This is a genomic window from Sulfitobacter sp. HI0027, assembly GCF_001634775.1.
GTDB lineage: Bacteria > Pseudomonadota > Alphaproteobacteria > Rhodobacterales > Rhodobacteraceae > Sulfitobacter.
The window spans coordinates 1-56,107 of sequence record NZ_LWER01000115.1; the positions used below are offsets into that span (position 1 = coordinate 1).

Consider the following 56,107-nt stretch of genomic DNA (forward strand, 5'->3'; position numbering starts at 1 on the left):
GGCCACGTCACGCCGATAAAAAGCACATGAGCGAGGAGACTTCGGAGAAACTGGAAGGCAACCGCCGCCCGCCCATCGTCGGGCGGGTGCTGATCGGCGTGCTGATCTTTCAACTGGGCCTCGCGGTGCTGCTGTTCTGGGGCGATTTGGGCGAAGGGCTGCGCCTGCCCGGCTTTGGCCCGCGCGCACCGGAACTGACCGAGCCCATCCGCCCCGGCGACCAGACCCGCCGCTTTCGCCCCGAACGCGCGCCAAATCCCGGCCAGCCGATGCCCGATACCGCCCTGCCCGACCGGCTGATCCTCACGCCCGTCTCTGGCGGCCGCGCGGCATTGCTGGAAGGCACCATCGAAGCAGGCGATGCAGAGCGGATCGCCAAGCAACTGGCCGAGCTTTCCCCCGCGCCCGAGGAAATCTATCTCAACTCCCCCGGCGGGTCGGTCCGCGATGCGCTGGAACTGGGCCGCTACCTGCGCCGCGAAGGGTTTGACACCGCGCTGCGTGAGGGCGACATCTGCTATTCCGCCTGCCCTTACCTGCTGGCCGCAGGCGAAGCACGCACGGTCCCCGACAGCGCCTCGGTCGGGGTACATCAGCATTACTTTGGCGAAAGCACGATTCTGCCCGCCTTTGTCGCCGTTGAGGATATCCAGCGCGGCCAAGGAGAGGTGATGCGCTATCTGGATGACATGGGGGTAGACCCGCTGGTGATGCAGCATGCGCTGGTCACCCCGCCCGATGAAATCTACGTGCTGCTGCCGGAAGAGCTGCGCCGCTATGGCTTTATCCCTTCTGAGGACTGAGCGGAGCGCAGAAGTTTTGCAAATCCACCTTCGCCCCCTTGCCGCAGCCCCCTGCGCCGCCTACATCGGGGTGGACGGGTTCTGCCCTGTTCGTGAACGTTACATTCCAGTGGCCTTAAGCAAATCCGAGGGAGCTGGCTCTGTCCGAGCCCTGGTTCGGTTACCTGGCGCCCACCTGTACATACAGGTCCTCGGGAATATAAAACAGCAGCGGCAGGCGCGGTTCCCGTCACTTTTCCCAAGATTATGATGTGGTTGATGGCCCCTCGGGGCCACTTTCCCTTGCGTTTAAAACGCTTCGGGACGGGCCTCGCGGGCCATGTGGTCAAGCACGGCGTTCACAAAGCTCGGCTCGCGCCCTTCGGGGAAGAACGAATGCGCCACGTCGACGTATTCCTTGATCACCACACGCGGCGGCGTATCGTCATGGCGGAGCTCGGCACCCGCGGCGCGGAACAGCGCGCGCAGGGTCGGGTCGATCCGGGCGATGGCCCATTTGGCGACGATGGCACGGTTGGCCATCTGGTCGATCGGTGCCTGGTAGATCACCGCATCTTCAAGCACGCGAGAGAAGTGATCGACATCCCCCTCCTGCATTTCGTCACCCTCATAGACGGCGCCGAAACGGTGGTCGATGAACTCGTGACGCACGACATCGACCGTCTGCGCGGAATGTTCCATCTGGAACAGCGCCTGCACGGCATAGAGCCGCGAGGCCGACTTCATCTTACGTTTCTGATTGCCCGAAAGCGCGTTGCTGGTCATGCGAGGTTTGATCCATCCGTGTCGCCGGCCATCAAAGTGTCTTGCCCGAATGGCTTGAACCCGATGCCCTTGCTCTGGCGGCCCCATTTACGAGCGAGCGCGATAAGATGCAAGGCCGCAGCCGCCGCCCCGCCACCTTTGTTTTGCCCCTCAGGGTCGGCGCGGACTTCGGCCTGCTTCTTGTTCTCGACCGTCAGAATGCCATTGCCGATGCAAAGCCCTTGCAGACCAAGCAGTTGCAAGGCGCGGCTGCTGTCGTTGCAGACGGTTTCATAATGCGTCGTCTCGCCCCGGATCACACAACCCAAAGCGACATAACCGTCGAAATTACTGCCCCGGTCGGAAATGCCGATGGCGGTGGGAATCTCCAACGCGCCGGGCATCTCGACCACCTCGTAACTGGCGCCTGCGGCCTCCAACTCGGCCTTGGCGCCGGTCAGCATGCCGTTCGCGATGTCCGAATAATAGGGCGAAACGACGATCAGCAGCTTCACCGGCTCATCAAATTCCGGGCGCGGCAGGATGGTGTGTTCTTCGGCGGAAGCCATGGCGATTACTCCGTGGTGATGGGCCGGGTGCCCACGATTTCCAGCGCATAGGCATCAAGGCCCAGATAGCGCGTGTCGGGATTGTCGGTCAGCAGGACCAACTCATGCAGGCCCATCGACGACAGGATCTGCGCGCCCAGCCCGGTGCGTTTGATGGTGCGCGGGCGGTCGTCATCCTCTGGGTCCAGCTTGAGGCGCGGGTAAGGATCGCGGAACAGCACAACAGCGCCGCGGCCCTCATCAGCGATGATCTGCATGGCACGCGGCAGCTCATCCGCCGGGCTGGGGCCAAGGCCCAGAATGTCTTCCAGCGCGTTGATCGCATGGGTCCGGATCAGCACCGGCTCGGGGGTTGAGATATCGCCCTTGGTCAGCACCACATGGTCGGTGCCGGTAATCTGGTCAGAGAACACCCGCATCTGCCAGTCTCCACCATAAGCCGAGGTCACGGTGCGGCTGTTACGTTCCACCAGCAGGTTGTCGTGTTTGTGGCGATAGGTGATCAGATCGCTGATCGTGCCGATTTTCAGCCCGTGTTCGGCGGCGAATTCCACCAGATCGGGCAGACGCGCCATTTCGCCGTCGTCCTTCATGATCTCGCAGATCACGCCGGAAGGGTGCAGCCCCGCAAGGCGCGAAATATCGACCGCGGCTTCGGTATGGCCTGCCCGTACCAGCACGCCACCATCGCGGGCGCGCAGCGGGAAAACATGGCCGGGGGTGGCGATATCCGCCGAACCGGATTGTTCCGAGATCGCGACTGCCACGGTCAGCGCACGGTCGGCGGCAGAGATGCCTGTGCTGACACCCTCACGCGCTTCGATACTGACGGTAAAGGCCGTTTCATGCCGAGACGAATTGTTCACCGCCATCATCGGCAGACCCAGATGATCGACCCGCGCCGAGGTCATCGGCAGGCAGATCAGCCCGCGCCCATGGGTCGCCATGAAATTGATCGCCGCGGCATCGGCAAACTGCGCCGGGATCACCAGATCGCCTTCGTTCTCGCGGTCCTCATGGTCCACCAGAATGAACATGCGACCTTGGCGCGCGTCTTCGATGATGTCTTCGATCGGCGAAATCGCGTCGCTCAGCCCTGTCTCGACCGGTCCGGGTTTGTCAAATTGCATCGGCTGCTTTCCATCTATCTGTTGCCCGGCTCTTAGCCTGACCCGCGCCGCTTGGCCAGAGCGCGCCCCGAAGGGCGCCGCGTCACATCTCGTTCAGCCGCGCGACGTAGCGCGCCAGCGTGTCGATTTCGAGGTTGACCAGATCGCCAACCTTGGCGTCGCCCCAAGTCGTCACCTCTTTAGTATGCGGAATAAAATTGATGCCAAAATCGCAGCCATCGACATCATTCACAGTGAGCGAGGTGCCGTTCAGCGCGACCGAGCCCTTTTGCGCGATGAACCGTGCCAAATCCTTCGGCGCGCGCAGCGTCACGCGGGTGCTGTCGCCCTCATCTTTCATCTCGGTAATCTCGGCCACGCCATCGACATGGCCCGAGACGATATGCCCGCCCAGCTCATCGCCCACCTTCAACGCGCGTTCAAGGTTCACGCGCCGCCCTTCGGCCCAATGCTGGCCAAGGTTGGTCTTAGCTACCGTTTCGGCGCTGATCTGCACCTCGTACCAATCATCGCCCAGCCCCACGACCGTCAGGCAGACCCCGTCGCTGGCGATGGAGGCGCCCATGTCGATGCTGCTGGTATCATAGCCGGTCTGAATGCGCGCGCGCAGGTCGCCTTCCTGCTCCAGCTTGATCACGCTGCCAACGTCTGTGATAATGCCGGTAAACATGGGGTAGGCTCCTTTGCAGTTTGGCGCAGTGGTAAACCCGCGCACCGCCACAGGCAAGAGCGGGTGACGCCACATTGTCGCCCCTATTATATGGTGGTTAAGGGTAAAACACGCCGATTTAGGACCCGTATGACCGTGACCGCTGCCCCCGCCCGCACCTTCCTGTTCCTGCAAGGCCCGCATGGGCCTTTCTTCAACAGTCTGGGCAAGATGCTGCGCCGGGCGGGCGCTGAGGTCTGGCGTGTAGGCTTCAACGCGGGCGATCGGGCCTTTTGGTTTCATCCGTCGACCTACATCCCCTATCGCGGCACGGTTGAGGATTGGCCGAGCGTTTTCGCCACCCTACTGGACGAAAAGCAGGTCACCGACATCGTGCTTTACGGCGATACACGCCCCATCCACGCCGAAGCAGTGGCCGAAGCCAAGCGCCGCGGCATCACCGTGCATGTTTTCGAGGAAGGCTATATGCGGCCCTATTGGGTCACCTATGAGCGCGGCGGCTCAAACGGCAACTCGCGCCTAATGGAGATGACCATTCCGCAGATGCAGGCAGCGCTGGCGCGCTCGGACATGGAAGCCCCGCTGCCCCCCGGCCACTGGGGCGACATGCGGCACCACATCTTTTACGGCGCGCTTTACCATTGGTTCGTAATGTTCCGAAACGGCGACTACCGCAATTTCAAACCCCACCGCAGCCTGCCGGTGACCAAGGAATTCCGCCTCTACCTCAAGCGCCTGCTGCTGATGCCGGTGCTGGCCGCCGACCGTTTGCTGGCGACGCTAAAAATCCGGCTGGGCGGCTTTCCCTATCATCTGGCGCTGCTGCAACTGGAGCATGATTCCTCTTTCCAGATGCATTCGCCCTTCGACACGATGGCCGATTTCCTAGAGTTGGTGATCGAAGGCTTTGCCAAGGGCGCGCCGCAGCACCACCACCTCGTCATCAAGGCGCATCCGTTGGAGGATGGCCGCGTCCCCGTGCGGCGCGATGTCAAACGGCTGGCACGTGCCTTCGGCGTTTCAGACCGGGTGCATTTCGTGCGCGGCGGCAAGCTGGCACAGCTTTTGAACGACACCCGCAGCGCGGTCACGGTGAACTCTACCGCCGGGCAACAGGTGCTTTGGCGCGGCATCCCCCTCAAGGTCTTTGGCCGGGCGGTCTATTCCCAGCCAGAATTCGTGTCGGACCAGCCTTTGCCGGATTTCTTTGCCACGGCCAGCCGCCCCGACAACCGCGCCTATAAGGACTACCGCCGCTATCTCCTTGAAACTTCTCAGGTTCCGGGCGGGTTCTATGCCGCGCGGGGGCGGCGGCAATTGCTGCGCCAAGTGGTCGATATGATGCTCGCGCCCGACGATCCATATGACGCGCTGGAACAGGGCACCGCGGCCCCTCGGCAACAGTTGCGGGTCGTCACCTGAGTTAACCCATTCCGGCCTGTAGATTTTTTTGTTAGGCTGCGCTAAGTTGCAAAGTAATACGCCAAAACAATTGGCGATTTCGAGGCAGATATTTCAGGTCGAGGAGACCGGGCAGTGAAATCCGTATCTTTCCGGTGGGCGCGTCCCGTCGCAGCACTGGCGGCAGTGGCCGTCATCTCATCTTGTGGTTTGCCACAGGTCGGGCCGAACAAGCGGCAAATCTATGCAGGCTCCGTTCAACGCGAGGGCGATGCCTTTGTCGTCAGCGTGAACGACCGCGTCACCCGTGCCACCGCCGTGGCCCCCGCGCTTGGCTTTTCCGAAAGCTTTAAAAACGCAGGCCGGGTCGGCTCTGACACGATCCAACCGGGCGACATCCTCGGCATCACCGTTTACGAGAACGTGGATGACCCGCTTTTGGGCGTCGAAGGCGCGCCGGCCACCCTGCTCGAAGAAGTGCAGGTCGATGGCGCAGGCTTTATCTTTATTCCCTACGCGGGCCGCATCCGCGCTGCGGGCAACACACCCGAGGCCATCCGCCGCATCATCACCCAGAAACTGGGCGAACAAACCCCCGACCCGCAGGTCGAAGTGCGCCGCGCTGCTGGTGACGGCTCGACCGTATCGCTCATTGGCTCCATCGGTGCGCAGGGCGTTTACCCGATTGAGCGCCCCACCCGCACGCTGGCCGCCATGCTGGCCCGCGCAGGCGGTGTGACCATCATTCCCGAAATCGCGCAGGTCACCGTGATCCGCGGCGGGCAGCGGGGCAAAATCTGGTTCCAAGACCTCTATGACCACCCCGAACTCGACATCGCGCTGCGCCCCGGCGACCGCATTCTGGTCGAGGAAGACACACGTTCTTTCACCGCCCTTGGCGCCACCGGAGGTCAGGCCCGCGTGCCCTTTGAATCGCAGAACCTCTCGCTTTTGGAAGGTATCGCGCAGGTCGGCGGGCTGAGCCCGATCTCGGCTGATCCCACCGGCGTTTTCGTCTTCCGCAATGAGCCTGAAGAAGTCGCCGAGCAGGTGCTGGGGCGCAGTGACCTGACAGGCGCGCAGCGCTTGGTCTATGTGACCGACCTGACCAAACCCAACGGCATGTTCATGGCCCGAGACTTCGTGATCCGCGACGGCGACACGATCTATGTCACCGAAGCGCCCTTCACCCAGTGGAGCAAGGTGATCTCGGCCATCACAGGCACGGCAGGGTCGGCCGGCAGCATCTCATCGCTCACCAGCGGCTGATCCACGCCGGTGGCCTTTGAAGCTGACCCATACCAATACCCCGCCGCCGGTCCCGAAAGGAGCCGGCGGCTTTTCGTATATAACGGCGGGTTTCTGACGCAGCGGCGGGTGCGGCGCATTTTGCAGCTGTCGGGCCATTCCCTGCGCATCGGCCTACCCGGTCCCGATGATGCCGTGGCGGTCTGGGGCAACTCCCCCACCGCGCACCGTGGGCTGGCCGTGGCGGCAAAACGCGGCGTGCCGGTGATCCGTGTGGAGGACGCTTGGCTGCGCTCTCTCCACCCGGGCCGCGCCGGAGAACCGCCCTTGGGCCTGCTGATCGACAGCCGGGGCGCGCATTTCGACCCCGCCCAACCTTCTGACCTTGAAGAACTTCTTGCCCATCATCCGCTGGACAACACCGCCCTACTGGACCGCGCGCGGGGCGGCATGGCGCAGATGGCCGAGGCGCATCTGACCAAATACGCGGGCTTTGACCTCGGCACCCCTGCGCCTGAACCGGGCTATGTGCTGGTGATCGACCAGACCCGCGGCGACGCTTCGGTTACCGCCTCGGGGGCGGATCGCGCACGGTTTCTGGAAATGCTCGTCTTCGCGCAAGAGGAACACCCCGGCGCGCGGGTGATCATCAAAAGCCACCCCGAGACGGTGCGGGGCTATCGCGCGGGGCATTTCGGCCCCGAGGATACCAACGACCGGATCACCCTGCGGACCGATCCCATCAGCCCTTTGGCGTTGTTCGAAGGCGCTGTCGGCGTCTATACCGTCTCCTCGCAAATGGGGTTCGAGGCGATCTTTGCCGGGCACAGGCCGCGCGTCTTTGGCCAGCCTTTCTACGCGGGCTGGGGGCTGACGGAGGATGAATTCCCCGTCCAACGCCGCCAGCGCCGCCTTAGCCGCGCGCAGCTCTTTGCGGCGGCGATGATCCTCTATCCCACGTGGTACGACCCCTACCGCGACCGGCTCGGCAGTTTCGAGACGGCTCTCGCCGCGCTCACAGCGCAGGCCCGCGCGTGGCGGGAGGATCACCCCGGTTGGGACGCTTGGGGCATGCGCCTGTGGAAGCGTCGCCCATTGCAGCAGTTCTTTGGCGCGTCAACGCCGCTTCGCTTCCGCAAAGGCCCGGCAGAAGCCCCCAAGCCGCCCCGCCGCGCCATGGTCTGGGCCAGCAAGGCAGAGACCGCGCCCCAAGGTGCGTTGCGGATTGAAGACGGGTTTCTGCGTTCACGCGGGCTGGGGGCCGAACTGGTCTCGCCCCTTTCGCTGGTCTGCGATGATCTGGGCATCTACTACGACCCCCAAGGGCCAAGCCGTCTGGAGAAATGGATCGAAAAACGCGCCGAGCTGCGCCCCGATCAACTGGCCCGCGCCCGCGCGCTGATCGACAGGCTCACCGGCGCGGGGCTGAGCAAATACAACCTTGGCGGCGCCGCGCCCGATCTGCCAACGGGACGCCGCATCCTTGTGCCCGGTCAGGTGGAAGATGACGCTTCGATCCTCACGGGCACAGACACCGTGCGCAGCAACGCGGCCCTGCTGGCCGCCGCCCGTGCCGCCAACCCGGATGCCGTGATCCTCTACAAACCCCACCCCGATGTCGAAGCGGGCCTGCGCAAAGGTGCGACCGACGCAGGCGACGCCGATCTTATCCTCCACCACGCCGACCCGATGGCCCTGCTGGGCCAAGTCGACGCGGTTTGGACCATGACCTCGCTCTTGGGGTTCGAAGCCCTGCTGCGGCGCGTCCCGGTGGTGACCTTGGGCGCGCCCTTCTACGCGGGCTGGGGGCTGACTGAAGACCGAGGCGACGTGCCGCCCCGCCGCCGGGCGCAACCGACGTTGGAAGGGCTCGTCCATGCTGCCCTCATCGACTACCCGCGCTACCGCGATCCGCTAAGCGGCCTGCCCTGCCCCGTCGAAGTGGTGGTCGAACGGCTGGCAACCGGCACCCTGCCCCGCGCCGGGTTGGGCAACCGGCTGCTGTCGAAACTTCAAGGCGTCTTTGCCAGTCAGAGCCACCTCTGGCGGCGGTAGCGTTTAGTCGGCTGCGTTGCGCCGCCAAACGTGCAGCAGGTCCGGTCCGATCTGCTGGCTCGATTGCAGCACGAAGCGCGGCGCCTCGGCCAGTCGCGAAAGGCCGAGCGCTCCGATCCCCGGCAGACCTTCAGCCCCGATCACCAACCCGGCGGTAAAGCCCACCAGCCGGTCGACCAAATCCGCCTCAATCAAGGACGCGGCCAAGGCGCTGCCGCCCTCGCAGAAGATACGGGTGAGCCCATGGCCCGCCAGTTGCCGCAACACATCATTGGGGTTCAATTGCGCCCCCCGCGCGGCACAGGGCAGCAGCGTCGCCCCCAGATCGGACCACGCTTTGACCAAGGCCGGATCGGCATCCGTGCCATGGCAGAGGATCAAGGGCACCTCTGCCGCCGTCCGCGCCAATTGTCCCATCAACGGCAGGTCGAGCCTGCGTGAGACGATAACGCGCGCCGGTTGCTGGGCGACGCCAAGACCGCGCACCGTGAGGCTTGGATCATCCTTGCGCGCGGTGCCTGCCCCGACCATCACCGCGTCGTGCCGCGCGCGCATGGCATGGGTCAACCGCCGCGCCGGGGCGTCGGTGATCCACTGGCTCTCGCCCGTACCGGTGGCGATGCGCCCGTCAAAGGAATTGGCCAGCTTCAGCGTGAGCATCGGACGGCCCAAATCGGTACGGCAGAAGAAACCCGCGTTATCCGCGCGGGCCGCGTCTTCGTGCAGCCCGACTGAGACCTCGATCCCCGCCGCGCGCAACATCGCGATGCCGCGTCCGTTCACCCGCGCGTCGTCATCTTGCGTCGCGATCACCACCCGCGCCACGCCCGCGTCGATCAGCGCCTGCGCGCAGGGCGGTGTCTTACCGTGGTGGGAACAGGGCTCAAGCGTGACATAGACCGTCGCCCCGCGCGCCGCAGCGCCCGCCTGCGCCAGCGCCTGCGGCTCTGCATGGGGGCGCCCGCCGGGCTGGGTCCAACCGCGCCCAACGATCCGAGCGCCTTGCACGATGACACAGCCGACCGCCGGGTTGGGCCAAACATTGCCCTGCCCGCGCCGCCCCAAGGACAGCGCAAGCGCCATGAACCGCGCGTCGCTCACCCGATCGCCGGTCACTCTTCCGGCAGGGCGTCGGGCCGCAGTTCTTGAACGAATTTATCGAAATCATCCGCGGCTTGGAAGTTCTTGTAAACAGAGGCGAAACGCACATAGGCAACGGTGTCGATCCGGGCCAGTGCCTCCATCACGATCTCGCCGATATGTTTCGAGCTGATGTCGGTCTCGCCCATGCTTTCCAACCGCCGCACGATGCCAGAGATCATCTGATCGATACGCTCGGGATCGATGGGGCGCTTTTGCATGGAGATGCGGATCGAGCGTTCCAGCTTGTCGCGGTCAAAGTCTTCGCGTTTGCCAGAGGTTTTGATCACCACAAGATCGCGCAGTTGCACCCGTTCATAAGTGGTAAAGCGTCCCCCGCAAGCCGGACAGAACCGTCTGCGCCGGATCGAGACGTGATCCTCGGCTGGGCGGCTGTCTTTCACTTGGGTGTCGATATTTCCGCAAAACGGGCAGCGCATGGGCCGTCCCCCTCTTCATCCTGCCTCACTTGTGGGGCGCGCGGCCCTCTTGTCAAAACTTATAGGGGAGCCGCGAGGTTTTGGGTAGAGAAGATTTCCACAGCTAGATGTTGCGTTCAAAAATGTGTCATGGACCCAACACCATGCCCCCGCGTTGGTCAGCCAAGGACATAAACGGAGCATGCTATGACCAAAACACTTTTCCTCACCGGCGCCTCCAGCGGGATCGGCGCGGCCACCGCGCGTGCCGCAGCCAAAGCGGGCTGGAACATCGGCCTCTTTGCCCGCAGCGAAGACAAGCTGAACGCCCTCGCTGATGAGATTGGCGATCAGGCACTGGTATTGGTGGGCGACGCCACCGATTACGACGCGCAGAAACAGGCGCTCGACAAGCTCGCCGATCACTTTGGCGGGGTCGATGCAGCATTCGCAAATGCCGGACGTGGCACCAGCCCGGCGGGCACCGAAAAGGGCGATCCGCAGGATTGGAAGGCGATGGTGGACCTCAATATCATGGGCGCGCTCTATACCGCTCATGCCGCCATGCCGCATCTGCGCAAGACGACCGGGCAATATGTCGTCACCGGCTCTGCCGCAGGACGGCGCCATATCCAAGGCTCGATTTATAGCGCCACCAAATGGTTCATCCACGGTTTCGCGGGCAATCTGGCGGATGAGATGGCCGAATGGGGTGGCCGCTGCATGGTGGTGTCCCCCGGCATGGTCGATACGGCCTTTTTCGATGAGGCCAAACCCGACAAGCTGCAACCCGAGGACGTGGCAAATGCCGTCATGCATGCCCTCGAAGCACCTGCGCGGGCGGCGGTGCGTGAAATCCATCTGATGCCGACGGGCTGAACCCTGTCCGGTCCGGCGTCAGTCGGGCCGGAAATGCGCCGCGATTTGGCGGTGATGAGGGGCATTGCGGTGCTCGAACAGATAGATGCCCTGCCATGTCCCCAGCATCATCCGCCCCCGCGCCACGGGGATGCTGAGACTGACGGGCAGAACCGAGGCTTTGATATGCGCAGGCATGTCATCCGCCCCTTCCAACAGATGCGTCAGATAGCCCATTTGCGGCGCATCCGCAGGCGGCACCAGCCGCGCGAAATAGGCCAAGAGGTCGCGCTGCACGTCTGGATCGGCGTTCTCTTGGATCAACAGCGAGGCAGAGGTGTGCCGCACAAGGAGCGTCAGCAGCCCATCCCCCTGCCCGGCAAGCCATCGGGCCACATCATCGGTGAATTCGTAGAGCGCCTGCCCGCGCGTTTCGACGGTAAATATAGTCTGCATCTTAGCAGGCTCCCCAATTTCGCGCGTCGGCATCCCAGCATTGGCCCGCAGCCTGTTTCGCGTCGCTGAGCGCAAAGAGCCCCAGTTCCGCCGTACCGCTGTCGCAGGTAAGTGCTGCGATCTCGCGGCCCTGCTCGGTCACTGTCACACCGCCATTGCTGGTTTGATCAATCTTGTCGTATGCGCCGTAGACCTCATAGGAAAACGCGCCGTTGCGAAAGGTCGTGCTCTCCCAAATGGCGCGACCAATCCCCGGCCAAGGCTGATGCGCAACCTCCTTGATCGGTGCGCTTAGCCTCAGGTCAGGCGCGGTGTGAGGGCCAAAGCGGTAGGTTACGCGATCCCCGGTGATACAGACATCCAACTGCTTGGTGCCCCTGCCGGTCGTACAGCTCAAAACCGTGGTGCTGCCTGCGTCGCAAAGGGCAGCGGCTTGGCTGACGCCGAGGGTCAGAAACAGGCTGGCAAGAACGAGACGCATGAGATTGATCCACCGCAACATCCCACGCAGGATAGGCCCGAGGTGCCGCGCAGACAACGGTCTGGGTCAGAGTGTGGCTCTAGAAATCTTCCAACTCAATCAGGTGGTCCGAACAGAACTGACGCGCATGGTGGCTGGGCAGGTTCTCTCCCGCGCGACGCAGAGTGACGGAATAGGACTGCCGGATATCGCCGTTTATCCGCTCGGGATCGGTGGTGAAAACAACGCCGGTTCGGCCCACACCGCTGAGCGACGGCCCACGGGGCGTTTTGATGAAAAGCCGCTCACTGCGCGGCAGGCCCAAAACATCCTGCGCAAATTCTGCCGCTGCGCACCAGACGTGACGCGCGCCTGCACCGTGGTCTTCGATCACCTCAAAATCACGCGCGGTGAGGGGCACGACGACCAACCAATTCTCGGCCCGATAAGCCTGCGCGGCGGCTTGCAGCGGCAGCACCAAGCACAGAAGGGTAAGGAGAGATTTGCGCATCGGAGGATCCTTTTGGCGGCATCCCACTGATGTAAGCGGCGCGCGCGGCAGGTCAAAGGCCCACCCCGCAAAAGAAAGCGCGGCCACCGGGGCCGCGCATCGTTTTATTGATCAAGGAAGCTGCGCAGCTTGCGCGAACGGCTCGGGTGTTTGAGCTTGCGCAGGGCCTTGGCTTCGATCTGGCGAATACGTTCGCGGGTGACTGAGAACTGTTGGCCAACCTCTTCAAGCGTGTGGTCGGTATTCATGCCGATCCCGAAACGCATCCGAAGGACACGTTCCTCACGCGGGGTGAGCGATGACAGCACGCGGGTGGTGGTTTCCTTGAGGTTTTCCTGAATGGCGCTGTCGAGCGGCAGCACGGCATTCTTGTCCTCAATGAAATCGCCCAGCTGGCTGTCTTCCTCATCGCCGATGGGGGTCTCAAGGCTGATCGGCTCTTTGGCGATTTTCATCACCTTGCGGACCTTTTCGAGCGGCATCTGCAGCTTCTCGGCCAGTTCTTCGGGCGTCGGCTCGCGGCCAATCTCGTGCAGCATCTGGCGACCGGTCCGAACCAGCTTGTTGATCGTCTCGATCATATGCACCGGAATACGGATGGTGCGCGCCTGATCCGCGATCGAACGGGTGATCGCCTGACGGATCCACCATGTGGCGTAGGTCGAGAATTTATAGCCGCGACGGTACTCGAACTTATCCACGGCCTTCATCAGGCCGATGTTACCTTCCTGAATGAGATCAAGGAATTGCAAGCCGCGGTTCGTGTACTTCTTGGCAATGGAGATCACGAGGCGCAGGTTCGCTTCGACCATTTCCTTCTTGGCCTGACGGGCTTCTTTTTCGCCCTTCTGGACCTGCTGCACGATGCGGCGGAATTCAGAGATATCAAGACCGACATACTGACCGACCTGCGCCATGTCAGCGCGCAATTCTTCGACCTTGTCGCTAGAGCGTTCGATAAACATCTGCCAACCGCGACCGGACTTCTCGGCCATCCGCTCCATCCAGTTGGGATCAAGCTCATAGCCACGGTAGTTGTCGACGAACTCCTTGCGGTTGATGCGCGCTTGGTCGGCGAGCTTTACCATCGCGCTGTCGATCTGCATGATGCGGCGGTTGATGCCGTAAAGCTGGTCGATCAGGGCTTCGATACGGTTGTTGTGCAGGTGCAGTTCATTCACCAACAGCACGATCTCGGACCGCAGCTTTTGGTACATTGCCTCCTGATCTTTGGTGAAAGACCCGTCTTCGTTCAGCGTGGCCGAGATGCGGCTGTCCTGCATCGCGCTGAGCTTTTCGTAGTCGTCGGCGATAATGTCGAGCGCTTCGAGAACCTGAGGCTTCAGCGCCGCTTCCATGGCCGCAAGGCTCATGTTGGCCTGTTCGTCCTCATCGTCGTCGTCGTCGGATGAGATCGGGTTGCCGTCGGCGTCGTACTCGGGCTTGGTGTCTTCGCTCTTGGTCTCGGTCCCGGCGGCAGGGGCAACGACCGGCGTGGTTTCTTCCTCATCGCCCATCTGGGTGCCAAACGTCGCCTCAAGGTCGATCACGTCGCGCAGCAGAATGTCTTCGGACAGAAGTTCGTCGCGCCAGATGGTAATCGCCTGAAACGTCAGCGGGCTTTCGCAAAGCCCGGCGATCATCGTGTTGCGGCCCGCCTCGATCCGCTTGGCGATGGCGATCTCGCCCTCACGGCTAAGCAACTCAACGCTGCCCATCTCGCGCAGGTACATGCGGACCGGATCATCGGTGCGGTCGAGTTTTTCGGAGGTGCCAGACGACAGCGCCACATCACGGTTGGACTCGGTGGTCGTGACTTCGGTCGAGCCTTTGTTCTCTTCCTCTTCGGCCTCTTCGTCTTCGATGATGTTGATGCCCATTTCCGACAGCATCGACATCACGTCTTCGATCTGTTCCGAGCTTACCTGATCGGGCGGCAGCACCGTGTTGAGCTGATCATAGGTGATATAGCCCTTTTCGCGGGCCTCGCCGATCATCTTCTTCACGGCGGCTTGGCTCATGTCGAGCGAGTGGCCAGCCTCTGAATCGTTGCTCTTTGCGTCGTCATTCGTATCTTTGGCAGCCATCTCATGCTCCTTCAGCGCGTCAGCGCGAATCATCCGCAGACGATTCGGTTTTCCGAATCATGCGGGGTTATTGGTGATTCTTAAACCCGTTGCCCAGCATTTTCAAAAAGTCCTGCAAATGGGCCACGCTGATGCTCAGCCGCGTCCCTTGGACTTCTCATATTTAATCGTTCCCAAGAGCGCATCCAGTGCGCTGCGTTCATCGCGGTCCATGGTCATGCCGTTGTCGCCCACGTCGAATTCCCCGTTGCTTTCTTCCTGCGCGCTGCGGCGGGCAAGGTCGGCGGCGCGGGCCGCTTCGCTCAGGCGCCAGGTTACCCCCTCGTCCGCCGGGCCACTGAGGTCTTCGACGGCTTCGGCAATCTCTTCGTTCAGCCCACGGGCGGCATCCAGCTTGGCCAGTTCCTCCGCGACGGTCAGCCGGGTCATTTCGACATTGCCGGGATTGCGGATGCAGGGCGTGATCGCAACGTGGCGTTGCCCCTTCATGTTTTCAAGGGTCTCCCAGCCGAGGGAATAGGAAATCTCATCGCGCAGCGTCTCTTGACCTGCATGGCCAAAGCGCAGCAGCAGATCGCGCAGCCGGGCGTGGTCAGGATCATCGCAGCGCATGGCCTCCAACCCGGTTTCGAAAGTCTCAACCAATTGAGGGCAGTCGACGAGGGCCACGAGGATCACCGCCTCGCGCAGATGCATGCCCACCTGTTCATCGCTCATCGCCACGAGGGCCGAGGCTTTCGTGCTCGCCAAAGGTGCCAGCGGTGCACCCCATGGAACACCCTTGCCCCCTTTACCCCCGCCCTTGCCCGGCCCTCTGCCGCCCACGGGACGAAAATCAGGGCGCTGTTTTTGCGGGCGGAACAGGTCCCACCGCAGGTCTTTGATCTCTTGCCCATAGTGACTGCGGATCGACGGATCGCGGATAAGTTTAATCTTTTCGCGCAGACTTTTATCCAGCGCCGCTTTTCGTTCGGGGCTGTCAAAGACCTTGCCCTCGGTCTCGCGCTGCCACAGCAGACGCACCATGGGCAGGGCGCTGTCCAAGAGCTTTTGCAAGGCCCCGGCCCCTTGGGCCCGCAGCAGATCGTCGGGGTCTTGCCCCTCGGGCATCACCGCGAAACGCAAGCTCTGCCCGGCCTCCAACAGCGGGAGGGCCAGATCGATCAATCGAAGCGCCGCGCGCTGCCCCGCCGCGTCGCCATCCAGCGTAATAATCGGCTCGGGCGCGATCCGCCACAGCATCTGCAACTGATTCTCGGTAATCGCGGTGCCAAGCGGGGCCACGGCCCCTTCAAACCCCGCCCCATGCAGGGCGATCACATCCATATAACCTTCGGCCACGATCAACGCCTGCCCCCGCCCTGCGGCGGCGCGGGCGTCTTTCACATTGTAAAGGCTGCGGCCCTTGTCGAAGAGTTCCGTCTCAGGCGAGTTGAGGTATTTCGCCTTATCCTCGGGGTCCATCGCGCGACCGCCAAAAGCGATCGCCCGCCCCCGCGCATCGCGGATCGGGAACATGATGCGCCCGCGAAAGGTGTCATAGGGCTTGCCGCCCTTGGACGAGGGTTTCGCCAGCCCCGCACCAAGGATCAACTCATCCGCCACGCCCTTAGATTTGAGGGCATCCCAAAGCCCCTGCCAACTGTTCGGCGCAAAGCCAATCTCCCAATGGGCCTGCGCCTGTTCCGACAACCCGCGCTTGGCCAAATAGTCCCGCGCCGCCCCCGCAGCCCCGGTGCGCAATTGCAGGCGGAACCACTGCACCGCTTGCTCCATCACCTCGGCCAGTTGGGTGCGTTTGTCGGCCTTGGCCTGCGCGCGCGGGTCTTGCTTGGGCACCGGCATGCCGACTTCCCGGGCGATGATCTCTACCGCCTCCATAAAGCTCACATTCTCGGTCTCGCGCACGAAAGAGATCGCATCCCCTTTCGCGTGACAACCAAAGCAGTAGTAGAAGCCTTTGCGGTCATCGACGTGAAAGCTGGCGGATTTTTCCTGATGGAAAGGGCATGGCGCCCACATGTCGCCCTTGCCCTGATTGGACTTTCGGTTGTCCCATATGACCTTGCGCCCCACCACCTGAGACAGGCTGGCGCGGTCACGAAGTTCTTCCAAAAATCCAGGGGGCAGGCTCATGACTTCATATACCGGGCGGGGCGGATCAGAGTCCAGAGGAGGCAGGTCAGCCACGGGCGGCAAAGCGCCCTTCCACGCCGGGCAGCGCCCCTGCCCGGCATTGTGTTTGTTAGCTTACTGCGCGAGGCACATTTCTTTCCATGCAGCGGAAAGATCGTTCTTTTTCACATCGCGCATCTTCATCTCATAAACCCAAGGGGTCACCAACGGGATCGCAGTGTTAAAGCTCTCGGGCCATGTCGCCTTGGCCTTCACGGCGGCAGGCACTTCGCGTTCCTTCACCCGGTCAAGCCGCGCCTGCTGCACCGCGGCGACCACGGCGGCCTGATGCATACAGCTGTCTTCTTTTTTCGAGGCCGCCAGCGCCGGGCCCGAGACCGCCATGCTCATCGCGGCCAAAGCGGCGAAAATCGTTTTGTTCATGTCTATGCTCCGTTGTTTGCCAAACGGGGATTCGGGCCCCCGCCGGACAACCTAGCGCCGCGATGCCACCGCTTCCATAGCGCGGCGCAACTCCTGCACCAAAGTGGCGGCCATCGACCGATAGACCATCAGCAGGAAGCCGGTCTCAGTGCGGGTGATCGAGGCAGGCATGTCGCGCAACTGGCTGCGCAGGGTCTGACCGGGTTTGAACGCCGCCGCGCGCAGATTCACCGGGGCGAAACGCGCCAAGACGTCTTCGGCCCCCGGCCCCTGCAATTCCGCCACCGCCCATCCGTCTGAGACATCGACGAGGGCTGCATGTTTCGTCAGCGCCTCGCCCGGCGCAACACCGACGAGCAGCACTTCATCCCGACCAAACCACAGGCAGCGGGCATCGCCTTTGGCGGTGCTGCGTAGCGGGTCGGGCAAGGCGAGGTCATGGGTCGCCTCAAGCGCCTCTGACAGGCCCGCACGATCGAAAGCGCCCAGGACGGTCAACTGACCCATGTCACAGGCCGCCACCGTCATGCCGCCAATCTTTAACGGGAGCAGGTCGCCAAAGGGCGTTTGTGCTTTCAACTCAACCACGGGCGCGCCCTCCTTCAGGGTCGACAAAGACTGGGGCGCAAATTTCCACCTCCGCCTCAATCTCGCGCAGATGATCGACCATGCGCATCACCTCCCCATGCCGGGCGCGGCCCCGGGTGACAAAGCCCAGCCCGATAAAGGTGCCGACATCCGGCGAAAAGCCGACTGAGGTCGTATGCCCCTGAGCATTCTCGCGGCGCGCCTCGGCCCCGGCTTCGAACAGAAACGCCCCTGCGGTCAACTGTTTCACCGCGCCCACGGGCCGTAGCCCCACCAATTGCCCCCGCTCCGGATCGCGCAGGCCGGGGCGTTCCGACATTGTCTTGCCGATACAGTCCTTTGCGTCCGACACCATCCGCTCCATGCCGATGTCGCCCGCCGTGGCGCGACCGTCAATCTCTGCATGGGTGATATGGCCCTTTTCCAGCCGCAGCACGTTGAGCGCCTCCATCCCGTAGGCCCCGCCCTCCAGCGCCTCTGCCCGGGCGACCAGCAGATCGAACAGCGCCGCGCCATAGCGTGCGGGCACCGCGATTTCATAGGCAGGTTCGCCAGAGAAAGAGATGCGGAACAGCCGCGCCTCCACCCCGCCGAGCCGTACGCCACCACAGGCCATGAAGGGGAAACTGTCATTGTCGATCGGCTGCTCCAGCAGCCCGTTCAGCAAGTCGCGCGCCTTCGGCCCTGCCACGGCAAACTGCGCCCAATGTTCGGTGACCGAGGTCAGATGCACCTGCCACTCAGGGTGCAGACATTGGGTGACGAATTCCAGATGCCGCATCACTTCGCCTGCTGCACCCGTGGTGGTGGTCATCAGGAAATGCGACTCGCCCAACCGCGCGCAGGTGCCGTCGTCCATGACGAAACCATCCTCCCGCAGCATCAACCCGTAGCGCACTTTGCCGACATTCAAGGTGCTGAACTTATTCGTATAAACCAGATCGAGCAGCTTGGCCGAATCCGGCCCTTGAATGTCGATCTTGCCCAAGGTCGAGACATCGCAGACCCCAACCGTGTTGCGCACAAAACCGACCTCCCGGTCACAGGACTGCCGCCAGTTGCGTTCCTGCCCGCGTGGGAAATAGCTGGGGCAATACCACAGCCCCGCCTCCACCATCGGAGCACCCATGGCAAGGCTGGCGGCATGGCTGGTGGTCAGCCGCTCGGGCGCAAAGCCCTTGCCCTGCCCGCCCGCGCCCATCGCTGCAATCGCAACCGGGGAATAAGGCGGGCGAAAGGTAGTCGTGCCCGTCTCGGCAATGCCGCGCCCGGTAGCATCTGCCAACACCGCCAGCGCCGCCACGTTGGAGTTCTTGCCCTGATCGGGGGCCATGCCTTGGGTCGTGTAGCGCTTCATATGCTCGACCGAGCGGAAGTTTTCTGCCGCCGCCTGCTGCACGTCTTTCACACAGACATCGTTCTGAAAATCGAGCCACGCCCGGCCCTTGCCCGGCACCGCCCAGAGGGGTTTGAGAGTGTAGGGCGCATCATCGGCCTGCGGAAGGTCCACAGCCTCTGCTTTGCGGCCCAACGCCTCCAGCACATCCTTTGCCGCGGCCACACCCGCTGCAAGGCAGCCGTGGGTCGAGAAGATGCCGTTGCAGGCCCCCGCCACATGCATCCCCGGCACAGCGCCGGGGGTTGGGACGAAAGAGTGGATCGCTGGATCCCAAATGGGTCGCCCACCCAGATGGCAGGTCAGATGCACCGAAGGATTCCAGCCGCCCGACATGGCCAGACAGTCAGCCTGTATCTTGTGCTCTCCGCCCGCTGTGCGGATGGTCACGGCCTCCAATTCCTTGCGGCCGGAAGCGTTGCAGACCACGGCACTGCGCAGCACCGGGAAATCCGCCCCTTCAATGCTGACCCCCTCGCGGCTGTCGATCAACGCGGCCACATGCACCCCCGCCGCTGCCAGATCGCGGGCCGTGCGGTGGGCGTCGTCGTTGTTGCCGAAAACCGCAACCTGCTTGCCCGGCGCCACGCCCCAGCGGTTCAGATAGGCCCGCACCGCACCCGCGGTCATGATGCCGGGGCGATCGTTATTGGCAAAAGCCACCGGGCGCTCCAACGCGCCTGCCGCGAGGATCGATTGCTTGGCCGCGATGCGCCAGAAACACTCCAGCGGCGCGCCCTCGCCCCGCCGCGCGCGGTGTTGGTTGACCCGCTCCAACGCGCCGAACATGCCGCCGTCATAGGCGCCGGTGACCGTCGTGCGGGGCATCAGCCGCACATTGTCCATCGCCGCCAGTTCCGCCACCACGCCCGCCGCCCATGCATGACCCGGCTGGCCATCGACGTGCTCGTTCTCGGCATTCAGCCGCCCGCCCATCAGCGCATCTTCGTCGGCAAGGATCACATCCGCCCCCGCCCGCGCCGCCACCAGCGCCGCCATCAGGCCCGCCGGGCCTGCGCCGATCACGAAGAGATCGCAGAATGCATAGGCTTTCTCATAGGCGTCGGCATTGGGCCCGCCGCTCAATCGCCCGAGCCCCGCGGCACGGCGGATCACCGGCTCATAAACGTGCTTCCAGAATTTGCGCGGCCACATGAAGGTCTTGTAGTAGAACCCCGCCCCGAGGAACGGCGACGCCAGATCGTTCACCGCCATGAGGTCGAGATCGAGGCTCGGCCAAGCGTTTTGACTGCGCACCGCCAGCCCTTCGTAAATCTCCTGCATGGTGGCGCGAACGTTGGGCTCTGACGCGGGGCCAACGCCGGTGGTCACCAGCGCGTTCGGCTCTTCGCTGCCTGCGCTCAGCACCCCGCGCGGGCGGTGATATTTGAACGACCGCCCCATCAGCCGCTGCCCGTTCGCCAGCATGGCCGAGGCGACCGTATCGCCCGCAAAGCCATCATAGCGCCGCCCGTCGAAGGTAAAGCTGACCGGCGTGTCTCGGTCGATCAATCCGCGCCCTGCGATCCTCATGCCATCGCCCTTTTCACGTCCGATGCCAGTTCCACGGCCTGCACCACATGGGTCACCGTATCGCGGGTGACGACGAGCCACGCGCCGCAACCGCTCTCATGCTGCCACAGGTCTCGCGTCTGCCCTGCCGGGTTGTCGCGCAGGTGGAGGTAGCCGTCCCAGATATCATCCCCGGCCTCGGGTGCTGGCCGCGCCAAGGCGATGGCGTCGCCGCGATAATAGAACTCTCGCCGGTCCCGGCTGCCGCAAATGGGGCATTCAATCCGCATGGTCGCCCTCCCTCAATGCAAGTTGTGCTGAGACCCGGTGGCCTCTTCATCCATCAGACCTTCGCCCGAGCGGAAACGGTCGAACCTAAAGCCCGCCGCCGTCTCATGGTGCTGCCCCGTCGCCATCAGATGCGCCAGCGCAAAGCCCGAGGCCGGCACCGCTTTGAAGCCGCCGTAACACCAGCCGCAATCGATGAACAAACCTTGCGTATCAGTCTTGTCGATGATCGGGCTGCCATCGGGGGTCATGTCCATGATCCCACCCCAAGAACGCAGCACACGGGCCTTGCCGAGCATCGGCATCAGGGTCATCCCCGCCTCCATGACATGTTCCATCATTGGCAGATTGCCGCGCTGCGCGTAGGAGGCGTAGAAATCCAGATCGCCGCCAAAGACCAACCCGCCCTTGTCCGACTGGCTGATATAAAAATGCCCCATGCCAAAGCTGATCACATGGTCGATCACGGGCTTTAGCCCTTCGGAGACGAAGGCCTGCAATACATGGCTCTCAATCGGCAGGCGCATCCCGGCCATGGCAGCGACTTGGCCCGAGCGCCCCGCTGTCACAATCGCCACCTTCTTGGCCCGGATCGGCCCGCGCGTGGTCTCTACGCCGCGCACCTTGCCATTCTCGATGTCGATGCCGGTGACCTCGCATTGCTGGATCAGATCGACGCCGCGCTGGTCCGCGCCGCGCGCATAGCCCCATGCCACCGCATCATGCCGCGCGGTGCCGCCGCGCCGGTGCAGCAGCCCGCCGTGGATGGGAAAACGGCCATTGTCGTAATCCAGATAGGGCAGCAGTTTGCGCAGGCCGTCGCGGTCCAAGAGTTCCGCATCGTCGCCTTGGTTGATCATCGCGTTGCCCCGCCGGGCCGAAGCATCGCGCTGCGCGTCTGAGTGAAACAGGGTGATCACCCCGCGCTGGCTGAACATGACGTTGTAGTTCAATTCCTCCGCCAGCCCTTCCCAGAGCTTCAGCGAATGGCTGTAGAACTCGGAATTGCCCGGCAGAAAGTAGTTGCCGCGCACGATCGTCGTGTTGCGCCCCACGTTGCCCCCGCCGAGGTAGCCTTTCTCAAGTACCGCGATATTGGTCATCCCGTGGTTTTTGGCGAGGTAATAGGCCGTGCTCAGCCCATGGCCGCCGCCGCCGATGATCACCGCGTCATATTCCGCCTGCGGCTCTGGATCGCGCCATTGCGCTGTCCAACCGCGATTGCCGGTCAAACCTTCGCGCAACACCCGCAGTCCTGAAAATCGCATCATTCGCCTCCCCCGGTCTTGCCGCAGTCAAGCAACTTGGGGCGCAAGTATCAATGACCGAAAGCGCCCTCTGCCCCCATCGTGGGCCCGGTCAGCAAAAAGGGGCGCACTGCGCCCCTTTTTCGTTCACTTAAGGGGAGATACGCCCCCTCAAAGCCCTTTGGCGTGATAGCTCGCCGCGACCTTTTCGATCGAGACGAGATAGGCCGCCGTGCGCAGGTCATCGACATCTTCGCGGCTGTGCCAGACATGGGCCATCGCTTCATAGGCCGTGCGCATCGTGTCATCGAGACCGGAGCGGACCAGCTCCAACTCGCCCGCACCACGCAGGTACTTCTCTTTGAAGTTCGGGCTCAGCGTCCAACCCAGTTGCTTGTCCGCGCTTAACCGCTCAAGCTCATCCACCACCAGTTGGTGACGCGATTCCTCGGCGCGGCGCTGCATACGCCCAAAGCGGATGTGGCTCAGGTTCTTGACCCATTCGAAGTACGAGACCGTCACACCGCCCGCGTTGGCATACATGTCCGGCACGATGACCGTGCCCTTCTTGCGCAGCACCTCATCCGCCCCGGCGGTCACAGGGCCGTTGGCGGCCTCGATGATCAGCGGCGCTTGGATACGCTCGGCATTGCTGAGGTTGATGACACCTTCAAGCGCGGCAGGGATCAAGATATCGCATTCTGCTTCCAAAAACTTGGCGCCATCTTCCTCAAACTTCGCATCGGCGTAGCCTTTGATGCTGCCGTGCTTTTCGATCCACTTGTGCACGGCTTCGACGTTCAGCCCGTCTTCGCTGTGCAGCGCGCCATCGCGTTCGATGATCGCGGTAATCTTTGCGCCATCCTCTTCGCTCAGGAACTTGGCGGCGTGATAGCCCACATTGCCGAGACCCTGAATGATGACCCGCTTGCCCTCAAGCTTACCGCTCAGACCGGCTTTCTTCAGCCCCTCGGGATCACGGAAGAAGGCTTGCAACGCATATTGCACGCCCCGGCCCGTCGCCTCGGTCCGGCCTTGGATGCCGCCCGCGTTGATCGGCTTGCCGGTGACACAGGCGACACCGTTGATGTCGGTGGTGTTCATGCGTTTGTACTGATCCGCGATCCACGCCATCTCACGCTCGCCAGTGCCCATGTCGGGGGCGGGCACGTTCTGCGCGGGGTTGATCATGTCGCGCTTGATCAGCTCATAGGCAAAACGCCGGGTGATCAACTCTAGCTCATGCTCGTCGTAGTCGCGCGGATCAATGCAAAGCCCGCCCTTGGACCCGCCAAAGGGCGCTTCGACCAAGGCGCATTTATAGGTCATCAGCGCCGCCAGCGCTTCGACCTCGTTCTGGTTCACGGCCATGGAGTAGCGGATGCCGCCCTTTACGGGCTCCATATGTTCCGAATGCACCGAGCGGTAGCCGGTGAAAGTATGCATACGGCCCCGCAGGCGGACGCCGAAACGCACCGTGTAGGTGGCGTTACAAACGCGGATTTTCTCTTCAAGACCGGGTGGCAAATCCATCAGCGCGACCGCGCGGTTGAACATCAGGTCCACACTGTCGCGGAAACTCGGCTCATTGGCTGGATTCATCGGTCTCTCCTCTTCTTGTCTGGCCGCGTTACCTCTGTTGCGGGGCGCGACTCATCTGGCTGCCCTAGGGGCATGCTGCCGCACCGTAGGACGCCTCATGACGGGGTGCGACCTAATTCAGCGCGATTTGCAAAACTTTATCAACCGTGGGTAGGGCCGGAAAACACGCCCTCCCCGTTCGGTGGAAATCAGCCAGTGCTAGGTGGGCCATTTCCATGAAAACCTGCCCGGAACGCTGTCTATTGCCCCAGATGCGCCAAACTCTGGACACTTTCCCACAGCACAACAAGGGCAAGGCAAATGCCGCCCATTCCCTTTGGTGCCCGCAGGACGCCACAGGAAGAAAGGTTGATGACGATGCGCAAGACATCTCACAGTTCGGAACGTTCCCCGCGGCCCCTGCCCGCGCTGCTTCGGCGTTTCGCGCGGGAAGAAGACGGGTTGGTCACGCTTTTCGCCATTCTGATGATCCTTTTGATGATCCTTTTGGGCGGTGTCGGGGTGGACCTGATGCGCCATGAACGTGAACGCTCTCGGGTGCAGGCCGTGGCCGACCGCGCCGTACTGGCGGCAGCTGACCTTGATCAGACGCTCAGCCCCGAAGCTGTGGCCCGCGACTATTTCGACAAGGCAGGGCTGGCCGAATATGTCTCAAGCGTCACGGTCGAAGAAGGGCTAAACTACCGCCGCGTCACGGTCGATGCTTCCCATACCCTGAACACCATGTTCATGAGCAAATTCGGCCAAGACAGCCTGCAGGTGCCCGCCAAATCTCAGGCCGAGGAGAAGGTCAGCAAGGTCGAGATTTCCATGGTGCTCGATATCTCCGGCTCGATGCGGGAGAACGGCAAGATGGCCAACCTGCACGATGCTAGCGATGCCTTCATCGACACGGTGATCAAACCCGAGAACGCCGATCTGATCTCAATCTCGGTGGTGCCCTATACCGCGCAGGTGAACGTCGGGCAGGACATCATGAATGAACTGAACGTCACCCAACTGCACTCCTTTTCGCACTGCGTCGACTTTGACGACAGCGAATTTGATCTCACCGCCATCAGCCAGACCCGCAGCTATGAGCATATGCAGCACTTCGAGGCGGGATATAGCTGGAACGGCTATGACCGCGAGAACACCGGGCGCTATGACAACATCTACAATCCCGGCTGCCCGAAACAAAGCTATGAAGAGGTGGCCGCCTTTTCGCAGAACGCCGCCGCGCTGAAGGCCCGTATCTCAAATTTTCAGCCCCGCGCGAACACCGCCATCCATCTGGGGATGAAATGGGGCGTGGCCCTGCTTGACCCGTCCTTCCGGGCGATCAATCAGGCCATCGGCGGCGAGGCTGCATTTCAAGATCGCCCTGCGGCCTATGATGATATCGAGACGCTTAAGACAGTGATCCTGATGACCGACGGCGTGAACGTGACCACCCGCCGGATCAACCCGCAGGTCTATGCCAACATAGACCACTACCGCCACTGGAGCGATTACCCCTTTTATTGGTGGCTCAACCGCAATGTCCGCTCAAGCGAGCAATACCGCTGGTATTACACCAAATACACCGCCTCGCGGGCCGACGCCCTGCTGGACAACATATGCGACGCGGCAAAGGCCAAGGGCATCGTGATCTGGTCGATCGGCTTTGAGGTGACCGACCATGGCGCGTCGGTCATGAAAAACTGCGCCTCTTCCGACAGCCATTTCTTCCGCGTCGAAGGGGTCGAGATCGTCAGCGCCTTTGAGGCCATCGCCCGGCAAATCAACCAGTTGAGGCTGACGCAATGATACAACGCAGCATCAAAGCATGGCGCCGGTTTCGCGGCGATGAGGACGGATCGGCGATGCTGATAGAATTTGCCATCCTGTCGCCGCTGCTCTTTGGCTGTCTGCTTATGTCGGTCGAAATGAGCTTTTACGCCATCCGCCACATGCTCCTTGATCGGGGCTTGGACATGACGGTGCGCTATATCCGGCTGAACACCAACACGCCGATGACGCATCAGACCATTAAGGACAAAATCTGTGAATCGGCGATCTACTTGGAAGACTGCAGCGACACCCTGCGCCTTGAGATGATCCGAGTGGACCCGCGCAATTTTGCAAGTTTCGATCAGTCACCCGATTGCGTCGACACCTCCGAAGACCCCAAACCGGTGCGCGGCTGGACCCTCGGGGTGGAGCATCAGTTGATGCTGCTGCGCGCCTGCGCCCGGTTTAAACCCTTCTTTCCGACCACCGGCCTTGGCTATGCCCTTCAGAAAGACGGCGCGGGCCGTGTTTCCATGGTTTCCAGCGCGGCCTTTGTACAGGAGCCGAACTGATGCGTGCGCTCATCTCTCTGCTGGCCCGGTTCAAAGGGCGCGAAGACGGCTCGATCGCCGTTGAAACGGTGATCATGCTGCCGTTGATGTTCTGGGCCTATCTGGCCATGTATTCGACCTTTGACACCTTCCGCATGTATAACCTCAACCAGACGGCGGCCTATACCGTGGGCGATGCCATCTCGCGGGAGACGCAGGCGATTGACCCAGACTACCTGCAAGGAATGCAGCAACTTTTCGAATATCTCACCCGGGGCACAGGGCAAACCGACATGCGGGTCAGCTCGATTTGGTATGATGAGGCCAACAACCGCTACCATACGGATTGGTCGCAGGTGCGCGGCACCCCCACCCCTCTGACCAGCGATGACGTGCGCGATTGGCACGACAAGCTGCCGGTGATGCCCAACAACGAACGTGTCACCTTGGTCGAGACATGGCGCGATTTCGAGCCACTGTTCAAAACCGGGCTGGAGCGCCGCGATATCTATAACTTCGTCTTCACCCGTCCGCGCTACGCGCCGCGCACGGTCTGGTCGGACGGTTAAGCCGCGTCACGCTCGGCCAGTTTGGCGCGGATGATCTCGGCGATCAGCTTGGTCTCATTGGCCGGGGTCATGCCACCGACACCGATACGGCGGCCAAGGCTCCACCACAGGCCCAAGCGCCAGCCCCGCGCCACGCGGCGGTTGGTCTTGAGCAGGAAACCGTTCGAGGGTTTGACCGCAAAAGCCCCCTGATCGATGCGGGCGATCTCATCCATGCGGACGATCACCCGGCCATCGGCATCGCGCAGCGCCTCATTGGTGAGTTCCACGCCGCTGGCGGTTGAGCGGCGCATCAATTCGGCAATGCCGATGAAGCCCAGCCCCACCAGCGCCAGCGCGATCTGCCACCCCGGATCGGGCGAACGGGTGAGCGCGGAATAGATCAGCAACAGCCCCAGCCCCGCCAGCGACAAAAGCCCCACCCCGCGCCGCGCGGGAGAGGCTTTGGCCCTGGCCAGCACGGTTTCCGCGCCGCTGTGCATCATTTGGGGGGTATCGTTCATCGGCCGGGCTTTCTGAGGGGCAATGGGGCCGCACGCCTGCCGCCGCCTGCCGATTTCATTCGCCCTCGGCCTAGCCCGTCGCCCCGCAAAGGGCAAGACCGCGCGCCCGGGGGCGCCCTGCCCGATTAACGCTCAGCCTTGCTCTCGCGCTTGTCTTTTTTGCGGGCGTGCCCGGCTTGCAACCGCTCTTGCAGCTTGTCGGCATAGGCCTTGCGGGCGGCGGTATCCATCGCGCTGACCTCGGCCAGCCATGCGTTATGGGCCACGGTTAGAACACTGGCCGCCGCCTCTCCTTGCGCGGCGAGCACCGCCGCGGCCACATCCGCCTGAAACGGCTCTGCCCGCAGCGCGGCAAGCATCTCGTCATAAAGCGCGCGCCGTGCCGCCCGGTCGAGGTGATGCGCCTTGCCGCTGCTGCGCATCTTGCCGTGCAGATCGCGCCGCGCTTCGGGCGGCAAAGCTTGCACATAGGGCGAAGCATAGCTGCGCAGCCCCGGCAGATCGCCATCGCCGCGCGGCCCCGGCCCGCCATGACGCCACATCGCCCCGCCAAGCGCGCCGAGGATCATCACGTTCAGCGCCAGCGACAGACCAAGCGCCAAGCGCATCAGTCGCCTGCGCCGTGGTGTGGGAACCTGTGTCATCTCAACTTTCCTCCATGTCCCAGCCAAAACCACCCAGTTCGGTGCCTGTATCGGCTTCGCCCGTGTCCAATGTCTCGGCCGTCCATGTGCCAGAGACGAATTGCCCGGCGAGATCCGGCATGCCCTCGGGCGGGGCGACGCCGACCCAAATCCCAACCGCCGCGGCAGTGGCAAGACCGCTTAGCCCCGCCGCACCACCCAAAAGCTGCCAAAGTGCTTGGTGCCACGGCTGGCGCGCTGCTTTGGGCATATGCGCTTCGGCATCGGCCAGAACCCGCGCTTGCAGATCGGCAGAGACCTGTGGCGGATTGGCCCGGGCTGCGGCAAAGAAATTTTCCAGTGCGGCGTCACTCAATGCCCCATCACTTAATGCGTCGTCAAAGTCATTCATTTTCAAACCCCAATGCGTCCCGTTGCGCAGATAGCTGCGCGGCCAACGCCCGTTTGCCCCGTGCGGTCAGGCTCTCCACCGCTTCGACCCCAATGCCCAAGACTTCGGCAATTTCGGGGTTTGCCATACCGTCAATGTGGCGCAGCACCACCGCCTGACGCTGCCGGTCGGGCAGGCTGGCCAGCGCCTGTTGCAGCGCATCCACACGGGCGGCCTGCTGCATCTTCTGTGCGGCACCCGGCGTCGGATCGACCGGCTCGGCCACGTCATCAAGCCCTGCCGCCCCCGCGCCACGACGGCGCAGACGGTCAGTGCAAAGGTTGGCCACGACGCGATAAAGCCATGTGGTGACCTTGGCCTCACCTGCGCGCCACTTTGGCGCCTGACGCCACAGCCGCAGCATCGCTTCTTGGGCCACATCCTCTGCCTCGGCACGGTCGCCGAGCACCCGCAGCGCATGGCCGTGAATGCGCGGCACCAGCCGGGCCGTCAACAGCCGCGCCGCTGCCGCATCGCCGCTGGCGTAGCGCTGCAACAACTCGGCATCCGCATCGTGCTGCTCGTCGGACAAATCCTGCATCCCGTCCATCGCTAAGGCCCGGGCGCGCCATGATCAAGCGCGCCCGGCGCATCAATCAGTCGCGCTGCGGCTTGTCATGGTCCATCTTGTGGCCCTTGCCGTGCCGCTTGCCATGCATTTTCTTGGCCGCTTCGAACTCTTCGGCGCTGATGCTGCCGTTCTCGTCCTTGTCCAGACGCTCGAACATCTTAGCGGGGTCGTGGCGCTGCGTCATTTCTTCCATCGACAGCTTGCCGTCGTCATTGGCGTCCATACGCTCGATCATGCGCTCGCCACCTTTGTCACCGCGCTTGCCATCCTTTTTGCCGTCACGTTTGTCGCCGCGCTTGTCACCCATGGCTTCCAACTCAGAGGCGTCGAGGCTGCCGTTGCCGTCGGTGTCGAAGCGCTCCAGCATCTTGGCCGAACGCTCGGCCCGGCGCGCATCGCCTGCGGCTTTCAGTTCTTCGCCAGTCACGAAACCGTCGCCATCGGCGTCAACCTTGGCAAAACGCGCCTCGGCATGGGCCTGAAACTCTGCCTGTGTGATCTCGCCGTTGCCGTCAGCGTCAAGCTGCTGGAACCGGTCCTGCCCGCTTTGCTGCGCGGTGGCGGCGACGGCACCGATGGCCAACAATCCGCTGAGGGCTGCGATCTTCATGTTTGTACGAATGGTCATCTTGATACTCCTCGTTTTTTAAAGACCGTCTCACGCTTTTGCGCCGCGATCACAGGGTCAAACGGATGCCGCTGGAACTTCCGTCGCAGGTTTCCGAACTTTTTTCAGAAAAGCGCCACAGCCCCAGCCTGCGCGACATGGCGCCGCAACGGCAGCCTCGGGGCTTTTCATTTAATGCCTCAGGTTGCATCTACCCCTCAACCAAAGGATCGCTTCCATGTCACAGACACAGCAACTCTCTCCCGACACCGTAGAGACCCAAGACGGCGAAGAGCGGCCCCGCCTGCCCGCCATTCTGCGCGGTTGGCGCGGCAAATGCCCCTCTTGCGGGGGCGGGCAGTTGTTGCACGGCTATCTTAAGGTGAACGACGATTGTGCCGTCTGCCGCCAAGAGTTCCACCACCACCGCGCCGATGATGGCCCGGCCTATCTGACCATTCTGCTGGTCGGTCACCTGCTGGCACCGGGGCTGCACATCGCCTTTGTGGTCTGGCGGCCCGAGCCTTTGACCCTGTTCACCATTTTTGCGGTTGGCTGCACGGCGCTGTCCCTCTACCTTCTGCCCAGACTGAAGGGGGCCATGATCGGCTTTCAATGGGCCAAAAGGATGGGCGGCTTCGGCGGCACCACCTAGCGCGGCCCGCCCTTCGGCCCCTGACCGCCGGAGCATCGCCGCATGACCATCGACAAGACCAAAATCCGCAACGCCGCCACAGTGATCGTGCTGCGCGACCGCCATGTGACACCGCATATCCTGATGGGGCAACGTGGGGCCAAGGCGGCATTCATGCCCAATAAATTCGTTTTTCCCGGCGGTGCAGTCGATGCGACCGATGCGCAGGTGCCGCTGGCCGCGCCGGTGAACGCGCTCTGTCACGGCAGGCTTTGCGATGACGCCGAACCGTCCTTGGCCCATGCCATCGCCGTCGCCGCCATTCGTGAGTTGTGGGAAGAGACCGGTCTGGTGCTGGGCCGCAAGGGCGCGTGGGAGGGCGACGTGCCCGCCGATTGGCAGACCTTTGCCGCTACGGGGCACTTGCCCGACGCCTCTGCCCTGCAATTCGTGTTTCGCGCGCTGACGCCTCCGGGCCGTCCGCGCCGCTTTGATGCGCGGTTCTTTTTGGTCGACGCCGAAGACATCGCCAGCGATCCGGATGATTTCGATGCCGCCTGTGATGAGCTTTCGCATCTGCAATGGGTGCCGCTCAGCCGGGCGCGGTCGTTTGACATGCCCTTCATCACCGAGGTCGTGCTGGCCGAAGTCGCCGCCCGCGCACGCGATACCAATCCGCCCGCCTCGGTCCCGTTTTTCAAAAACAACGACGAAGAGAGCCTGTTCCTGCGTCTGCATGGCCGCCCGATGACGGGCTAAGTCGCCAGCACCAGCGCCAGGATCGACAGCGCCAGCACGGCCATCCCCGCCCATTCCCGGCGCGAGATCCTTTCGCGGAAAAACAGAGTTGAGGCGGCGATGCTCAGCATCAACTCCACCTGCCCCAAAGCCTTCACATAGGCCGCGTTTTGCAGGGTGAAGGCGATGAACCAGCACAGCGAGCCACCCATCGAGGTCAGCCCAATCCAGACCGCCACCCGCCGCGCCGCCCAAACCCGGCGCATCTGTCCCGGTTCGCGCAGCCGCAGCCAGACAGCCATGATCAGCGTCTGCATCAGCACCACCGCTGCCAGCGTCACGCCCGCACGCAGCAGCGGATCGTCAGAGACCACGGCCAGCGACGCGCCGCGATAGCAGACCGCCGAAATGGCGAACAAAAACCCCGAAGCAATCCCCAGCCCCGCCGCGCGGTTGCGCAGATCGGCCAACCGCAGCCCCTTGGCCTCGGCCCCGCCGGACAGAAGCAGCAGCCCCACCACGCCAAGCGCAATGGCGGAAAACCCCGCGCCCGAGACACCTTCGCCCAGCACGATCCAACCCATCAGCACGGTCTGGATCACTTCGGTCTTCTTAAAGGTGATGCCGACGGCAAAATTGCGTTGCTTGAACAGCAGCACCACACAGACCGTCGCCATGATCTGCGCCGTGCCGCCCATGGCTCCGTACAGCCAGAACCCCGGCCCTAGCGCCGGCAGCGCCTGCCCGCTAAGGCCCAGATAGAGCGGCAGCAGCAGCGCGATGAAGGGCGCGGAGTAGAGAAACCGCGAAAACGTCGCCCCGCCCGCCGACAGCGTATCGGTCGCCAAATGCTTTTGCAGCATGAATCGCCCGGTTTGAAACGTGGCGGCGGCAAGGGTGACGAGGACCCACAGATCGGGGGCGAAAATACTGTCCATAAAAGCCTATAGGCCGAAGCCGGGCAGCAGCGCCAGCGTCAGCGCGGTCAGCGCCTCATTTGCAAGGCGCTGAGGTCGTAGCCGTTGAAATCTAAAATCTCTTGCGCCGCGGTGATCCGGTCTTCGCCCCCTGTCGCCTGACGGTCAAGAATCCAGCCGTACCCCCCTTCGGGGCTGCCGATGACGGCGGTGCGGAACCCCTCATCGACCCAAAGCACCCAGAATGCGCGCTCGGCCCCACCCACGGCGGCGCGCATGGTATAGCGCGCCGGGCCCTCTTCGCTCAGCGCCCAAAGATCACGGCGGTCGGTGCAGACCCCAGCCGCATTACAGGATTGGCGGTGCTCGATCAGCGTTGGCCCCTGCGGCGCAAAGGTCACTGCGCGCAGATTGGCATCATTGGGAAAGGCCGCCCGGACCTGCCAATCGCCGCCAAACTGCGCCGCGTCATAGCGGCTGGTGGCCCCGATCAGCGCCTCGGCATTGCGAAAACCGGTCTGCACGGGGGGCGGTTCGCTGCGGTTGCAGGCCACCAGAGCGCCGAGCAGCATAAGCACAGCGACACGGTGCGCCCCATAGGATGCGAAACGGCCCATCAATAGGGCATCGGATGGGATTTATGCGCCGCATCAAGGTCGGCCATCACCTCATCGCTCAGCGTCACGTCGGCCCCGCCAAGCGCCACATCAAGCTGCTTGAGGCTCGTCGCGCCAAAGATCACCGAGCCCATGAAGGGCCGCGTCGCGCACCATGCCAGCGCCATCTGCACCGGGTCGAGCCCATGTTTCTGCGCCACGTCAAGGTAGGCGGCAACCGCCTCAAAGGCGCGGGGTGTGACGCGACCGCCCAAATCTTCGTTCAGAGAGAGGCGTGATCCGGCGGGCACTTCGCCACCCTGATATTTCCCGGTCAGCAACCCTGCGGCGAGGGGTGAGAAAGACAGCATGTCGATCTGTTCGTTCACACATGTTTCCGACACATCGGTATCGGCCAAACGGCACATCAGCGAATATTCGTTCTGCACCGAGATCGGGCGCGGCCCGCCCGAACGCTCGGCCACGGCAGCCCATTGCGTCAGCCCCCAAGCGCTTTCGTTGCTCAAACCAAAGGCGCGGATCGTGCCGCGCTCGACCTCGCGCTGGAGCGCGCCGAGGGCGTCTTCCATATGAGCAATGGTCTCGGCCCGGTTCTGACCGGACGGGTCAAAGGTCCAATTCTTGCGGAACATATAGCTGCCCCGGTTCGGCCAGTGAAATTGGTAAAGGTCGATGTAATCCGTCTGCAACCGCTTCAGCGACCCTTCGATGGCACCGGGGATCGTGTCGGATGAAATCGGAGCACCATTGCGGGCGTGTTGCATCCCCTCGCCGGAATGTTTGCTGGCCAAGACCACATCATCGCGGCGGTTGTCGCGGGCAAACCACTGGCCGATGATCTCTTCCGTCCGGCCAATCGTCTCGGCGCTGATCGGGTTCACGGGATACATCTCGGCCGTGTCGATGAAGTTGATCCCGGCGTCGAGCGCGCGGTCGATCTGCGCGTGGCCCTCTTCGGCGGTGTTCTGGGTGCCCCATGTCATGGAGCCCAGACAGAAATGCGAGACCTCGATATCGCTTGAGCCGAGCTTGTTCATCTTCATCTTGTGGTCCTCGCTTGTGATTTGCCCGCAACCTAGCCGCCTGCCCGGCCTTCGCAAGGGCAATTGCCAAGCGCCAATCCCACGGTCCCGGCAAAAATGCGGACCCGGCGCATTCGCGCTTCCGTTCGGGCAGCAATGGACGCAATGTGCCCTCATGCGCCTGCTCATTTCCTTCGCCGCCCTCTTTTTCTCGGTCATCCTTTTGCAACTCTCCACCGGGGGTGTGGGGCCGCTCGACGTGCTTTCAGGCCTACAGCTTGATTTCTCGCGGCAGGAAATCGGTATGCTCGGCTCGGCGCATTTTCTGGGGTTTTTCATCGGCTGCTGGTGGGCACCGCGTTTGATGGGCAGCGTCGGCCACAGCCGGGCCTTTGCCGCCTTCACCGCCGCCGGGTCGATCGGGTTGATGGCGCATATGATGGTAGTGGACCCCTACGCATGGGGGCTGATGCGGGTGGCTTCAGGCATGTGCGTGGCGGGCTGCTATACGGTGATCGAGGCGTGGATGCAGGCCAAGGTCACCAATGAGACGCGCGGGCGCACCATGGGGGTTTACCGGGTGGTCGACATGAGCGGTTCGCTCGCCGCACAACTGATCGTCGGCGTGCTCGCCCCGGCGTCATATGTCTCGTATAATCTGCTCGCCATAGGCTGCTGTGCCGCACTGTTGCCCCTGACGCTGACCAAAGTCCGCCCACCCGAGACGCCCAACCAACCAAGGCTGCGCCCGCGCCTCGCCTTTGACCGCTCGCCCTTGGCGGCGGCGGGTGTTGTGGTGGCGGCGGTCTCAAGCGCGTCGTTCCGGATGGTCGGGCCGATCTACGGGCAAGAGGTGGGGCTTAGCGCCACACAGATCGCATGGTTCCTCGCCGCCTTCGTGCTGGGCGGCGCGCTGGCGCAATATCCGATGGGGATGCTGGCCGATAAATACGACCGCCGCTGGGTTTTGATCTGGCTGTCGGTCGCTGCGATGGGCGGCTGTGCTGTCACGGTGATGGGCGCGGGATATGGCACGGCGGGGATCATGCTTTCGGCAGGGCTCTTCGGGGCCACGACATTCCCGATCTATTCCGTCTCTGCCGCCCACGCCCATGACTTCGCAAGCTCTGACGAGCGTGTCGAACTGTCTGCCGCCTTGATGTTCTTTTTCGCAGTGGGCGCCATCGGCGCGCCCTACCTAGCCTCTGTGCTGATCGAAGGCTTCGGTGCATCGGCGTTGTTCGCGATGATCGCAGCGGCGCATGGGGTTTTGGTGGTCTTTGGCCTTGCCCGGATGCGCGCCCGCCCCACACGGACCGACCGCACGCCCTACGTCTATGCCCCGCGCACCACCTTCCTCATCGGACGGCTCTTGGGCCGCACCCGAGACCGCGACTAGCCAATCCCGTCTTTTGCTGGCAACAGCGCAGCCCTTGCGATAAGGCTGCGCCAAGCACCGGGAATATTGATATGACACGCCACCTCATCACCTCCGCCATCCCCTATATCAACGGGATCAAACATCTGGGTAACCTTGTGGGCAGCCAACTGCCTGCGGACCTCTATGCGCGCTACCAGCGTGGCCGGGGGCAGGAGGTTCTGTTCCTCTGCGCCACCGACGAACACGGCACCCCTGCCGAACTTGCCGCCGCCAAAGCGGGCAAGCCGGTCGAGGAATATTGCGCCGAGATGTATGCCGTGCAGGCCCGCATCGCCGAAGGCTTTGGCCTGTCGTTCGACCACTTTGGCCGTTCTTCCAGCCCGCAAAACCGCAAGCTGACACAGCATTTCGCGGGCGCGCTGGCGGATCAAGGGCTGATCGAGGAAGTCTCGCAGCGCCAGATTTATTCCCCCACCGATGGCCGCTTCTTGCCCGACCGCTATGTCGAAGGCACCTGCCCCAACTGCGGGTTTGAGGACGCGCGCGGCGATCAATGTGACAACTGCACCAAGCAGCTCGACCCCGAAGACCTGATAAACCCGCGCTCCACCATTTCAGGCGCGACCGATCTGGAGATGCGCGAGACCAAGCATCTGTTCCTGCGCCAGAGCAAGCTGAAGGATGAGCTGGACGACTGGATCAATTCCAAGACCGATTGGCCCGTGCTGACCACCTCCATCGCCAAGAAATGGCTTCATGACGGCGATGGTCTGCAAGACCGTGGCATCACCCGCGACCTGAGCTGGGGCGTTCCGGTGAAGCGCGGCGATCAGGATTGGCCGGGCATGGAGGGCAAGGTTTTCTACGTCTGGTTCGACGCGCCGATCGAATATATCGCCTGCGCGCAAGAATGGGTCGATGAGGGCAAAGGGTCGGACTGGGAAAGCTGGTGGCGCACCGACAAGGGCGCCGACGACGTGCGCTATACCCAGTTCATGGGCAAGGACAACGTGCCCTTCCACACGCTCAGCTTTCCGGCCACGATCAAGGGCTCGGGCGAGCCGTGGAAGTTGGTGGATTACATTAAATCCTTCAACTACTTGAATTACGACGGCGGCCAGTTCTCCACCTCGCGCGGGCGCGGGGTCTTCATGGATCAGGCGTTGGAGATCCTGCCCGCGGATTATTGGCGCTGGTGGCTGCTCAGCCACGCGCCCGAGACTTCGGATGCCGAATTTACATGGGAAAACTTCCAAGCCTCGGTGAACAAAGATTTGGCAGACGTGCTGGGCAACTTCGTCAGCCGCATCACCAAATTCTGCCGCTCCAAATTCGGCGAAGCCGTGCCGGAGGCCGGGGAATACGGTGCGGCGGAGCACGCCTTGATCGAAGACATCACCGCCCGCGTCGCGCGTTACGAGACGCTGATGGAGGCGATGGAAGTCCGCAAATCCGCCGCCGAACTGCGCGGTATCTGGGCGGCAGGCAACGAATACCTGCAGGCCCAAGCGCCCTGGACCACCTTCAAGACGGACCCCGACAAAGCGGCGGCGCAGGTGCGGCTGGCGCTGAACCTGATCCCGCTCTATGCGGTGCTATCGGCCCCATTCATCCCTGCGGCTTCGGCCTCGATGCTCGAGGCGATGAAGGTCGAAGACATGCCTTGGCCCGATGATGTGCCAGCGGCCTTGGGCAAACTCGCCCCCGGTCATGGCTTTGACGTGCCCGAGGTGCTTTTTGCCAAGATCAGCGATGAGGACCGCGAAAGCTGGGCCAAACGCTTCGCCGGCAAGCGGGATTGATAGAAACCGACAGATCAGCGGCGCCGCGTAAGTCGCCGCTGTTTCTTTATGCGCTGATGGGCATTCGCGGCTAGCTGCCCATGGCGCGCCGCGAAGCCCCCTTCCCCAACGCGCGCACCGGTCCCACATCGTTCGCCGCGGCTTCCACGCCCCGAAACCGGATGGTTTGAACCCGCCCATCAGGGCCGCACGCCGCGCTGAACTGTCCGTCGACGATCCGGGCTGTGTCCTCTCCCGGATGCATCTGAAAACGCCCCTGCGGACACTGCCCCCGCAGGACCTGCGTCCAAAGTTTGCGGATCTCAGCCCCATCGCAAATCCTTGGGCCAAAAAGATCGTAGATATGCTGCCCGTTCAGACAATCCCCCAGCCCGTAGGTCACGCCGCAGGCCGCCTCATTCGCGTGGCGGACGCGCCCGTCCGACGCGAAGTCCACTTCGATCTCAGCCATATCGACGTTGACGTTGGAAAGGATGCGCGCACCTTCAGCCCCCGTCAGCGCCGCGTGACAGAAAGTGGGGAAAAGCCCCCCGCAGCGCCGCGCCTTGGGCGCCGCCCCGCCTGTGACGCCATCTTGGTTGTGCCTAAACATGCGCCGCTCTGCCGCGAAAACGATGGAGATAAGCGGGAATTGCCCCAAGGTAAGCGGCCCCTCTGAACCAGCCGAGTCCTTGCGGAAAACCTGCCTGTTTTCGCACTGCCTTCCTCGTCCAAACGCACGACGCTGCCGCGCCCGCCCAGTCAGCTGCCCAACGCGGCGCCGCAGCCGAAAAACAAATTGACGCAAAGGGTTAGATGGTTTCACCCGCTCGTTTAAATCTACCATACCCCCGCCTTTTCCTCAGCCCGACGCAATACCGATCATAGCTGAGACTTAACGCCATGCCCTTAAGAGCGGGTTAAAACAGAAGCACAGTGTGAACTTGCGGGGGCCTTATTTTAGCCCTATTCGGCCAGCAATTAACTAAATCTTAGTATTTGATAGGATTAAGATGTTCCGGGTCGCCCACAGTATTCATCATGATCACGACCTCGGACTCGTGCTGCTGGCGGCGCTGCTTTGTATCTTTGGCAGCTGGGTGGTGTCGCGGCTTTATCAGCATGTGCTTGAGCAGCCGCGCGCACAGGCAATGATCTGGTGCTATTTGACCGCGATGACCGCCGGGGTCACGGTCTGGTGCACCCATTTCATCGCGATCCTTGCCTATCAGCTCGACGCGCCAGCAACCTTCCATTTCTCCCTGACTTTCCTGTCCCTGATTATCGCCATCGTTGGATCGATCTTGGGTGTCGTCATCGCGGGTCTGTTAAAATCGCGCCGCGCCACGGTTTTGGGGGGGACGATCTTCGGCTTGGCAATCTCGGCCATGCATTACACCGGCATGATCGCCTATCGTGTGCAGGGCACCATCCAATGGGACATGGGCTATCTGGCGGCCTCTGTGATCATTGCGGTAACCCTCGCTACCCTTGCGCTCTGGGCCGCCGGCCGTGGTGGAAAGGGCAGCGTGTTGTGGATGACGGGGCTCTTGGCCTTGGCCATTATCCTATTGCATTTCACCGGGATGGCCGCCTTTCAGGTGACGCCGCTCGCCGCGCAGCCTCTCTATGCCAATCCTGTCGAATACCGGCTCATCGCGCTGATCATCGCCGGAACCGCCGCCATCATCGCGCTGGCCGCGCTTTTCAGCTATGTGGTTGAAAACCGGACCCGCAACGAAAGCGTCGAGGAACTGCGTCAGGCCCGCGATGCCGCCGAAAGCGCCAGCCGCGCGAAATCGGAATTTATGAGCGTTCTCAGCCACGAATTGCGCACCCCGCTGACCATCGTCATCGGCTACGCCAGCTTCCTGTCGGAACTCAAGCGTCACAACCTTGCCAAGCTCGAACCGGAGGAGAAACCGGCATCAGAGCATTTCACCAAGATGGGCGATCAGGCGGAACTCTACGGTCAGCGCATCAAATTTGCGGGCGGGCAATTGCTGACCATTATCAACGACATCCTCGATTACACGAATATGGAGTTGAACGACCTCGCGCTGGACAAAACCCCCTTTGATACGCGCATGTTATTGGAGGAAGTGGTCGAGCAGCACCATGGGGCGGCGCATGACAAGACGGCCAGGCTGCATATCGACACCCCCCCGCTCACCGTTACCGCCGACCGCCGCCGCAGCCTGCAGCTGCTCGGCCATATCGTCGGCAATGCGCTGAAATTCTCCAAGGCGCGCGACATCCACCTACGCGCCCGCCCGCATGCAGGCGGGTTCGTTTTTGAGGTCGAAGACAACGGCGTCGGCATCGCCGCGCAGGACTTCGACCGCATCTTCGAAGCCTTCACCCAGATCGAAGACGCCGACGACCGCGCCGAAGGCGGCACAGGTCTGGGGCTGGCGATCTGCAAGAAACTGGCGCTTGCGCATGGCGGCGACATCACGGTCAAAAGCACCCTTGGCCAGGGTACGATCTTTAACGTCTTCATCCCCGGCGCCACGCAGATGGCGGAACCTGCGACGCTGGCCCAAGCAAGCTAAGTCTTTGAAACAATGGTGCGGGCGGTGGGACTCGAACCCACACGGGGCTACGCCCCAACAGATTTTAAGTCTGGTATGTCTACCATTCCATCACGCCCGCATCGGGGCGCACAATAAGCATCGCGTGGGCGGTGTAAATGGGGGAATGCCCCGGCCCACGGTTTATGCCGTATCGGCCAGCATGGTTTCTTTCACTGCCTCCATTGCCACATAGGTCGAGGTGCTGGCCACATGCGGCAGGGTAGAGATGACCTCCCCCAGAAAGCGCCGATATTCCGACATGTTCCGCGTGCGAATCTTGATCAGGTAGTCGAAATGGCTGGCGATCATATGCGCCTGTTCGATCTCTGGCACCTTGGCGACGGCGACGTTGAAGGCCCGCAGTGCCGCCTCGCGCGTGTCGTTCAACCGGACCTCGACAAAGGCCACATGGTCGAGCCCCAACCGGATCGGATCCAAAAGCGCGCGGTACCCGAGGATCACGCCGCTTTCCTCCAACCGGCGCAGGCGCGCTTGGGTGGGTGATTTCGATAGGCCGATGCGGCGGGCAAGGTCGGTGATGCTGATGCGGCCATCCTCGGCCAACACCGATAGAATCGCACTGTCGAACCGGTCCAGATCGAAAAGTTCATTCGCCATGTCATTGCCCCATAGTTCAGTCTGATCGACTGATGTATGGCCTACCTTCAGTCGAATATCCCGCCGATCATCGGGTATTCTGGGTCAAACATCAACTGGAGCTTGCCATGCCCCTCGATCACGCCCCCGCCCTTCGCCAAACCATCGACGCGCGCACCTATGCCGACCCGGATGCGCTGCTGACCGAGCTCAAGGCGCAGGCCGATCTCTCTGCCGAAGATCGCGCCCAGATCACCGCCGATGCAGCGGGCCTTGTTCGTGACATTCGCGGCACCTCGGCTCCCGGCATGATGGAAGTCTTCCTCGCCGAATACGGTCTCAGCACGGACGAAGGCGTGGCGCTGATGTGTTTGGCCGAGGCGCTGCTGCGGGTGCCAGACGCCGATACGATTGATGCGCTGATCGAAGACAAAATCGCCCCCTCCGATTGGGGCCGCCACATGGGCCATTCGACCTCCAGCCTCGTGAACGCCTCCACATGGGCGCTGATGCTGACGGGTCGTGTCCTAGATGACGACCAGCCCGGCCCGGTGCGCCACCTGCGCGCGGCGATCAAGCGTCTGGGTGAGCCGGTGATCCGTACCGCCGTCAGCCGCGCCATGCGCGAGATGGGCCGCCAGTTCGTTCTGGGCGAAGACATTCAGGCGGCGATGAAACGCGCCAGGGGAATGGAAAAAAAGGGCTTCACCTATAGCTATGACATGCTGGGCGAAGCGGCCCGGACCGAGGCGGATGCCAAGCGCTATCATCTAAGCTATTCGCGCGCGATCTCGGCCATTGCCGACGCATGCACCCATGACGATATCCGCAAAAACCCGGGCATTTCGGTCAAGCTCTCGGCCCTGCACCCGCGCTATGAATTGGCGCAGGAAAAGGCGGTGATGCGCGATCTGGTGCCGCGTCTGCGGGCGCTGGCGCTGCTGGCGAAATCTGCGGGCATGGGCCTTAACATCGACGCCGAAGAAGCCGACCGTCTGGCGCTGTCGCTCGAAGTCATCGACACCGTGATGGGCGAGCCAGCCTTGGCCGGATGGGACGGTTTCGGCGTCGTGGTACAGGCCTATGGCCCCCGCGCGGGCACGGTAATTGACACGCTCTACGACATGGCCACCCGCCATGATCGGCGCATCATGGTCCGTCTGGTGAAAGGCGCCTATTGGGACACCGAGATCAAGCGCGCGCAGGTCGAGGGCATCGACGGCTTCCCGGTTTTCACCCGCAAGGCCGCCACCGATGTGAGCTATATCGCCAACGCCCGCAAACTGCTGAACATGACCGACCGCATCTACCCGCAGTTTGCCACGCACAACGCCCATACCGTCGCCGCCGTGCTGCATATGGCCGACGACCCCGAGGCCTATGAGTTCCAACGCCTGCACGGCATGGGCGAGACCCTGCATGACATCGTGATGGAGAAACACGGCACCCGCTGCCGCATCTACGCCCCCGTGGGCGCGCACCGCGATCTGCTGGCCTATCTGGTGCGGCGTTTGCTTGAGAATGGCGCGAACTCCAGCTTCGTGAACCAGATCGTCGATGAGAACGTGCCGCCCGAAGTCGTGGCCGCCGATCCTTTCGACCAATTGCAGGACAACGCACCGACGATCCCGAAAGGCCCGGACGTTTTCCAGCCGCAGCGCGCCAATGCCAAGGGCTTCGATCTGGCCCATAGCCCGACCCTTGCAGCCATCGAAGAGGCTCGCGCCCCCTTTGCGGATGCCTCATGGACCGCCGCGCCGATCCTTGCAGGCGACGTCAACCCCGAGGCCGAAGAGACTGTCAGCAACCCGACCGGCGGCACTTCCCCCGGCACGGTGCAGCCTGCCTCCGAGGCCGATGTCGCCACGGCGCTGGACAACGCCGCCGCTTGGGATGCGCCACTCGACACCCGCCGCGCCAGCCTGCTCCGCGCAGCCGATATGCTTGAGGAACGCTACGGCGAGATCTTCGCCATCCTCGCCCGCGAAGCTGGCAAAGGTCTGCCCGACTGCGTGGCCGAGTTGCGCGAGGCGGTGGACTTCCTGCGCTACTACGCGGGCCAAGCGACCAACACGCCGCCTGCGGGCATCTTCACCTGCATCTCTCCGTGGAACTTCCCGCTGGCGATCTTCTGCGGGCAGGTCACAGCGGCGCTGGCGGCTGGCAATGCCGTGCTGGCCAAACCGGCTGAGCAAACGCCGCTGATCGCCAAACTCGCCGTCGAAGTGCTGCATGAGGCGGGCGTGCCACGCTCTGCCCTGCAACTCCTGCCCGGCGGCGGCAAGGTCGGCGCGGCGCTGACCGGCGATGCTCGCATCAACGGGGTGGCCTTCACCGGCTCCACTGCCACTGCCCTGCGCATCCGCGCCAATATGGCCGAACACTGCGCCCCCGGCACCCCATTGATTGCCGAGACCGGTGGCCTCAACGCGATGATCGTCGACAGCACCGCCCTGCCCGAGCAGGTCGTGCAGGCCATCGTCGAAAGCGCCTTCCAATCGGCCGGCCAACGCTGTTCCGCCGTGCGCTGCCTCTATGTGCAAGAGGACATCGCCGAAGACCTGATCCGCATGCTGACGGGGGCCATGCAGGCGCTCAACATGGGCGATCCGTGGCACCTGTCGACCGATGTCGGCCCGGTGATCGACGCGCAGGCCCGCAAGACAATCGTGGATCATATCGAAGCGGCCCGCGCCGAGGGGCGGCTGATCGCCGAGATGACGGCCCCCAAGGGTGGCACTTTCGTCGGCCCGGCGATCCTGCGGGTGGGCAGCATCAGCGAGATGAAACGCGAGATTTTCGGCCCCGTTCTGCATGTGGCGACCTTCAAAAGCCATGAACTCGACGCCGTAATCGACGCGATCAATGCCACCGGCTATGGGCTCACCTTTGGTCTGCACACCCGGATCGACGACCGGGTGCAGCATGTCTCGGAAAGGATCGAGGCGGGCAACATCTACGTTAACCGCAACCAAATCGGCGCCATCGTAGGCAGCCAACCCTTTGGCGGCGAGGGGCTTTCGGGCACCGGACCAAAGGCGGGCGGACCGAATTACCTGCCGCGTTTCTCGGCACCTGACCATCAGGACGCTGCTGGCACATGGGACAGCGCAGAGACCAAGCTCCCCGCCCTGCCCGCGCATCAGCCAACCGTGCTGGAAACCCAATCGATGCCCGGACCGACCGGCGAGAGCAACCGCCTCTCGACCTTGTCGCGTCCCGCGCTTTTGTGCATGGGACCGGGGGCAGAAACAGCGGCCGCGCAGGCCAAGGCCGTGCGGGCGCTCGGCGGTGTCGCGGTCACGGCCTCGGGCCAGATCAACCCCGATGCGCTGACCACCGGCCCAGCCTATGGCGGCGTGCTCTGGTGGGGTGATGACACCACCGCACGGCAGATCGATCAAGCGCTCGCGGCCCGCAACGGCGCAATCATCCCACTGCTGCGCGGCCTGCCCGACACCGCGCGTGTTAGGGCCGAGCGTCACGTCTGTGTTGACACCACTGCCTCTGGCGGCAATGCACAGCTCTTGGGTATGATGGCCTAAGACAGAAATCAGAGGAGCGCCATGCTGACGAACAGCGACATCCAAGACCTGACGCAGTTTCGCAGGGCGCTCCACCAATATCCCGAGGTCTCGGGCGAAGAGATTGAGACCGCCCGGACCATCGCGGCGGAATTAGAGAAACTCAGCCCCACCTGCATCCTGACGGGTTTGGGCGGGCATGGCGTCGCTGCTGTTTTCGAGAGCGGCACGCCCGGGCCCACGGTCCTCTTCCGCGCTGAGCTCGACGCCCTGCCGATCCCCGAAGAGCACGACATTCCGTGGGTCTCGAAAGTGCCGGGCAAAAGCCATGTCTGCGGGCACGATGGCCATATGACCATGCTGCTGGCGCTTGGGCGATTGGTCGCGCGGCAACCCGTGGCACACGGCCGCGTCGTGCTGATGTTTCAACCCGCCGAAGAAGACGGCAGCGGCGCACGCGCCGTGGTGGACGACCCGGCCTACGCCGAGATCGCCGCCGATTATGCCTTTGCTATCCATGTCGAACCGGGCCGCCCCTTTGGCCATGTGGATACAGCCCCCGCTCTGATCAATTGCGCCTCCAAGGGCATCGCCCTGACCCTCAGCGGCAAGACCGCCCATGCCGCCAGCCCCGAAGATGGCACCTCCCCCGCCCCGGCACTGGCCGAGTTGATCCCGACGCTACAAGCGCTCGGCCCCGGCGGGGCGCTCGACGATGGCTTTCGCCTTGTCACCCTCACCCACCTGCGCATGGGCGAGCCGACCTTTGGCGTGGCCCCGGGCGAAGCGGTGCTCTACGCCACCCTGCGCAGCACCCGCGACGACGCTCTAGCCGAGATCGAAGAGGCCCTGCGCGCCGAAGTCGCCCGCGCCGCCGAGACCCACGGGCTGACAGCGGAATTCGCGGAATCCGACCATTTCGCCGCCTCTATCAATGACCCCGAAGCCTATGCCATTGCCGCCGCAGCGATGGACGCACTTGGCGTGTCGCATGGGCAGAGAAACTTGCCGATGCGCGCTTCTGAGGATTTCGGCCTGTTCGGACGGGACGCCAAGGCGGCAATGCTCTGCCTCGGCCCCGGAGAGGGCTACGCCGCGCTGCACAATCCCGATTACGACTTTCCCGATGATCTGATCCCCATCGGCGCGGGTATTTTCGAGCGAATTGCGCGGGATTTGCTCGGCACTGCTTGACAGATGCCCCGGCGGGCGCAGCTAACTGCGCTAATCCCTCCGCCGCTTGACGCGGTGCAAGACTTGGCAAAGGCTGGCCCGCATGTTCCCGATCCGCGATCATAACCCCTCGGGCCGCACGCCCTATGTCACCTATGCGCTGATGGCGGTGAACATCGGGGTGTTCCTGTCCTATCTGTCGCTGATGGCGGACGAGCGTGCCTTAGGGGAGTTCTATTACACCTATGCCTTGCTGCCCGCGCGGTTGACCCACGGGGAGGGATATTTCGGCCTCATCACTTCGCAATTTCTGCATGGCGGCTGGATGCATCTGGCCGGTAACATGCTGTTTCTGTGGATCTTCGGCGACAATGTCGAGGATGAGATGGGCCACGGGCGCTACCTGCTGTTCTACCTTGCCTGCGGTATCGCGGCGGGTCTGGGCCAAGTCATGACAGAGCCGCTCTCGTGGGTGCCCATGGTCGGCGCCTCGGGCGCGATTGCGGGGGTTATGGGGGGCTATCTGCTGCTGTTCCCCCGCGCCAAGGTCGACATACTGGTAATCCTTATCGTGTTTTTCCGCATCTTCGCGATCCCGGCGTGGATCATGCTGGGCCTGTGGTTCGGCATGCAGTTCATTGGCGGCATCGGCGCCACACCGGGCACCGGCGGCGTGGCCTATTGGGCCCATGCAGGCGGGTTTATCGCGGGGCTGGTTCTGACCCTCCCGCTTTGGCTACGCCGGGGCGGTTTTGCCTTTTGGCGACAGACCCATGGCCATCCGCCCCATGCCGCTGCTGACTATGACCTCAGCGAAAGTCGCATTCCGAAAGTGAGACGCAAATGACCGAAACCTCAGTAACCCGCCGCGCCTCTTGCCACTGTGGGGCCGTGGTGATCGAAGCGCTGTTTCCGCGCGGTCTGGCCTCGGCCTCGCGCTGCACCTGTACGTTCTGTCGCCGCCGTGCCGCCGCTACGGTGACGGCACTGGCCGAGACTGTGACCGTGTTGAAAGGCGCCGAGAACCTCACGCTTTACACTTGGGGCACCCATACGGCGCAGCACTACTTCTGCAAGACCTGCGGCATCTATACCCACCACCGCCGCCGCTCGAACCCCGATGAATGCGGCGTGAACCTTGGCGCGATCGAAGGGGCCTTGCCATGGGAGATGGAGCCGCTGCCCTATAGCGACGGCATCAATCACCCCTCGGACCGCGAGGGCAGCTAAAGGCTGGAAATCACCCCCTGCATCCGCGCCAGAAGCCCCGGCTGTGGCGCGGCCTCTGCGCGGCGCTGATCCACGCTTTCGTGTAGCCGCTCTGACGGGTCGGCCCCCACCACCCGGCGGCGGCGGGTCACAAGCATTTTGCCATAGCCGCGCCAGCGCCCGATGGAGGGTGCAGCGGGGTCTTGATCAAAGCGTGTGGTCCAGCCGTCGGGCAGCGGCAGACCGCTTTCTTCCATCCGCGACAACAGCCAGACCAGTGGGATATTGGCCAAGGGTCGCGCCGCCTCATCACCGCCCAACTGCCCGCCGACATCGCCGTGGGTGCCCGGAAACCAAACCTGCTCGAGCCGCCCGGCATAGCCCTCTGGCGTGGTCCACATCACCGGGGCATAGGCGACGCGGGTTTCGTTCAGCGCCAGCGCCTGAAAGCCGTTCTTCACATTGCGGCTTAGATCGTGGTTGTGGAACATGTGCAGTGGCTGCGAGAACCGCCAGAACAGAGGCGCGTTCAGACCCAGCGATTTGACCGTATCCCAAACGCCGATCGCCTCGATCTCTACCTCAGGGTGGCAGTTGGCCCGCGCAAAGAGTTCGCCCGCCTTGCTCAGATGTTGCGCCTCGTAATGACGGTAGACATCGCGGATGTTACGCTCTGTCGCGACCTCGGCACGCAGAAGGCCCACACGGTCGATCACCCCGGCGAGCGAACGCACGGCATAGCCGCCACGCGAATAACCCATCAGGAAAATCCGGTCCCCGGGTCGGTAGCGCGATGCGAGATAGCCATAGGCGCGGCGGATCTGTCGGTTGATCCCGCGCCCCATGATCACATCGCGCGCGCTGCGCCAATCACGCCATTGCAGACCGGGTTCGTAATAGATCGACAGGGCGCTGCCCATCTCGCGGCACAGGCCATAGGCAATGCCCGCGTTAGTCTCGCGCCCCAGGTCGAGCGAGGACATGGTCCCATCAAGGATAATGACATGGGTCACCTCCCCCCGGCGCGGGCCGAAATCGCTTTCAGGCCGTCGCCAAAACCGCCCAAAGAGCCGTTGGAACAGGGTTTTACTCGGCTGCGATTGCGGCACCTTGCAGCATCTCCCAAACCCGATGCGGGGTGAAAGGCATATCCGCCTGCCGCACACCGCGTTCCCAAAGCGCATCCTGCACCGCGTTCGATACCGCCGCGAGCGCGCCCACAGTCCCAGCCTCACCACAGCCCTTCATGCCCATGGCATTGGCGGTCGAGGGCACAGGCTCAGAGGTGAACGAGATCATCGGCAGATCGGCGGCGCGGGGCATGGCGTAGTCCATGAAGGTGGCGGTCAGCAGTTGCCCGTCTTCGTCATAGACGACCCGTTCCTGCACCGCTTGGCCGATGCCTTGGGCTACCCCGCCATGCACCTGCCCCTCGGCCAGCATCGGGTTGATCAGATTGCCAAAATCATCGACCACCGTGTAGCGATCTAGCGTCACCACCCCGGTTTCAGGGTCGATCACTACCTCGGCCACATGCGCCCCGTTGGGATAGCTGCGCCCCGGCAGGCTGGCGCGTTCGTGGTGAGACAGCAGATCATCCCGGCCCTTGGCGCGGGCCATTTCGGCCACTTCCATCATCGTGGGGCTGACGTTCGACCCCTCGGCGCGGAAGCGTTCGTCGTCAAAGGTGATATCGCTGGCCGCAACGCCCAGTTCATCAGCCAAAAACGCCGTGAACACCTCGGTTATCTTCGCCACGGTGGCCAAGGTCGCCGTGTTCTGCGTGGTGACCGAACGCGAGCCGCCAGTGCCACCGCCCTTTTTGATCAAGTCGCTATCCCCCTGCACGACGCTGATCCGCTCTGCCGGAATGCCGGTCTGGTCCGACAGGAACTGCGCATAGACGGTCTCATGCCCCTGCCCGTTGCTTTGGGTGCCGACATAGATCGTCACGTGGCCATCCTCCTCAAAGACCACTTTGGCCCCTTCGGAAGGATCGCCGAGAATGCTTTCGATATAGTAACACAAGCCCTGCCCCCGCAGCAGGCCGCGCTTGGCGTCGGCGGTACGGCGGGCCGCGAACCCCTCACGGTCGGCCTCCTCTGCCGCCCGGGTCAGGAGGCGCGCGAAATCGCCCACGTCGTAAAGCTCTCCCGTGGCGGTGGTATAGGGAAACTGATCCGGCTTGATGAAGTTGATCCGCCGCAATTCCCACGGATCGACGCCCAACTCCCGGGCTGCGCGGTCCATCAACCGCTCCAGCACATAGATCGCCTCGGGCCGCCCGGCGCCGCGATAGGCATCGACCTGCACGGTGTTGGTGTAATAGCCCTCGACATGCAGATAGGTGTCTTGCACGTCATAAACACCCATCAAAACCTTAGAGAACAGCGTCGACTGGATCGGCTGGCCGAACTGGCTGTTATAGGCCCCGAGGTTGCAGCGCGTGTCGACACGGTAGGCGGTGATCTTGTGGTTTTCGTCAAAGGCGAATTCGGCCCAAGACACCAGATCGCGCCCGCCATTGTCGGTGAGCATGGCTTCGGTCCGCTCTGACATCCAGCGCACCGGGCGGCCCAGCGCCCGCGCGGCTTGAGCGATGCAAAAATACTCTGGGTAGGTCATCGCCTTCATACCGAAACCACCGCCGACATCGGGGTTTGTCACGCGCACGGCATCTTCGCTGAGACCAAAAGCTTTGACAAAGAAGCCCTTATGCGCCCAGACGCCCTGCCCGCCCAGCGCCACATGCAACCGGCCATCGGCCCATTCGGCATAGCAGCCGCGCGGCTCCATGGAGTTGACGATGATGCGGTTGTCGCCGATCTCCAGCTTGACGCGCTGTGCAGCCTTGGCAAATGCCGCCTCAACCTTGGTCTCATCCCCCATGCCCCAGTCGAAGGCGCGGTTGTCGGGCGCTTCAGCGTGCAATGTCTCGCCGCCGGGGGTCAGGTCCATCTTGGCGGGCAGATCATCGGCATCGAATAGGATCAACTCGGCAGCGTCACGCGCCTGTTGCAAGGTGTCGGCCACGATCAGGGCAACCGGCTCTCCCACATAGCGCACCCGGTCTTTCGCCAACATCGGGCGCAGCGGTGCCGCCCCCTTGCTGCCATCGCGGTTGTCGACCACCGTATGCGGCAGGGCGATGTTCATCCCCGCCGTTTCCAGATCGGCACAGGTCAGCACCAGATGCACGCCCTCAGCGTCCCGGGCATCGCTCACGTCCAGTTCGGTGATCACCCCATGCGCCACCGGCGCGCGGAAAAAGACACCGTGCAGTGCCCCTTGGGGGGCGATGTCATCGACGTAGCGGCCATCGCCGATCAGAAAACGGTGGTCTTCCACCCGTTTGACCGGCTGGCTTTTCCCGAACTTTTCCATCTGACGCTGCCCCTGCTGCCCTGCCTATTCCAGCGCAACAGTAGCGGGCGAACCGCCAGTGTCCAGAGGCTCAGGCCGCCTTGCGCTTGGGCGCAGCCCCAAGGTCGGAGACAAGCGTGATGCCCGCCAGCCCATAGCCATTAAAGGCGGTAGACATGGCGATGGAATAAGCCCCCATCCCGCCGAACAACAGATAATCCCCCGTCTGCGCATCTTCGGGCAGCGGCAGGCCGTCGGGCAAGCGATCCAACGAATCGCAAGTGGGGCCAAAGACCACGCGCGGTGTCGGCGCCCCTTGGCGCAGCGCCCCCTCAGGGCCGACCACATCCACCAGCCCAGACAGGCCCATGTCGCGCAGATCGGGCAGACCGCCATAGATACCGTCGTTCAAGAACACCGTCCGCCCGGCGTTGCGCATCCCCTTGATACGGGTCGCCAGCACGGCGGCATCGGCAACCATCGCGCGCCCCGGCTCGCAAAGCAGCGAGGGCGCATCCGTCCCAAAACTCTCGGCAAGCGCCGCCTTCACCGCGGCGAAAACCGCCCGATGATCGGGCGCGTCGAATCCACGGTCCACGGCAAAACCACCGCCGATGTTCATCCGTTTGATCAAGACACCCGCCGCACGCAGGATATCCGCCGCCGCATGGACATATTGCACCCAAGCCTGCGGATCATTGCACTGCGTGCCGGGGTGGAAACACATTGACGGGGTGAACCCCATCTCAGCCACCGCGCGCAGCAGCGCCGCCGCCTGCTCAGGGGCCGCGCCGAATTTGGACCCGAAATCATAGGCCGCACCCTTCACCGGCAAGGCAAATCGCACCGCAACTTCATTGTCGCGCGGCACGTCGCGCAGCTTGGCCAGTTCCGACATATCGTCGATCGACCAGCTATAGACGCCCGCCGCGATCCCGGCCCGCACCTCTGCCGCCGAGCGGACAGGGTTGTTGTAATGCAGCACCGCCTGCGGGCAGACCGCCCGGACCGCCGCCATCTCGGCCGGGGAAGCCACATCGAAGGTGGTGATCCCCGCCGCGACAAGGTTCGAGAGCACCTCGGGCCGGTCATTGGCCTTGACGGCATAGGTCACGAGCCCGTCGAAGTCCGCCTGAAAGCGCCGCGCCGTGGCTTGCAGCACCGAAGGGGCGATGAACAGCACCGGCGCGTCGGGGCTGTGTTTCGCCAGATAGGCGGCGGGCGTGGCTGAAAGGGGGGCGGTGTGCTGCATGATAGCCTCTTGTTTGCTTTTCCCTAGTGAACCGCGAATTTTGGTCGATTCATCGTGTCAAAAAGCCTAAAGTGACAGAAACCTCCGGCAGAATGACGACATGGCACAGCAACTTGACGATACAGACCGCGCATTGATCGCGGCACTTCAATCCAACGCCCGCCTGCCGGTCGCTGATCTGGCCCGCAGTCTTGGGCTTGCCCGCACAACGGTTCAGGCCCGCCTAGAACGGTTGGAGCGCAGCGGTGCCATCACCGGCTACACCCTGCGCTTGGGCGAAGCCGCCCTTGCCCCGCTGCATGCCACAGCGCTGGTTAATATCGAATTGCGCGCCGGCCCCGCCGTGCTGGCCCGGCTGCGCAGCCTGCCCGCTGTGCAGGTCGTGCACACCACCTCGGGCCGTTTTGACCTGCTGGTGCAGATCGCGGCCCAAACCACGCAGGAGCTGGACGAGACCCTCGACCGTATCGGCGAGACGCGGGGCGTGAAGGGCAGTGAGAGCCTCATTCACCTCAGCACCAAGATCGACCGGCGCGGCTAGGCCGCTTCCCGCCCCAAATCCGCTTTGCCATAGGTCTTTCCCTCGCCGCGCCAGACCGCTAAACGGGGCGCAACAAAAGGGATCACTGACCATGGCACTCGAAAAGACCTTCAACGCCGCTGAGGCCGAAAGCCGCATCTACGCCGATTGGGAAACCAAAGGCGCGTTCAAGGCCGGCGCAAACGCACAACGGGATGAGCATTTCTCGGTGATGATCCCGCCGCCGAATGTCACCGGCTCGCTGCACATGGGCCATGCCTTCAACAACACGCTGCAGGACATCCTCGTGCGCTGGCACCGGATGCAGGGTTTTGACACGCTTTGGCAGCCCGGCCAAGACCACGCGGGCATCGCCACACAGATGGTGGTGGAACGCGAATTGGCCGCCACCGGCCAGCCCGGCCGCCGCGAGTTGGGCCGCGAGGCGTTTACCGCCAAGGTCTGGGAGCAGAAGCAGAAATCCGGCGGCACGATCATCGACCAGCTGCGCCGTCTGGGCGCCTCCTGCGACTGGTCCCGCAACGCTTTCACCATGTCCGGCGCGCCCGGTGCGCCCGAGGGTGAAGAGGGCAATTTCCACGATGCCGTGATCAAGGTCTTCGTGGATATGTACAACAAGGGGCTGATCTACCGCGGCAAGCGGCTGGTCAACTGGGACCCGCATTTCGAGACCGCGATCTCGGATTTGGAGGTCGAAAGCACCGAAGTCGACGGCCACATGTGGCACTTTAAATATCCGTTGGCCGGGGGCGAGACCTATACCTACGTCGAGAAAGACGAAGACGGGAACACGCTCTTCGAAGAGACCCGCGACTATATCTCCATCGCCACTACACGGCCCGAAACCATGCTCGGCGACGGCGCGGTGGCGGTTCATCCATCGGATGAGCGTTACGCCTCAATCGTCGGAAAGCTCTGCGAAATCCCGGTCGGCCCGAAAGAACAGCGCCGCCTGATCCCGATCATCACCGACGAATACCCGGACAAGAACTTCGGCTCTGGTGCGGTGAAGATCACCGGCGCGCATGACTTCAACGACTACGGCGTCGCCAAGCGCAACGGCATCCCGCTCTATGCCCTGATGGACACCCAAGGCCAGATGCGTGCCGACGGGTTGCCCTATGTCGAGGCCGCCGCCCGCGCGCAGGCCATTGCCGACGGCTCCGAGCCCGCCCCCGAGGACGCGACCGAGATCAACCTCGTCCCCGACGCCTACCGCGGTCTTGACCGTTTCGAGGCCCGCAAGCGCGTGGTCGAAGACGTGACCGCCGAGGGCCTTGCCGTGATGACCGAGGAGACCGACCCGCGCCTTGGCCGTGCCGCCAAAAAGGCCCCCGTCGAGCCCGGCGAAGGCGGCGAGATGCGCACCGAGGAAGAGAACCTCGTGCCGCTCGTCGAGGCCAAGAAGATCATGCAGCCCTTCGGCGACCGCTCCAAAGTGGTGATCGAGCCGATGCTGACCGACCAGTGGTTCGTCGCCACCGATAAGATCGTGCAGCCCGCCATTGATGCGGTGCGCTCTGGCGAAGTCACGATCCTGCCCGAACAGGACCGCAAAGTGTACTTCCACTGGTTGGAGAACATCGAGCCATGGTGCATCTCGCGCCAGCTGTGGTGGGGGCATCAGATTCCGGTGTGGTTCGACGATGAGGGCAATGAGTATTGCGCGCCGACCGAGGCCGAAGCACAGGCCATGGCCCCCGGCAAAACCCTGCGCCGCGACCCCGACGTGCTCGACACATGGTTCTCCTCCGGCCTCTGGCCCATCGGCACGCTGGGCTGGCCCGAGCAAACCGCCGAGCTTGAGAAATACTTCCCGACCTCCGTGCTCGTGACCGGTTTCGACATCATCTTCTTCTGGGTCGCCCGGATGATGATGATGCAATATGCCGTGGTCGATCAAAAACCCTTCGACACCGTCTATGTCCACGCGCTGGTGCGTGACGAGAAGGGCAAAAAGATGTCGAAAAGCTTGGGCAACGTGCTCGACCCGCTGGAGTTAATCGACGATTTTGGCGCGGACGCTGTGCGCTTTACGCTCACGTCGATGGCCGCCATGGGGCGTGACCTGAAGCTCAGCACCCAGCGCATCGCGGGCTATCGCAATTTCGGCACCAAGCTTTGGAACGCGCACCGCTTTGCGGAGATGAACAACGTCTTCGACAGCATGCCCGCCGCGATGCCGCAGCCGCAGGCCACGCTGAACAAATGGATCGTGGGCGAGACCGCCCGCATCCGCGAAGAGGTCGACGCGGCGCTTGGCAACTTCCGCTTCAACGACGCGGCCAATGCGCTTTATGCCTTTGTCTGGGGCAAGGTCTGCGACTGGTATGTGGAACTCTCCAAGCCGCTTTTGCAAGACGACGCGCCCGAGGCCGAAGAGACCCGCGCGACGATGGCTTGGGTGCTAGAGCAATGTCTGGTGCTGCTGCACCCGATCATGCCCTTCATCACCGAAGAACTGTGGCAGACCACCGCAAAACGCGACCAGCTGCTCGCCCTGAGCGATTGGCCGACCTACACCACCGCCGATCTGCTGGATGCCGAAGCTGACCGGGAGCTCAACTGGGTCATCGGCCTCATTGAGAGCATCCGCTCTGCGCGTCAGCAGATGCATGTGCCCGCCGGGCTGAAGGTGCCGATGCTGGTGACAGAGATGGACGAGGCTGCACAGGGCGCATGGGATCGCAACGAGGTGATGATCAAACGCCTCGCGCGGGTCGAGAGCCTTGAGCGTGCCGACAGTTTCCCCAAAGGCACCGTGTCCATCGCGGCACCGGGGGCCAGCTTCGGCCTGCCCTTGGCCGGGTTGATCGACATCGACGCCGAGAAGGCGCGTTTGCAAAAGTCGCTCGACAAGCTGGGCAAGGAAATTGGCGGGCTGAAGGGGCGTTTGAACAACCCCAAATTCGCGGCGTCTGCACCGGAAGAGGTCGTGGCCGAAGCGCAGGCCAATCTGGACGCGCGTCAGGAAGAGGCGGACCAGTTGCAGGCGGCGCTGGACCGTCTGGCCGAACTGGGCTGAGGTTGAGGGCGTGGCGGTTTAGCTGCCACGCCAAAAACGTCACGCGAGCTGGGCAGCGCCAGACCGCGGGATGGCGCTCACGACATTTCAGTTGGGCAGTTTATCCCTGCCGCGCATACGATCGGATTCCGGGACGGCACTCCAATAGCTAAAGCGCCAGCCCGTCCGGGCGGTCTGGCGCTGCCCGGCGGCCTTACGGCCTTGATTCCGGGCTGTTGCGCAGAACGCCCCCAGCCCTACTTAAACACCGCAGGCCGCTTGCCGAACTCCGCCGCGATCACCTCCATCTGCTCTGGCTTGCCCAAGAGCGCCGCCTGTTCCCGCGACTCGGACAAGAGTACATCTGCATCCGACGCCCCGGATTCCGCATAGCCAATCAACCGCTTGGCCGCCCGCACGGCATTCGGCCCCTTCCCGGCAATCACCCGCGCCAGTTCCAAAGCCGCCGCCTGCGGGTCATCGGCGACCTCGGTCACCAGTCCCCAGCGCTCCGCCTGCGCGGCCTCCACAGGTGCCCCAGTATAGGTCAACCGCCGCAGCACATCCGAGCGCACCAAACGCGGCAGCAACACCATGCCTCCCATATCCGGCACAATGCCCCATTTCATCTCCATCACCGCGAGCTTGGTCTCTGGTGCCGCAATCCGAATATCCGCCCCAAGCGCCAATTGCATCCCAGCGCCATAGACCACCCCGTGAAGCGCCGCGATCACCGGGATTTCCAAACGGTGCCAGACCATCGACACCTCCTGCCACTTGTTCGTCGTCCCATCCCCATGTGTCCGCGGCATGATCAACGCTTCAGGATCCTTACCGACCATCCCTGACAACCCGCCGATGTCGATGCCCGCGCAAAACCCTTTGCCCTCGCCCGACAGCACCACCACCCGGGCATCCGAGGCCGCAACCTCCTGACCTGCCGCGATGATCGCTTCGATCATCTCATCATCCACCGCGTTCATCTTGTCGGCGCGGGTGAGGGTTACATGGGCGATATGGTCTTCGATCCGGGTGGTGACGCGGGGCATGGCTGTTCTCCTGAGTGTTTGGCGCAGTTCACCGCAGATTATCGCGCAGCACCAGCAAAACGTGGCGGCAGGTGCTGCGACCCTTGCCCTCTCAACGGCGCAACCCTACACCTTGGCGCATGACATATGCACGCCTTACCCCCCTCGCCCAAAGCCTGCCCGCCAACGTTCCCTTCGTGGGCCCCGAAGCGCAGGAGCGCACGCTTGGCCGCCCCTTCAAAGCGCGGCTGGGTGCCAATGAAAACGTCTTTGGCCCCTCGCCCCGCGCCATCGCAGCCATGGCTGAGACGGAGATGTGGAAATACGGCGATTCAGAAAGCGTGGAACTGCGCGCGGCATTGGCCGAATTGCATGGCGTGACGCCCGACAATATCATCGTCGGCGAAGGCATCGACGGGCTGCTGGGCTATCTCGTCCGTCTGCTGGTGGACGAAGGCGATGCGGTGGTAACCTCGGAAGGCGCGTACCCAACCTTCAACTACCATGTCGCGGGCTTTGGCGGCGTGCTGCACAAAGTGTCCTACCGCGACGATCACGAAGACCCGGCAGCGCTTTTCGCCAAAGCGGCAGAGGTTGACGCCAAGCTCGTCTACCTCGCCAATCCCGACAATCCGATGGGCACTTGGCATGAGGGCACGGCACTGGCACGCGCGCTTGACGATCTGCCCCAAGGCAGCCTGCTTTTGCTGGATGAGGCCTATATCGAATGCGCCCCCGAGGGCACAGCACCCCAGCTTTCCGCCGATGACCCGCGGGTGATCCGGATGCGGACCTTTTCCAAAGCCTATGGCCTCGCCGGAGCGCGGATCGGCTATGCGATTGCAGCGCCCGACTTGATCACGGCCTTTCACAAGGTTCGCAATCACTTTGGTCTCAACCGCGCAGCACAGGCAGGTGCCTTGGCGGCGGTGCAGGATCAAGACTACCTTATGCAAGTTCAGACCCAGATCGCCGAGGCCCGCGACAGGATCGCTCAAATCGCTGAAAAGAACGGGCTGAGCACCCTGCCCTCCGCAGCCAATTTCGTCGCGATCGACTGTGGCGGCGATGGCGCCTTCGCCAAGGCGGTGCTGGATGCCCTAGTGGCGCGGGGCATCTTTGTGCGCATGCCCTTCGCCGCGCCGCAAAACCGTTGCATCCGCATCAGTTGCAGTACGACAGAGGAGTTGGATTACTTCGCCGCCGCATTGCCCGACGCTCTGGCCGAAGCGGGCGGGACCTAAGCCCCGCCGATCACCTCTGCCGCCGCCTGCAGCGCGCCCGGCCCGTGGTCGATCTTTAGCGCCGAAAGCCCGGCTTCGATCCCGCCGAGCAGGCCCATGATCATATGGCCGTTCACATGGCCCATATGGCCAAGGC

General features: G+C 63.1%; 52 protein-coding genes, 1 tRNA gene and 1 other RNA gene (1 of these 54 cut by a window edge). 21 read left to right on the forward strand and 33 right to left on the reverse strand.

From position 1 onward, the window contains the following. Positions 1-26: 26 nt before the first annotated feature. Both A3722_RS06030 and ssrS read left to right on the forward strand, forming a co-directional pair. Positions 27-803, forward strand: a complete 777-nt coding sequence (locus tag A3722_RS06030) for a hypothetical protein (RefSeq protein WP_067623166.1) — start codon at positions 27-29, stop codon at positions 801-803. A 75-nt stretch (positions 804-878) separates the two neighbouring features. After that, positions 879-1,033, forward strand: a non-coding RNA gene (ssrS, locus tag A3722_RS06035) — 6S RNA. Positions 1,034-1,091: 58 nt separating this feature from the next. On the opposite strand, the gene nusB is transcribed toward ssrS, so the two are convergent. The 4 genes from nusB to A3722_RS06055 all read right to left on the reverse strand — a co-directional run bounded on the left by nusB (position 1,092) and on the right by A3722_RS06055 (position 3,916). Then, complete coding sequence (nusB, locus tag A3722_RS06040; protein WP_067623163.1) at positions 1,092-1,568, reverse strand: transcription antitermination factor NusB; 477 nt, start codon at positions 1,566-1,568, stop codon at positions 1,092-1,094. Continuing rightward, positions 1,565-2,116: a 6,7-dimethyl-8-ribityllumazine synthase gene (locus tag A3722_RS06045; protein WP_067623161.1), complete on the reverse strand. Its 552-nt coding sequence runs from the start codon at positions 2,114-2,116 to the stop codon at positions 1,565-1,567. The genes nusB and A3722_RS06045 overlap by 4 nt, the downstream gene beginning before the upstream one ends. A 5-nt stretch (positions 2,117-2,121) precedes the next feature. Next, positions 2,122-3,246 (reverse strand): 3,4-dihydroxy-2-butanone-4-phosphate synthase, encoded by a 1,125-nt coding sequence (gene ribB, locus A3722_RS06050; RefSeq protein ID WP_067623158.1) that lies wholly within the window; start codon positions 3,244-3,246, stop codon positions 2,122-2,124. Between the two features lie 82 nt (positions 3,247-3,328). Next, positions 3,329-3,916 carry a riboflavin synthase gene (locus tag A3722_RS06055; RefSeq protein WP_067623155.1) on the reverse strand — a complete coding sequence of 196 codons (588 nt, stop codon included), beginning with the start codon at positions 3,914-3,916 and terminating at the stop codon, positions 3,329-3,331. Between the two features lie 129 nt (positions 3,917-4,045). On the opposite strand from A3722_RS06055, the gene A3722_RS06060 reads away from it, so the two are divergent. From A3722_RS06060 to A3722_RS06070, 3 genes are all read left to right on the forward strand, one after another. Continuing rightward, on the forward strand, positions 4,046-5,338 hold the full coding sequence (locus tag A3722_RS06060; protein ID WP_067623151.1) for a capsule biosynthesis protein: 1,293 nt from the start codon (positions 4,046-4,048) through the stop codon (positions 5,336-5,338). Positions 5,339-5,452: 114 nt separating this feature from the next. After that, entirely contained in the window at positions 5,453-6,586 is a 1,134-nt protein-coding gene (locus tag A3722_RS06065) for a polysaccharide biosynthesis/export family protein (protein ID WP_201721973.1), read from the forward strand. Positions 6,587-6,595: 9 nt separating this feature from the next. Beyond that, positions 6,596-8,620: a capsular polysaccharide biosynthesis protein gene (locus A3722_RS06070; RefSeq protein ID WP_067623148.1), complete on the forward strand. Its 2,025-nt coding sequence runs from the start codon at positions 6,596-6,598 to the stop codon at positions 8,618-8,620. A gap of 3 nt (positions 8,621-8,623) precedes the next feature. Here the strand turns inward: A3722_RS06070 and ribD are convergent, their stop codons facing one another. Then, a complete protein-coding gene (gene ribD / locus A3722_RS06075; protein ID WP_067623170.1) occupies positions 8,624-9,703 on the reverse strand; it encodes a bifunctional diaminohydroxyphosphoribosylaminopyrimidine deaminase/5-amino-6-(5-phosphoribosylamino)uracil reductase RibD in 1,080 nt (359 codons plus the stop codon). A 29-nt stretch (positions 9,704-9,732) separates the two neighbouring features. Next, positions 9,733-10,200, reverse strand: coding sequence for a transcriptional regulator NrdR (nrdR, locus tag A3722_RS06080; protein ID WP_067264800.1), 468 nt, complete (start codon positions 10,198-10,200; stop codon positions 9,733-9,735). A gap of 186 nt (positions 10,201-10,386) precedes the next feature. Here nrdR and A3722_RS06085 point away from each other — a divergent pair, with 186 nt between their 5' ends. Continuing rightward, positions 10,387-11,058, forward strand: coding sequence for an SDR family oxidoreductase (locus A3722_RS06085; protein WP_067623141.1), 672 nt, complete (start codon positions 10,387-10,389; stop codon positions 11,056-11,058). A gap of 18 nt (positions 11,059-11,076) precedes the next feature. Here the strand turns inward: A3722_RS06085 and A3722_RS06090 are convergent, their stop codons facing one another. From A3722_RS06090 to A3722_RS06140, 11 genes are all read right to left on the reverse strand, one after another. Next, on the reverse strand, positions 11,077-11,493 hold the full coding sequence (locus tag A3722_RS06090; RefSeq protein ID WP_067623139.1) for a secondary thiamine-phosphate synthase enzyme YjbQ: 417 nt from the start codon (positions 11,491-11,493) through the stop codon (positions 11,077-11,079). Between the two features lies 1 nt (position 11,494). Beyond that, entirely contained in the window at positions 11,495-11,974 is a 480-nt protein-coding gene (locus A3722_RS06095) for a hypothetical protein (protein WP_067623137.1), read from the reverse strand. A gap of 79 nt (positions 11,975-12,053) precedes the next feature. Next, positions 12,054-12,464 carry a hypothetical protein gene (locus tag A3722_RS06100; RefSeq protein WP_067623135.1) on the reverse strand — a complete coding sequence of 137 codons (411 nt, stop codon included), beginning with the start codon at positions 12,462-12,464 and terminating at the stop codon, positions 12,054-12,056. Positions 12,465-12,568: 104 nt separating this feature from the next. Continuing rightward, positions 12,569-14,551: an RNA polymerase sigma factor RpoD gene (gene rpoD / locus A3722_RS06105; RefSeq protein ID WP_067623169.1), complete on the reverse strand. Its 1,983-nt coding sequence runs from the start codon at positions 14,549-14,551 to the stop codon at positions 12,569-12,571. Positions 14,552-14,686: 135 nt separating this feature from the next. Next, a complete protein-coding gene (dnaG, locus tag A3722_RS06110) occupies positions 14,687-16,687 on the reverse strand; it encodes a DNA primase (protein ID WP_067915995.1) in 2,001 nt (666 codons plus the stop codon). Positions 16,688-16,801: 114 nt separating this feature from the next. Continuing rightward, the gene (locus A3722_RS06115) at positions 16,802-17,110 is read right to left on the reverse strand and encodes a hypothetical protein (RefSeq protein ID WP_067626514.1); all 309 of its coding nucleotides are present in this window, start codon (positions 17,108-17,110) and stop codon (positions 16,802-16,804) included. A gap of 51 nt (positions 17,111-17,161) precedes the next feature. Then, the gene (locus A3722_RS06120) at positions 17,162-17,698 is read right to left on the reverse strand and encodes a sarcosine oxidase subunit gamma (RefSeq protein ID WP_067626512.1); all 537 of its coding nucleotides are present in this window, start codon (positions 17,696-17,698) and stop codon (positions 17,162-17,164) included. Further along, positions 17,691-20,627, reverse strand: a complete 2,937-nt coding sequence (locus A3722_RS06125) for a sarcosine oxidase subunit alpha family protein (protein ID WP_067915997.1) — start codon at positions 20,625-20,627, stop codon at positions 17,691-17,693. Before A3722_RS06125 ends, A3722_RS06120 begins: the two co-directional genes overlap by 8 nt. Next, on the reverse strand, positions 20,624-20,896 hold the full coding sequence (locus tag A3722_RS06130) for a sarcosine oxidase subunit delta (RefSeq protein WP_067626627.1): 273 nt from the start codon (positions 20,894-20,896) through the stop codon (positions 20,624-20,626). The genes A3722_RS06125 and A3722_RS06130 overlap by 4 nt, the downstream gene beginning before the upstream one ends. 12 nt (positions 20,897-20,908) lie before the next feature. Then, positions 20,909-22,162 carry a sarcosine oxidase subunit beta family protein gene (locus A3722_RS06135; RefSeq protein ID WP_067626643.1) on the reverse strand — a complete coding sequence of 418 codons (1,254 nt, stop codon included), beginning with the start codon at positions 22,160-22,162 and terminating at the stop codon, positions 20,909-20,911. A gap of 150 nt (positions 22,163-22,312) precedes the next feature. Continuing rightward, positions 22,313-23,743: a Glu/Leu/Phe/Val family dehydrogenase gene (locus A3722_RS06140; RefSeq protein ID WP_067626629.1), complete on the reverse strand. Its 1,431-nt coding sequence runs from the start codon at positions 23,741-23,743 to the stop codon at positions 22,313-22,315. 357 nt (positions 23,744-24,100) lie between these two features. Between A3722_RS06140 and A3722_RS06145 the strand changes: the two genes are divergently transcribed. Genes A3722_RS06145 through A3722_RS06155 form a run of 3 tightly spaced genes read left to right on the forward strand, consistent with a single transcriptional unit; the run spans position 24,101 to position 26,615 of the window. Beyond that, complete coding sequence (locus A3722_RS06145; protein ID WP_082849373.1) at positions 24,101-25,531, forward strand: Tad domain-containing protein; 1,431 nt, start codon at positions 24,101-24,103, stop codon at positions 25,529-25,531. Continuing rightward, the gene (locus A3722_RS06150; protein WP_067626633.1) at positions 25,528-26,067 is read left to right on the forward strand and encodes a TadE/TadG family type IV pilus assembly protein; all 540 of its coding nucleotides are present in this window, start codon (positions 25,528-25,530) and stop codon (positions 26,065-26,067) included. The genes A3722_RS06145 and A3722_RS06150 overlap by 4 nt, the downstream gene beginning before the upstream one ends. After that, complete coding sequence (locus tag A3722_RS06155) at positions 26,067-26,615, forward strand: TadE/TadG family type IV pilus assembly protein (RefSeq protein WP_067626635.1); 549 nt, start codon at positions 26,067-26,069, stop codon at positions 26,613-26,615. The genes A3722_RS06150 and A3722_RS06155 overlap by 1 nt, the downstream gene beginning before the upstream one ends. Here the strand turns inward: A3722_RS06155 and A3722_RS06160 are convergent. The 5 genes from A3722_RS06160 to A3722_RS06180 all read right to left on the reverse strand — a co-directional run bounded on the left by A3722_RS06160 (position 26,612) and on the right by A3722_RS06180 (position 29,391). Then, positions 26,612-27,118: a hypothetical protein gene (locus tag A3722_RS06160; protein WP_236627354.1), complete on the reverse strand. Its 507-nt coding sequence runs from the start codon at positions 27,116-27,118 to the stop codon at positions 26,612-26,614. The genes A3722_RS06155 and A3722_RS06160 overlap by 4 nt on opposite strands. 125 nt (positions 27,119-27,243) lie before the next feature. Continuing rightward, positions 27,244-27,762: a periplasmic heavy metal sensor gene (locus tag A3722_RS06165; protein ID WP_082849370.1), complete on the reverse strand. Its 519-nt coding sequence runs from the start codon at positions 27,760-27,762 to the stop codon at positions 27,244-27,246. A 1-nt stretch (position 27,763) separates the two neighbouring features. After that, positions 27,764-28,153: a hypothetical protein gene (locus A3722_RS06170; protein WP_067626639.1), complete on the reverse strand. Its 390-nt coding sequence runs from the start codon at positions 28,151-28,153 to the stop codon at positions 27,764-27,766. Then, positions 28,146-28,742, reverse strand: a complete 597-nt coding sequence (locus A3722_RS06175) for an RNA polymerase sigma factor (RefSeq protein ID WP_067626641.1) — start codon at positions 28,740-28,742, stop codon at positions 28,146-28,148. The genes A3722_RS06170 and A3722_RS06175 overlap by 8 nt, the downstream gene beginning before the upstream one ends. Before the next feature lie 46 nt (positions 28,743-28,788). Continuing rightward, a complete protein-coding gene (locus A3722_RS06180) occupies positions 28,789-29,391 on the reverse strand; it encodes a calcium sensor EFh (protein ID WP_067627607.1) in 603 nt (200 codons plus the stop codon). A gap of 217 nt (positions 29,392-29,608) precedes the next feature. Here A3722_RS06180 and A3722_RS06185 point away from each other — a divergent pair, with 217 nt between their 5' ends. Beyond that, positions 29,609-30,025: a DUF983 domain-containing protein gene (locus A3722_RS06185; RefSeq protein WP_067627605.1), complete on the forward strand. Its 417-nt coding sequence runs from the start codon at positions 29,609-29,611 to the stop codon at positions 30,023-30,025. A 42-nt stretch (positions 30,026-30,067) separates the two neighbouring features. After that, positions 30,068-30,763, forward strand: coding sequence for an NUDIX hydrolase (locus A3722_RS06190; RefSeq protein ID WP_067627603.1), 696 nt, complete (start codon positions 30,068-30,070; stop codon positions 30,761-30,763). Here the strand turns inward: A3722_RS06190 and A3722_RS06195 are convergent. Genes A3722_RS06195 through A3722_RS06205 form a run of 3 tightly spaced genes read right to left on the reverse strand, consistent with a single transcriptional unit; the run spans position 30,760 to position 33,319 of the window. Then, the gene (locus A3722_RS06195; RefSeq protein WP_067915998.1) at positions 30,760-31,680 is read right to left on the reverse strand and encodes a DMT family transporter; all 921 of its coding nucleotides are present in this window, start codon (positions 31,678-31,680) and stop codon (positions 30,760-30,762) included. The two genes, A3722_RS06190 and A3722_RS06195, sit on opposite strands and share 4 nt — an antisense overlap. 47 nt (positions 31,681-31,727) lie before the next feature. Continuing rightward, the gene (locus A3722_RS06200) at positions 31,728-32,276 is read right to left on the reverse strand and encodes a lipocalin family protein (RefSeq protein WP_067916000.1); all 549 of its coding nucleotides are present in this window, start codon (positions 32,274-32,276) and stop codon (positions 31,728-31,730) included. After that, a complete protein-coding gene (locus A3722_RS06205; protein ID WP_067916002.1) occupies positions 32,276-33,319 on the reverse strand; it encodes an aldo/keto reductase in 1,044 nt (347 codons plus the stop codon). Before A3722_RS06205 ends, A3722_RS06200 begins: the two co-directional genes overlap by 1 nt. Before the next feature lie 154 nt (positions 33,320-33,473). On the opposite strand from A3722_RS06205, the gene A3722_RS06210 reads away from it, so the two are divergent. Both A3722_RS06210 and metG read left to right on the forward strand, forming a co-directional pair. After that, complete coding sequence (locus tag A3722_RS06210) at positions 33,474-34,697, forward strand: MFS transporter (protein WP_067622598.1); 1,224 nt, start codon at positions 33,474-33,476, stop codon at positions 34,695-34,697. 71 nt (positions 34,698-34,768) lie between these two features. Further along, on the forward strand, positions 34,769-36,481 hold the full coding sequence (gene metG / locus A3722_RS06215) for a methionine--tRNA ligase (RefSeq protein ID WP_067622600.1): 1,713 nt from the start codon (positions 34,769-34,771) through the stop codon (positions 36,479-36,481). 70 nt (positions 36,482-36,551) lie between these two features. Here the strand turns inward: metG and A3722_RS06220 are convergent, their stop codons facing one another. Further along, complete coding sequence (locus tag A3722_RS06220) at positions 36,552-37,121, reverse strand: PAS domain-containing protein (protein WP_067622603.1); 570 nt, start codon at positions 37,119-37,121, stop codon at positions 36,552-36,554. A gap of 352 nt (positions 37,122-37,473) precedes the next feature. On the opposite strand from A3722_RS06220, the gene A3722_RS06225 reads away from it, so the two are divergent. After that, a complete protein-coding gene (locus tag A3722_RS06225) occupies positions 37,474-39,015 on the forward strand; it encodes an MHYT domain-containing protein (protein WP_067622606.1) in 1,542 nt (513 codons plus the stop codon). Positions 39,016-39,028: 13 nt separating this feature from the next. Here A3722_RS06225 and A3722_RS06230 read toward each other — a convergent pair. Together A3722_RS06230 and A3722_RS06235 are read right to left on the reverse strand one after the other, a co-directional pair. Then, a tRNA-Leu gene (locus A3722_RS06230) sits at positions 39,029-39,115 on the reverse strand. 62 nt (positions 39,116-39,177) lie between these two features. Further along, positions 39,178-39,654 (reverse strand): Lrp/AsnC family transcriptional regulator, encoded by a 477-nt coding sequence (locus A3722_RS06235; protein WP_067622609.1) that lies wholly within the window; start codon positions 39,652-39,654, stop codon positions 39,178-39,180. A gap of 107 nt (positions 39,655-39,761) precedes the next feature. On the opposite strand from A3722_RS06235, the gene putA reads away from it, so the two are divergent. The 4 genes from putA (at position 39,762) to A3722_RS06255 (ending at position 45,560) form a co-directional block, all read left to right on the forward strand. After that, entirely contained in the window at positions 39,762-43,178 is a 3,417-nt protein-coding gene (gene putA, locus A3722_RS06240; RefSeq protein WP_067916008.1) for a bifunctional proline dehydrogenase/L-glutamate gamma-semialdehyde dehydrogenase PutA, read from the forward strand. 21 nt (positions 43,179-43,199) lie between these two features. Next, entirely contained in the window at positions 43,200-44,351 is a 1,152-nt protein-coding gene (locus A3722_RS06245) for an amidohydrolase (protein WP_067626468.1), read from the forward strand. An 82-nt stretch (positions 44,352-44,433) separates the two neighbouring features. After that, positions 44,434-45,177, forward strand: coding sequence for a rhomboid family intramembrane serine protease (locus tag A3722_RS06250; protein ID WP_067626466.1), 744 nt, complete (start codon positions 44,434-44,436; stop codon positions 45,175-45,177). Then, positions 45,174-45,560, forward strand: coding sequence for a GFA family protein (locus A3722_RS06255; protein ID WP_067626464.1), 387 nt, complete (start codon positions 45,174-45,176; stop codon positions 45,558-45,560). The genes A3722_RS06250 and A3722_RS06255 overlap by 4 nt, the downstream gene beginning before the upstream one ends. Here A3722_RS06255 and A3722_RS06260 read toward each other — a convergent pair. The 3 genes from A3722_RS06260 to A3722_RS06270 form a co-directional block, all read right to left on the reverse strand. Further along, complete coding sequence (locus tag A3722_RS06260; protein ID WP_067629368.1) at positions 45,557-46,648, reverse strand: DUF2235 domain-containing protein; 1,092 nt, start codon at positions 46,646-46,648, stop codon at positions 45,557-45,559. The genes A3722_RS06255 and A3722_RS06260 overlap by 4 nt on opposite strands. Continuing rightward, on the reverse strand, positions 46,626-48,923 hold the full coding sequence (locus A3722_RS06265) for a xanthine dehydrogenase family protein molybdopterin-binding subunit (RefSeq protein ID WP_067629365.1): 2,298 nt from the start codon (positions 48,921-48,923) through the stop codon (positions 46,626-46,628). The genes A3722_RS06260 and A3722_RS06265 overlap by 23 nt, the downstream gene beginning before the upstream one ends. A 70-nt stretch (positions 48,924-48,993) precedes the next feature. Continuing rightward, complete coding sequence (locus tag A3722_RS06270) at positions 48,994-50,154, reverse strand: type III PLP-dependent enzyme (RefSeq protein ID WP_067629363.1); 1,161 nt, start codon at positions 50,152-50,154, stop codon at positions 48,994-48,996. A gap of 100 nt (positions 50,155-50,254) precedes the next feature. Between A3722_RS06270 and A3722_RS06275 the strand changes: the two genes are divergently transcribed. Together A3722_RS06275 and A3722_RS06280 are read left to right on the forward strand one after the other, a co-directional pair. Beyond that, positions 50,255-50,695: an Lrp/AsnC family transcriptional regulator gene (locus tag A3722_RS06275; protein ID WP_067629361.1), complete on the forward strand. Its 441-nt coding sequence runs from the start codon at positions 50,255-50,257 to the stop codon at positions 50,693-50,695. A 91-nt stretch (positions 50,696-50,786) separates the two neighbouring features. Beyond that, positions 50,787-53,720 (forward strand): valine--tRNA ligase, encoded by a 2,934-nt coding sequence (locus A3722_RS06280; RefSeq protein WP_067629359.1) that lies wholly within the window; start codon positions 50,787-50,789, stop codon positions 53,718-53,720. Between the two features lie 236 nt (positions 53,721-53,956). On the opposite strand, the gene A3722_RS06285 is transcribed toward A3722_RS06280, so the two are convergent. Then, the gene (locus tag A3722_RS06285) at positions 53,957-54,748 is read right to left on the reverse strand and encodes a crotonase/enoyl-CoA hydratase family protein (protein WP_067629356.1); all 792 of its coding nucleotides are present in this window, start codon (positions 54,746-54,748) and stop codon (positions 53,957-53,959) included. Between the two features lie 119 nt (positions 54,749-54,867). Between A3722_RS06285 and A3722_RS06290 the strand changes: the two genes are divergently transcribed. Further along, complete coding sequence (locus A3722_RS06290; RefSeq protein WP_067629354.1) at positions 54,868-55,971, forward strand: pyridoxal phosphate-dependent aminotransferase; 1,104 nt, start codon at positions 54,868-54,870, stop codon at positions 55,969-55,971. Here A3722_RS06290 and A3722_RS06295 read toward each other — a convergent pair. After that, positions 55,968-56,107: the final stretch of a pyridoxal-phosphate-dependent aminotransferase family protein gene (locus A3722_RS06295; protein WP_067629352.1), read on the reverse strand. It continues 1,069 nt past the right edge of the window; the window shows 140 of its 1,209 coding nt (coding positions 1,070-1,209); its start codon lies off the right edge, out of view — the gene reads right to left on this strand; the stop codon is at positions 55,968-55,970. The genes A3722_RS06290 and A3722_RS06295 overlap by 4 nt on opposite strands.

What these genes read in the sequence shown, in the direction of transcription:
- A3722_RS06030 (WP_067623166.1), top strand. Translation starts at nt 27, where the DNA reads ATGAGCGAGGAGACTTCGGAGAAACTGGAAGGCAACCGCCGCCCGCCC.
- nusB (WP_067623163.1), bottom strand. Translation starts at nt 1,568, where the DNA reads ATGACCAGCAACGCGCTTTCGGGCAATCAGAAACGTAAGATGAAGTCG.
- A3722_RS06045 (WP_067623161.1), bottom strand. Translation starts at nt 2,116, where the DNA reads ATGGCTTCCGCCGAAGAACACACCATCCTGCCGCGCCCGGAATTTGAT.
- ribB (WP_067623158.1), bottom strand. Translation starts at nt 3,246, where the DNA reads ATGCAATTTGACAAACCCGGACCGGTCGAGACAGGGCTGAGCGACGCG.
- A3722_RS06055 (WP_067623155.1), bottom strand. Translation starts at nt 3,916, where the DNA reads ATGTTTACCGGCATTATCACAGACGTTGGCAGCGTGATCAAGCTGGAG.
- A3722_RS06060 (WP_067623151.1), top strand. Translation starts at nt 4,046, where the DNA reads ATGACCGTGACCGCTGCCCCCGCCCGCACCTTCCTGTTCCTGCAAGGC.
- ribD (WP_067623170.1), bottom strand. Translation starts at nt 9,703, where the DNA reads ATGGCGCTTGCGCTGTCCTTGGGGCGGCGCGGGCAGGGCAATGTTTGG.
- nrdR (WP_067264800.1), bottom strand. Translation starts at nt 10,200, where the DNA reads ATGCGCTGCCCGTTTTGCGGAAATATCGACACCCAAGTGAAAGACAGC.
- A3722_RS06085 (WP_067623141.1), top strand. Translation starts at nt 10,387, where the DNA reads ATGACCAAAACACTTTTCCTCACCGGCGCCTCCAGCGGGATCGGCGCG.
- A3722_RS06090 (WP_067623139.1), bottom strand. Translation starts at nt 11,493, where the DNA reads ATGCAGACTATATTTACCGTCGAAACGCGCGGGCAGGCGCTCTACGAA.
- A3722_RS06095 (WP_067623137.1), bottom strand. Translation starts at nt 11,974, where the DNA reads ATGCGTCTCGTTCTTGCCAGCCTGTTTCTGACCCTCGGCGTCAGCCAA.
- A3722_RS06100 (WP_067623135.1), bottom strand. Translation starts at nt 12,464, where the DNA reads ATGCGCAAATCTCTCCTTACCCTTCTGTGCTTGGTGCTGCCGCTGCAA.
- rpoD (WP_067623169.1), bottom strand. Translation starts at nt 14,551, where the DNA reads ATGGCTGCCAAAGATACGAATGACGACGCAAAGAGCAACGATTCAGAG.
- dnaG (WP_067915995.1), bottom strand. Translation starts at nt 16,687, where the DNA reads ATGAGCCTGCCCCCTGGATTTTTGGAAGAACTTCGTGACCGCGCCAGC.
- A3722_RS06115 (WP_067626514.1), bottom strand. Translation starts at nt 17,110, where the DNA reads ATGAACAAAACGATTTTCGCCGCTTTGGCCGCGATGAGCATGGCGGTC.
- A3722_RS06125 (WP_067915997.1), bottom strand. Translation starts at nt 20,627, where the DNA reads ATGAGGATCGCAGGGCGCGGATTGATCGACCGAGACACGCCGGTCAGC.
- A3722_RS06130 (WP_067626627.1), bottom strand. Translation starts at nt 20,896, where the DNA reads ATGCGGATTGAATGCCCCATTTGCGGCAGCCGGGACCGGCGAGAGTTC.
- A3722_RS06135 (WP_067626643.1), bottom strand. Translation starts at nt 22,162, where the DNA reads ATGCGATTTTCAGGACTGCGGGTGTTGCGCGAAGGTTTGACCGGCAAT.
- A3722_RS06140 (WP_067626629.1), bottom strand. Translation starts at nt 23,743, where the DNA reads ATGAATCCAGCCAATGAGCCGAGTTTCCGCGACAGTGTGGACCTGATG.
- A3722_RS06145 (WP_082849373.1), top strand. Translation starts at nt 24,101, where the DNA reads ATGCGCAAGACATCTCACAGTTCGGAACGTTCCCCGCGGCCCCTGCCC.
- A3722_RS06150 (WP_067626633.1), top strand. Translation starts at nt 25,528, where the DNA reads ATGATACAACGCAGCATCAAAGCATGGCGCCGGTTTCGCGGCGATGAG.
- A3722_RS06155 (WP_067626635.1), top strand. Translation starts at nt 26,067, where the DNA reads ATGCGTGCGCTCATCTCTCTGCTGGCCCGGTTCAAAGGGCGCGAAGAC.
- A3722_RS06160 (WP_236627354.1), bottom strand. Translation starts at nt 27,118, where the DNA reads ATGAACGATACCCCCCAAATGATGCACAGCGGCGCGGAAACCGTGCTG.
- A3722_RS06165 (WP_082849370.1), bottom strand. Translation starts at nt 27,762, where the DNA reads ATGACACAGGTTCCCACACCACGGCGCAGGCGACTGATGCGCTTGGCG.
- A3722_RS06170 (WP_067626639.1), bottom strand. Translation starts at nt 28,153, where the DNA reads ATGAATGACTTTGACGACGCATTAAGTGATGGGGCATTGAGTGACGCC.
- A3722_RS06175 (WP_067626641.1), bottom strand. Translation starts at nt 28,742, where the DNA reads ATGGACGGGATGCAGGATTTGTCCGACGAGCAGCACGATGCGGATGCC.
- A3722_RS06180 (WP_067627607.1), bottom strand. Translation starts at nt 29,391, where the DNA reads ATGACCATTCGTACAAACATGAAGATCGCAGCCCTCAGCGGATTGTTG.
- A3722_RS06185 (WP_067627605.1), top strand. Translation starts at nt 29,609, where the DNA reads ATGTCACAGACACAGCAACTCTCTCCCGACACCGTAGAGACCCAAGAC.
- A3722_RS06190 (WP_067627603.1), top strand. Translation starts at nt 30,068, where the DNA reads ATGACCATCGACAAGACCAAAATCCGCAACGCCGCCACAGTGATCGTG.
- A3722_RS06195 (WP_067915998.1), bottom strand. Translation starts at nt 31,680, where the DNA reads ATGGACAGTATTTTCGCCCCCGATCTGTGGGTCCTCGTCACCCTTGCC.
- A3722_RS06200 (WP_067916000.1), bottom strand. Translation starts at nt 32,276, where the DNA reads ATGGGCCGTTTCGCATCCTATGGGGCGCACCGTGTCGCTGTGCTTATG.
- A3722_RS06205 (WP_067916002.1), bottom strand. Translation starts at nt 33,319, where the DNA reads ATGAAGATGAACAAGCTCGGCTCAAGCGATATCGAGGTCTCGCATTTC.
- A3722_RS06210 (WP_067622598.1), top strand. Translation starts at nt 33,474, where the DNA reads ATGCGCCTGCTCATTTCCTTCGCCGCCCTCTTTTTCTCGGTCATCCTT.
- metG (WP_067622600.1), top strand. Translation starts at nt 34,769, where the DNA reads ATGACACGCCACCTCATCACCTCCGCCATCCCCTATATCAACGGGATC.
- A3722_RS06225 (WP_067622606.1), top strand. Translation starts at nt 37,474, where the DNA reads ATGTTCCGGGTCGCCCACAGTATTCATCATGATCACGACCTCGGACTC.
- A3722_RS06235 (WP_067622609.1), bottom strand. Translation starts at nt 39,654, where the DNA reads ATGGCGAATGAACTTTTCGATCTGGACCGGTTCGACAGTGCGATTCTA.
- putA (WP_067916008.1), top strand. Translation starts at nt 39,762, where the DNA reads ATGCCCCTCGATCACGCCCCCGCCCTTCGCCAAACCATCGACGCGCGC.
- A3722_RS06245 (WP_067626468.1), top strand. Translation starts at nt 43,200, where the DNA reads ATGCTGACGAACAGCGACATCCAAGACCTGACGCAGTTTCGCAGGGCG.
- A3722_RS06250 (WP_067626466.1), top strand. Translation starts at nt 44,434, where the DNA reads ATGTTCCCGATCCGCGATCATAACCCCTCGGGCCGCACGCCCTATGTC.
- A3722_RS06255 (WP_067626464.1), top strand. Translation starts at nt 45,174, where the DNA reads ATGACCGAAACCTCAGTAACCCGCCGCGCCTCTTGCCACTGTGGGGCC.
- A3722_RS06265 (WP_067629365.1), bottom strand. Translation starts at nt 48,923, where the DNA reads ATGGAAAAGTTCGGGAAAAGCCAGCCGGTCAAACGGGTGGAAGACCAC.
- A3722_RS06270 (WP_067629363.1), bottom strand. Translation starts at nt 50,154, where the DNA reads ATGCAGCACACCGCCCCCCTTTCAGCCACGCCCGCCGCCTATCTGGCG.
- A3722_RS06275 (WP_067629361.1), top strand. Translation starts at nt 50,255, where the DNA reads ATGGCACAGCAACTTGACGATACAGACCGCGCATTGATCGCGGCACTT.
- A3722_RS06280 (WP_067629359.1), top strand. Translation starts at nt 50,787, where the DNA reads ATGGCACTCGAAAAGACCTTCAACGCCGCTGAGGCCGAAAGCCGCATC.
- A3722_RS06285 (WP_067629356.1), bottom strand. Translation starts at nt 54,748, where the DNA reads ATGCCCCGCGTCACCACCCGGATCGAAGACCATATCGCCCATGTAACC.
- A3722_RS06290 (WP_067629354.1), top strand. Translation starts at nt 54,868, where the DNA reads ATGACATATGCACGCCTTACCCCCCTCGCCCAAAGCCTGCCCGCCAAC.